The following is a 57,204-nucleotide window of genomic DNA, read 5'->3' on the forward strand; positions in this document are numbered from 1 at the left end:
CTGGGGTTCTTCCCAGAGTGCTTCAGCGCCCATGACTGGGGCGGCCCGCAGACCTCTGCGGGTGCGGACTCCTGGGCGCAAACGAGGCACCGCATCTTGTGCGCTATCCGAGGGGCATCGGGTTCGCGGTCGGGCTCTAGATGCCAGTTCTTGAACGCGATGACGGTGTGGGGGCCCTTCACAGACCCGCCCGCGTCACAGCGTTGCGCGCGGCATTGCGCACCCTCAACTCTTCGTGAGGGGGCAGCGTCCTCAGCTCGAAGGCGTCCCACTCAGTGCCGCCCCCAACCGGGCGAAGCTGTACGCGGTCTCCGCCGAGGTGCCCCATCACCACCCCGACCCTGTCGGTGACGGTGTCCCTCACTAGCGCGCCGACCCCGCAATCCTCGGGGGGCACCTCGGGGCGCACGGCCGACTGCTCTCGTTCCGTCGTAGCCATGCCCAAACGCTACAAGGGGCCGCTACCCTGCGTCGATGTCACTTTCACGCAGAGCGAGGAGTAAGTGCCACAGAGCGTCACAGGGGCAGGCCAACCACGTCTGCCAGTGACCTCATTTCGGGTGTGAGTGTTCGGCGCTTGTTGACGATCTCCCCCAAGATGTCTCGGGCATACCGTTGATTTGGGAGCCACTGTGGGGACGAGTGGGCGATCTCCTGGAGGACACCGACCGCATCGCCGTAGCACCGGGTTTGGGTGTAGGCGCTCGCTAGGTCAAGACGATGCCTGTTGAGGTTGCTTGAAGTCGTCTTAATCGAGGTGACCGGTGCTTCCGCCGCAAGCCGTAGCACCGGATTCGGGTCTCCCGTGATGATCGAGTTCTCGGCGCTCTTGAGCGCCACGGTGCCTGGGCCGAAGGTGCGCAGGAAGTCTTCTCGGAGACGAAACTCCCGCCCGACGCCCGCAGCCGCAGCCTTCGCAAGTCGCATGGATGCCGCTGCCTCACCGGGGCGGTTGTCGCGTGCACTGGCAGTCGAAACCCGGAGCAGCAGCCAGCCCCAGGCGCTCAGCTCGTCGCTCGTGGCCTTGGAGAAGCGTGGTTCCAACTCCTCCGCCCACTTCGTAGCCAGCTCCCGTGACTGCGTGAGCTGGCCACGGCGCAGGAGTAGCCAACACATCGTGTTGATTGTTGCGGCCCCTTGAAGGCGGTCAACCGCGCTGTCAAGCGCCCGCTCAAGCGCCAGCTCAGCGGCGTCGAACTGACGCGTCTGGGTCAGAAGCCACCCGGTCAGGTTCAGCAGCCTCGCCCGCACTGCTTGCCCCTCAGGGCCGTGCTCGGCAACCACTTCGGAGTCACGCAGGAGCGCAGGGAGGATGGCTCCCAGTTCAGCAAAGCGGTCCCCTGAGAAGAGGGGCATTGCGTTGCGCAAGGACTGGCTCACGCCTGCGTAGGTGGGCTCTTCGAGATCATTGCCTGCTCCTACAGGGGCGACGAGCGCGCGGCGTACGGGCTCCCACAGGTCAACGGTTGAGGCGTCGGCGCCCTCCTCCGGCGAGCTGGTCAGTAAGCCGGTCGTGGGCACTCGCAGCGCAGCCGCGAGCCGGTGAGCGGTCTCTAGCCGCGTATCGCTCCGTTTGCCTTGCTCCAACTTGCGGATCAGCGACAGGGAGACGCCCGACTGTTCGGCCAACTCCCTTTGACTCATCCCCCGGCGCTTGCGTACGTCCCGGAGCCGTTCCCCGATGGCGGTAGTCATGTGTCGAGAGTACGCCGGGGCCTCACTCTGGGCACAGGCAGCGCCACACCCAGCGAGGAGGGTCCGCCTGTTCGACAAGCAGCTCCGACCCTCGGAGGCCGGAGCCCCTTACTCTAAATATTCCATTTGGCTAAAGCCTTATATTGCTGAACAAGCGCTTTGAGGGAAAGGGCTTAACCCGGAACTCGGTATAGCCTACAAGCTCTGGCCTCAGCGTATGTGCATAGAGAGCCTGCCGGCATAACTAATGTACGCGTCCTCTCCTTGAAATCGGGACACTGGCCCGCAGAAGGGTGACACAAGCAACAATATTGTTGTTACCGCACCCCATGTGATGCATCATTACGGGCCTTGGAGGTCGACCATCAGGTCGCGAGCCCGGCCGAGGCCGTCGAAAAAGGGCCCGGGATGGGTTCGAGGCAACTAAAGCTTGCGACCTTGTGAAATCTTCAAACCCGTACACGATGGAAGGGAGGCGCCCCCCGCGGTCCCTCGTGAGCATTATCGTTATATTACCCCCCTATTCGTGCATCACGTGACGTGAGGTAGCAATAATCCTTGCGCGCTTGTGAATGTTGATGCTGCACCGCAAGTGGTGCAGTGATGCGGGCGGGTCGGGTCGGCCTCGAATTCGGGAGTCGGGGCGCGATTCAATGCCCGAATTAGGTGGCAATGGGCGTATGTAATGGTAACGGCGAGATAACAAAGTTGCCACCTGGATGGCGGGTGGAATGTGTCTAATTGTCCGTAATTTCGATCGCATCTAGAGCACCCTGACCTGCGGAAACAAGTGCCCTATGTGTGCGCGCACGGCCCCCTCTTGCTTGAAAGGCAAAGTTGCCACCTGGACGAATTTCCGTAGTGTTCTCCATGCAACACCAACCGCGCCGAACGGGAGCGGCCCGGAGTACCGCCCCGGAAGGGGAGGCGGAAACGGGTTAACGCGAAGACCGGGAGTCGGGCGCACGGGGTTGGTGGAGTGCAGGGCAGTAGCGGCAGTGCTCCGGACGTGAATGCGGCGGGTGATGCCGGAACCATGGACTTTGACAATTGGATAGCGAGTCTGAGTGGCAGTCGACTGACTGACCGTTCCTTGAGTGCGAGTAAGTGACGTGCCCTGAGTGGCGCTCTAAGCGCCTGTAGCCACACCGATGGACCGTGGGTTCATGTCGGCATCTACAGGTGGCTTAGGCGCAGCCTCACGGGTATTTGATGGGGTCTTGCCTGCCGTGGCAAGGGCTAGCGAAAGCGCGATGAAGGGGATGGTGCGGAAGGTGGGCGGTTCGATGACTCGCGTCCTCTTGCTCTTCGGGGCAGGCATCAATAGGGACAGGTAGCCAGCCTGCGCCTGATAACCGGGATTGGTCGTCCGGGATGAATAGACCTACGTGTCAAACGAACGTGACACGCCCCAAGCTGTGAACGCCGTTGTGCGGCTCCCACGGAGCCAATCAATACCAGTCGAAGCAGTGAGGGGCGCATTGCGAGAGGGAAGCAGGTACGCATAACCGAGATTGCCTACGGCGGACACACTCGACAGGGCGTGTCCAGTGCGCTTTGGTCGCGGTGACTAACAATCATCGGGTCATCCTGCGCAGCTCTAAGCGCCTGAGAGTGAGTCCGCCTAGGGGAGTTTCGGTTGATGCTCCATAACCGAGTGAGGGAAGGATCGAAATGGGAGTGAACATGCTTGGTGAGCGGCAGCGTCCTGTCGTAACGCTGGAACAGTTCGGATTCTGGCAGGAGTACCGGGATCACGACATGTTCCGTGTGAGCATTCACGGGCTAACGGATGGGGGGGGTGTCGTCCGGGACTTCCGTGCGTTCGGCAACATGATCGGATACGTGCGTGCTTTCGCGGAATGCATCGACACGCCGAGACAGTCCAGGGCTGTTCTGCGGGACATCTATCGCACCGGCTACGGCTCGGTCAACGGATGCAGCATCCGGGTTTCTCCGGTCCAGTAGGCGAGTGAGCGCACGGCGGACAGGGACACTCTTCCGTGCGCTCAGCACCCTTTTCATGAACTCGGCGAGTTAATCGAGGAGCGGTAATGAGTGTTGGCAGGACGGACTACCCAACGGGCAACCCCAATGGAATGTCTTTCATCTGTAACCGGTGGGTTTTCACCGGGTCCGAGGGGTACCGCGTCAAGCCAGACGAATACGACGAGGGTTTGTTCATGGTCGTCGCGTACAACGCAAGCGGTACGCGGCCTTTCTATGGCGGGCGCGGCCTGAGCGAGGCCGACGCACACGCCATGGCTGCCCGACTTTCCGGAAGTTCCGTAAAGGGGGTGGGTGCACATGGCTGAGCGCTATTTCTGGTACGAGCCTGCCGACCTTGTGGCTTGTGCTGGGCACATGGCAGATGCCCTCGGGGGGTGGTTTCCCGAGACGGGGGAGGAGTGCAAGGGTGCGCTATGGAACTACGAGGGGTGGGACCTTGAAGCACTGGTTCGGGCCCTCGAAGAAAGCGGGGAGCTGTTGCCCCGACAGTTCCGGCGGTTGGGGGTTCGCCAGGGGCCGGTAGGCCGATTCTGCATGTCGCTGCACTGAGGAGTGGGGGAAACGATGTACGTAGCGCACTTGGGCCCGGCATGGCACCAGCGCTTCGCAATCTACGCGGATGCTGTGGAGTATGCGGCTCGGTACAACATCGGCTCGGCATTCGTTGAGTTGAACCTGAGCAAGACGAAGTACAGGGGTCGTCTGGTAGTGGGCAGGGCGGGGCTCACTCGATTTCGGGTGATGGGAAGTAGCTCGTAGTCGGTAGTACGGGGGCACAGAGGGAAGGGGCAACCTTCTGTGCCTCCTTCTACCTACTGCGCCAGGAAGGCGAGTAGCTGAAGCGGGGAGAGGGTTAATGAAACCGCGAGAATACAGGATTGGGGCCCGTGTGACCGGTAGAGGCCCGTACGGCAGTCGGGTTGACGGCTTCATTGCGGGAGGGGTGCACGCCTCGCGGCCGGCAACCAGGGCGACGCTTGTCTATGTAGTGGTCAGAGTGCCTAAAAGCGTGGATTGGCTGGGGCCGGTGACGCTTGGGGAGGATGTCTACCACATCTGCAAGTTGAAGGATATTGCTGTCCGGAAGGGTAAGCGGCGGAAGGACAAGCGGTGAAGTCAAAGAGAACCCTACTCAAGGGCATCGCATGGCATCGGGACCCTTACGACGTTTTCGGGTTCTGCCAGGAATGGCGCTTCGCCATATGTGACGTCCTGGTGTGGGACATGGGAGAGGCCGTGCCTGGGTTTCGCAGCGTTGGGCCGGAAACGGATTCTTACGCATTCAACTGGTTGCGGGATCAGGGTGCGACGGTCGATGACCTGAGATACGCGCTCAGCGTCCTCGACAGGTACCGGGAGTGGGTTCGTATGGCGGGCCGGGACTACTGACCAGTCCGAGGAACTGTGACCGCCGGAACTTCCGGTTCGATATGCGGGGCACGGTAGATAGGGACACTCTTCCGTGCCCCATCACGGTTGAAGGGGCAGCAATGATTGATATCAACAGTGGCGAGATCATCATGACGAAAGTGATCCGTCGGAAGGTGTTCATCCTGGGGAAGTCGGAAGCGCTTCTTCGGGCGGACGCTGTGGAAATGTCTGACGGCACTTTGCGCGTCGTCAACTTCCGGCGTCCGGAATTCTGGGACTACAACCGGCGAACGGTTTTGGTGGTCTCATATCAGTACCGCAGGCGAGAGACCTTCGCTGAACTGGTCGAGACTCTGCGTCGCCTTGAGCTTCGGTGGATCACTGCCGAACTTCCCGAGAAGTCGTGTTGAAGTGCCCAGGCACTTTGCGGTAGTTCGGTGGACCGGGCAGGACGGCCGTCCGTACGCAGAAGTCAAGTCGAGTTGGGTTTCCCGCGAAAAGACGGAGGCCGCCGCAGAAAGGTTCACGCGGGAGTTGGCTCCCGGGACTACTCACTCGGTGGAGTACCTGGGGGGCAACGGGATGACCCGCTACTAGCTAGCGATTGACCGTAGGGGGCATGGGGAGGTCACCCGGTGTTGCGGGCGGGATCACCCATGCCCTACTCGGCCAGTCTCTAGAGAACAGCTCAGAGGCTTTATGGAAGGAATGAAGTTGGCGCCCAAGCCGCTGTTTACGCTCCGCACGATCCGCGCCGCGTACAACGGGATGTATCAGCTCGAATCTCTCTCAGTCACGTTCGTTGACGGAGAGGCCATGCTCACCGGTCGGGTTGTCGGTGTCGGTAGTCGGCTCAGCATCCGCACCGACCTGCGGTTGCATGAGGACGTCCACCCGAATCGTGTCCACTCCATGGATGTCATCTAAGGGGAAGCGTGAAGCGAATCGCTATCGACCTCGGGCAGGGCGTATACCTGCCGGGGTTGGTGAGGGCCGAGCACGGTGAATCTGTCGACTTCTACCAGGGGCAGGCGCTCCGGAATTGGGTCGGACGGGATCGCGCGCTCACGGTCGAGTTCCTGCCGGCGGACGTCACTCGTGTGCTCTTTCGGGAGTGGGAACGGCTCGAAACGTGGGCCATGTACGACCAGCGCGACGGCCGCAGTGCCATCGACTACTAGGGAGGTATCCCGCAAATGACGATGAACGAATGGAAGTTCAACCCCCACACGGACACGATCCAGTACCTAGGAGGCTGGCTGACCGATCCGACCTACCGGGGGTGCATTGTTCGGGAGAACTCGGGACGCAGAGCGGGTACGTGGGCTGTGCGCCCCCGCGATCCGTGGACCGAGGTTGACCACACGGCGATGTACGCGGAGACCATGGAGGCCGCACGTGCGGCCCTGGAGAACGTGACCCCGGGCGGGCACAGGTGTGAGGTGTTCGTCAGTCAGTACCTCGGCCACTGCCCGGAACGGGCCAGTGTCGTCACGTACTCGGGAATCGGTGACCAGTTCCGCGGGATTCTTCTCTGCCCGGTGCACAGCGTGAAGGTACTGGTGGGCGACCCGCGCATGTCCGTTGAGCGGTGGGAGGCCAAGTGCGGCGCCATCACGCACGAGTCCGGCCCCATCGTGGGAGACCGCGTCACTCCTCCCATGGCCCCAGTCAGGCGCAGTGACTTTCTGTCCCGTCCCGTCGTTTGGGGTGATGACTGGGAGGGCTACACGCTCGGAATGAAGTTGGCTCAGCGCATCGTGCGGGGGGACCTGGTCATGTTCCACGGCACAGGGGCCTTCGAGGTGAACTCCGTAGACGTTGTACCAATACCGCTTGATGAGCCGCTGTACCGCTTCAACTGCAACGGCGGGGCCACGTACGGGGGCACCTACAACTGTGCTGTGCCCGTTCTCAATCCGCCGCTCTAGGGGCTGAGTATGAGGCACGGCGGACAGGGACACTCGGCCGTGCCTCGTGCTCAACCGCTAGCGGAAGGGGAAGTTGTGAGCTATTCGCACATCGCTGTCGGCCTGAACCTGAGCGAAGCTGTGCGGGTCGACGTTTGGTGGACCCCAGGAAAGGAGGGAGTGGAACTGTGGGTGAGGGACCCTGATTCCCTCGCACCGTTGGCGACCTACCAGGCACCGAGACTTGCGATCATGCCGCTCACTCCAGACCCTCGGACACTGGCGTCGGTGGTGCGGTGCGTGCTCGGGTCCGTCGAGGAGCCGCCACCCGGTGTGGCACGTGCGCACAAGGTTGCCCATCAGCACGGACTTACCTGGGTCCCGGAGAAGCTGTCGTGACCCGACACATCCTTGCTCGCGGGGGCACCGCTTGAGCGCGGTCAAGGCGTGGCTCCTGGACGTGACCACGGCCAGGAGTAGGGCGAGCCTGGCGGCGCAGGCCGCCACACAGCGCGAACGGGTCCAGGCGCTACGAGACCTGTGCGCGGAGCTGGAGTCGGCCGCAGACCGATACGCCGATCCCGCGACCGCCGCTCGGGTTCTCGTAGACGAAGCTCTACAGGCTTTCGTAGTTGATCGAATGTGTTTCCAAATGGCCGATTGAGAGTGCGCGGCCTCTTCCGGGGAGGGATTCCCATAGAATGCCGGAATTCGAGAGAAGGAGATTAGGGGATGTATGAGTCGATGGCATACGGGCCTATCGGGGCGGCAGTGAAAGCGGCAATGCCTCACACGGAGGCAGACCCCTTGGGGGTGCATGCCGCCGTCTTGGCGCTGTTTTCGGCGGCGATCAATGGGCGAGTTACGCAACCGGATGGGCGTCCCATCGTGGTGTGGACGGCCCTCGCCGGACGCTCCATGGTCGGGCGCAAGGGATTCGCGCTGAGTACAGCGGAAGCTATTCTGGACGACTCGATTGGCCCTTGGTTGGCCCTGCGTCGGCAGGGCGGCATTTCATCGGGCCCGTCCCTTGTGCAGACCCTCTACGAGACGGAACAGGACTCCCTCACCTCTGAGGGCGGCATCGACGGGCGGACCCTGGTCGTTGACGAGGAATGGCCGACCACGCTTCAGCTCGCAAAGCGGTGCCCAAAGTACTCCGGGGTTCTTCGTACATCCTGGGATGGCAAGAGGGTTTCCAACGTGACCAAGCGGAACGGGGTGAGAGAAGAGATCACCGTTCACGAGCCGGCCTTGGGTTTCCACGCGCACATTCAGCCCGCGCTATGGGCTAAGTACATCTCCCCGACCGAAGCTCAAGGTGGCTCGTACAATCGGATTCTGCCCGTAATGGTTCGGATGAGTAAGCGCCTACGTCGACGAGATTACTCAGGTAACCCGTTGGACGAAATCAAGGTCAGCGGCTCACTTCGTCTGGCCTACGAGTGGGCAAGCAAGGAGCGTCGTCAAATGACGCTGAGCGCGGCGGCAGCCGATCGGTACGACGACATTCGGGCGGACTACGAGGATGAGCTAGAGGAACTGCCCGAGGAGGTCTCTTGTTACATCGAGCGTTCCGCGGAACAGGTCATTCGAGTGGCCTGCGTACTCACCGCCGCTGAGCGGAAAATGGTGATCACGGTCAAAGCTCTGGACGCTGCGAAGGCTTTCGTGGATTTTTCGGTGGCCTCTGTGAAGCAGTTGATCTCACAAAGCAACGTCGTCAAGTCTCGAACAATCCAGCCTCTTGACGTCAAAATTCGCCAAAAGCTGGAAATGTACGGGGGGGAAATGACGAGCACGCAGCTCTACCGGGCCTTGTCGTCGCGCTACACATCTGCTCAGATCCTCGACACGGCGGAGGACATGCCTGACGTTCAGATGGAGGAGCAGCGACAGCGCAGGCCCGGTGCGAACCCGATGATCTTTCGCTTGGTACCGGCCCTACCCGCAGACCCTCCGGAGGCCCTACCGAAGCAGCGGGCGAAGCCGCCGGCGAAGAAGGGGGCGACCTCCAAGGCTGCAACGACGAAAAAAATGCCTGCGGCCCGGAAGTCGAGGCCGGCCACGGCGCCCCGTAGTCAGGCCAGGAACACGAAGACGGCGCAGTGAAACACCGACTGCGGAAGCGGGAGGGGGATGGGCGAGTCCAGTGCACCGCGTGTCGAGCGACCTTCGTGGTCGATTCCCCTCGGCCGCCGGCATCTCGCTGTACCGGGGTACCGCTCGCCCATGGCCACCCCTACGAGCGCGAACATGTGCTGTATCCGTTCTCGTACGACAGGGGCGACGGGTACGGGCCGGATCGCCTGTGTGACGTGGTGGGGTGCCCGTCCTGTGTGGGCCATACCTGCGACTGCGACGTGTGTGGGGGAGCGCTCGACTTGCCTGACCTCAAGATCCTCAACGACAGCCGCGAGAACGGGAACCGAAACAGGTCCCCGAACTGGGAGAAGGAAGAGAAGATGGAAGAACTTGAGAAGCAGCTTGACGGCCTGTCACCGGGCGACATTGTGACTGCCTTCGGGAAGAGCACCACGGGCGCTGAGGTGAGCCGCACGGGTGCGCTACTGGCAGAGCCGCAGAACATGACAGCGACTCATGACGGTGTGAAGGGTCCCGCGATCCGGGTGCGCATCGGGGAACCGGGCACGGACCCTGCCGCGCGTAAGACATGGACCACGTTGATTCCCGGTCACGGGTCCATCCGCAAGGAGGTTCCGGAAGAGGGGGAAGGAAGGCCCGTCTATCACGCGGTTACGGGCGCACTCGTGGGGCACTTGACCCGGGACACCTTCACTCCCGTCGAGCCCTAGAGACCCGCCGGAATCGGAGCGATTTGAGACGAGGCCCCTTTTGTGGGAGCCTCCGACCTAGCAGGCTTTCGCGCAGGGACACCGCGAAAGCTTCCTATCTACTGCAAGCGATATCAGAAGAGAGATAAGCCATGGCTCAGAAGGTACAGATTCTCCTCGTTGACGACATCGACGGCGGAGAGGCCGACGAGACCCTGTCGTTCTCGCTGGACGGCAGGACGTATGAGATCGACCTGAGCACGGGGAACGCCGACAAGTTGCGGGAACTCTTGGACCCGTTCGTTTCTGCGGGCCGAAAGGTGGGAGGCCGGGGAGTCAGTACCCGTCGAGGCGCCGGAGTCAAGGCCCCCCGGTCGGTGGGGGAGCCCACCGCCGAGGAGCTGCGCAAGTGGGCGACCGACCACGGATACGAGGTCAGCGCGCGAGGCCGCGTCCCGGCCTCCATCAAGTCGGCGTACGCGGCAGCGAACAGCTAAGCGCTAGCATGAAGAGGCGGCCCACCCCTCTAGGGGGGTGGGCCGCCTCCTGTTTCCCAGGGGGGAAGGCCCCCCGGACGGTTCACAGAAAGGCCGTAATCGTGGGTTACAGGGAAATCGAGGTGCAGGACGCACACGGCAACATCCGTCGAATCGAGGTTCGCCCTTGCTCCTGCGAGGGCGACGGGTGCGAGTTGTGCTCTTCGCCCCACCACTACCTCAGTGAGGGGTACCACCCCTGGTTCGACTGCAACACAGATTGATCACCCGCCGGACACGAGCGAAGCGGATTCTACTGCGAGGCGTGCGCACGTGAATGAAAAATGGCCCCCTCCCGGGAACGGGAGGGGGCCATTTTCGTCACCGCTTAAAGTCGCCTCGAAGCTCGTCCGCGAAGGGACTTATCTCGTACAGGGCTCTCACGGTCTTGGTGTCCTCGTGCGAGGCCGTAGCCGCACCGGCGCCGAGAAGCACCGCCGATGCCGCGACGAGCGCTTCCCACGGTATAGCAGGCCAGACGAGAACAAGCGCCGGAATCAGCGCCGCAAGGAACGAATAGATACGGACTCCGTGCGCGGAAAGAAACTGAATAATAAACTCTTCCCTCTCTGGGTAAAGTGGCAGCGGATTGCAGGGCGAGCCGGTACACTACTTTCCGTGAACCGCAGACTGACGCTCAGGTGTCGACAATGCAAGGCAACCCAGCCCATAGAAATGTTTCCGCCTGGGCAGGGGGCTAGCCTGATTTGCGCCGATTGTAGAATGGGCAATTTGGAAGCGCTGCGCAAATATCATGAGCAGTGCGCCGTCTGTTATGAGCGGAACGGGTTGATCGTGGCCGACCATCGGCCGTCACGACTTGGGGAGTACGGCCGCTACTGCACGACTTGCAAAATGTATTCAAGATCGGTGAACTGGTCCCCAAGGACTAGGGGTGCCTACCATTACGTCTGCAAGGAACACACTTGGGGCGTCCCCTAGCTGAAAAGCACCCGCCAAGTCACCGGACCGGGATACCCGTCCGCATCCTTCCTGAGTTCCTTGTGGGCAAGCTGGAATGCCTTCACGGCGGCACGGTCAACGGCGGTCCACTGGGGGCCTGGACCCTGCTCGTAGAACTTGCCGTATCCCTTCTTCGTGAGCTGCTGGCCGAGTACGGTCACGTACTTGTTCTTCGCGCCGGATCGAAAGAACTGCCGCCCCGGAAAAGCTGGGGGTGCAGGCTTCGGGGTGGGAACCGCGGGCGGCCTCGGTGGATTCGGCTTCGTCGGCCCACCCTTTCCTAGGGTTTCCTTGACGTCCGACCGGACCTTGTCCATGTCCATCATCTTTCCCGGCCTGTAGCCGGGGTCCCACTTGCCCGGAGATCCCCACTCGCCATGACCGATGACGCTCCCCTCGGTCCAGCCATGAAAGGAGCATACTGCCGCAGAGAGAAGTCGAAGGGCCGTGTACTGAGCGGGCGACATCTCGTGAGACCCGCTGTACCAAACCTCAACACCGTAGAATCGGGCGTTTCCGTCGGTGTTGGCCTCGTCGTCGACGGGAATCGACTTTTCCGCTATGACAGCGTCAAGCACGTCGTCATCCCCGTTTCCCGCATGGTTCGCGCGACCCCACCCAATCAAGTGAATGACGCCGTCCTGCGCTAGGCCGAAGTGGCAGAGCGGCCCGGGAAGGGCCCTGTACCCCGAGCGCAGCAACTCCCGCTGATCTTCCGAATCGCTGCCCGTGTGATGGACCATGAGGCCGTGAACGGGGCCCCACTTACCCTTGTGGTTCCGGTTGTGGGTCTCCCAGTTCTTGTACTCCTTGAATCGAATCCCGAACTTCTTTAGCTGGGCGACGATCTGTACAGCGGTCATCGGGGTGGCCATCAGTTGTCCTCCAAGGGTTCGGTCAGCCGCACGTGAGCAAGGCGGGCAGGGTCGAGCGCGGTGAGAAGCTGAATGAGGCGGGCGTTCTCGGCCTCAATGCGCGCAAGGCGCGTCTTGATTTCGGTGAGGTCCGTGGAAAGGCGGTCGGCCCGCTCCTTCTGGGCTTCGGCCTCTTCCCGCCATACGCGGGCCGCGCTAGTGCGGTATCCCGCCACGACGACAACGACAGCCGCAGCGAGCGACGCCAACGGAGCTAGAATGGATATGAATTGAGAAAGGGGCAAAGGCGCTCCAGGGAAAAAGAAGCACCCCCGACGCCCGTCGGGGGTGCTTCTGTGTGTGAACAGGTCAGGCCATGAGTACCGGTTTTACAACGTCTGCCACGTAGGAGTAGCCGGCATCGGAGAGGTGGACGGAGTCGGAGCCGCTAGCGCCAGGATGGGCCGCTGTTCCCCAGTGCCCTCGGCTGTGCCAGTGCGACCAGGAGTTCCGGCCGATCGCCCACATATCGATAAGCGCGGCCCCGTAGACGTCCGCCAGGCCGCGGGCCCTCAACGCGTAGTCTTGGTAAAGGTAGTTCGTCGTGTCGTGGTTCCCCAGGTGAGGGAGGAGGATCATGAGGTCCGCGGACCCGTTGGCCTCGCGGATTGCGCGGAAGTACTTCGCCACCGAGGCGGCCCACTGATCCCCCGAGGTGCCGGACACTGCATCGTTGGGGCCGGCAGTGAAGATGCAGAGGTCCGCCGGGTAGGAGACACCGCCATTCCATACGGCGTTGAGTGCCGACGGCGCCGGATTTCCGTACGTGGCTGCCCGTGCGCCCGCCTTGGCGGCGTTGTCGACCACCACACCGGTTGCGTTCTCCCCGGAGACCCCGACGACCGAGAGGTACTGGCCGGTCCCGGAGGAGGTCCCCGCCCACGTGACCTTGACGGTGTGAGTACCCGGCCCCAGCCCCGTCACCGTTGTGGTCTGGATACTCGCATTGCTGCCTCCTGCATCCGCCACGGCTACCGGGGCGCCCCCGTCGACCTCGTAGCGGAACCCTGCTCGCGTTGCTCCCCCGGTTACGGTGAAGATGCGCGCCGTGGTGCCCGAGATGGTGAACTCGATGCTGGCGCCGGTCGTCTGGCTGTAGACGTACGTCGCGCCAGGGCCGTAGTTGCTTCCCCCGAGCGTCCACACTCCTGACTGGGCTGCAAGGGAACCATTGGCGAGCCACGCGGCCACTGCCGACGCGTCTACCGGGCTACTGATGAAGGTAGAGGTGCGGGACGCCGGAAAGAGCCCGCTCCCGCCATCGCCGTATTGCGCCTGGAGCGCGTTCCTCACCAGGCCGACCCAGCCCCCGGTGTGCAGGTGGGTCGCGTAGTAGCCCTGGGACGCCGATCCCCCGACGACCAAGGCGCGGGCCGGACGGGCGGACAGAGCAGCATCCCTCGCGGCTCTCCAGTGAGCCCCCCAGCTCTGCGGGGCATACACGCCGGCCTGGTGCTGGCCAAGCTGCTGTACGGGGACACGGCCTGACGCGTCCAGAGTCGCGAACCCGCCGGGAATCCCCTTCTGCGCACTGATCTCCTCGACCGCGCGGGCCTGGCTGCCGTGAGGGTCGCTGGCGTCCTGGTGGGCGGAGAGTCGGTCACCCACGTCGGTGGCGACCAGGGCCACGCGGCCTCCGCCGAAGTCCGCGTACACGCGTTCGGTTGGCCGCTCAGTTTCGGGGCCGTAGAACGGGCGCACTACTCCCTCGGAGTCGGCAACGAGCTGCGCGAGTGGAGCACCCGTGAGGTCTGTGAGATCGGTGATCGGGGATGCCCCCTCACCGGGGCCATCCCACACCGTTCCGACTGCCCCCGGCATGCGGGCGCCCGTGAGGTCTTCCGCGACGTCTGCGGCGGTGCCGCCGAACAGAGTTCGAGCCATAGGGCCTCCTACTCGTTGAATTGGTTTGCTTCGATCACGCCGGAGATGCTGAACGTGCTTCGGGCGGGAAATGCGGTCAAGCCGTCCAGGCCCTCACCGACAGATGCCGCACTAGGCCGGTGAAGGAACAGGGTGCCGCTGCCCGGGTGGGTGGTTGCGGTCACCGCCAGCAAGTTGGGTTGATTTCCGCTCCGTTGAGCGTTTGAGAGGAACCCGTGTACGACCTGCACGCCGTCACCGTTGGCGGCAACGGGCAGGGTGACCCCTGCCCGCCACTGGTCCTTTGACACGTTGGCCCCGGAGTCGTATCCGTTCCCGATGGTGATTTGGAACCAGAAGGTATTGGGCGCGATCCAGCGATACCGGCCCCGACGGATGTCGACGCGCGAGTTTCCGACGTTCACCAGACTGGGGGTGTATCGGAGGGACTTTCCCAGGTGCCGGGCGACGACGTAGCCGTCTCGGCCGGTGAACGCTTCGTGTTGGCCGTCGCTTCCATTGGAGTCCATGTCGTACACCACAGAACCGCGGGGCAGCAGTGCGGCGCTGGAAGCCGCATTCCAGGGGAAGGCCGCCCGAGAGGGGACATCGAAAGGTGCCCGAGAACTTACGCTCACCGGACCGTTGTTGGCGCCCACGTCTACCTCGTAGAGGGCCATCTCCCACAATCCGCCTGGCTGCCGACGGGGCTTCGGTGCGACGGGGGAAGCGGCTGGAGAACCCTGGATCAGTGCGCAGTTCACGGCGCTCTTGCTCATGTCCGCTTGGAGGACGATGAGATCCTTCCGGGGCCTGGTCGCGGGGTTGCTCGGAACGGTGAGGGCAAGGGTGGCTGTGTTGGTGTAGTAGAAGCCCCCGACCCATGCCTTCCCCGGCGCAAGTTGGACCTCTCGGCCGGCAACTGTGGCGGCGAACGGTAGCGTGGAGTAGGACGAGGCCGTGAGCTGGAAATCAATTCGATCTCCGCCCCAGAGGCGTGCCATTACTTGCCACTGAGTTTGGGAGACAACGGCAGATCCCCCGCCTGGGCTATCCGCGTCGAACGGGTAGCTAATCTCGGCCAAATGCATCACATCCGGGACTCTAGGCGACGTAGCTTTCGCTGCATGTCGTAAACGGTTTTGTAGAGGTTCAGTGGGTCACCTGACCCCTGCTGTCCGATCTTGGGAGAAACGTCCTGAACGTTTCCTCCGTCGTCTACGGAGATTACGACCTCCCGTACGATGTCGGAGTACTCGGTGCCGTCCACTGCAATAGTGACCTTGTCGCCCACGAAGTAGTGTTTTCCGAATGTGCAGTCGGCAGTGTCGATTGGGTATACCTGGAAGTTTCCGTTACCTCCGCCCTCGCTGAGTACTTCGCTAGCTGCCTCCTCCAGGGCCCATTCCGCTGCCGCGACATCATCGGTCGTCATCGAATCATCGGCCTTCACGGGACGGCCGGTCGTCCTGTCGGTCTTGAGTTGAATGTCCCGTCGATCCACGAACGTTTCGATCTGGCGGCCCCATTCGGCCTCGGCCTCCGAATTTACCTGCTGGTGGTAGTACCGGTCTGCGTTTTCGCCTGCGCAGCCTACGATCGCGCGAGTTGATTTCGGTGCCGTGAGCGTCCAGATGTATTCGCGCAGATTTCCTAGGTCGGGAGAGAACCTGACCTCCTTCGACCTGTCTCGGGGGGAGAAGGTCTCCAGATCGATTTTCTGCGAGTTCGGGTTGTAGATGAACCGGTGTGCCATGCCTCGCTTGGCGTACCACTCCTCAAGCTTTGAGCCGACAGAATCGAATCGGACAGTGTCCCCGAATGCCTTAGGGTTCGTCGGCGGCAGAGGCTCGGGCATGCTTACGGCGGATATCCTTCGGTCAGGTAGAGCGCTCTGGCCAAGCGCGTGACTCAGCTCATCCCAGATGGCCGCTGCTGGATATGGGGCTCGCACGATTCGGTGCGGGAGGCGGCTGAGATACTGCTCAGACACCGGCCTCGTTGGATCAGGGAAGGCCAATCGTCGATGAGCCAACGTGTTATGACATTTGCCCGCGATGAAAACCGAACCTGGTCCGGTGTGCTGAACCTTCGTCCAGTACTTTTGGAATGTCTCCACTTGGCCAGACAGGACAGGCTTAGGAACGCCGTCCTGCCATATGGCTATCCCCCCGCCCTTCTCTATGAGGCGAGACTGAGTAGTGCCGTCCTTGATGAGGATCTGCCAAGAGCCCTCTTGGCATAGCCGGACGGTGAAATCTAGCGAGATCCATTCGTCAATCTCACCGATACGCTGCAAGCTCTTGTTGAAGACCTCGACCCGGTACCCCAACGTCACCTCCTAGACGAAAGACGCGTACCGGGGGCGGAACTCCAGGAGTACCGACGCTTTGCCGATTCCGGTCACTACAGAAACAGATGATTGCGTGTCTCCTGGATCAATTGGCCAGAACCGCGGGCTAGTGTCCAGCCGGGCCCAATGGTTCGTGCCTCGATCGTCCTTAACGCTCTTCCTTCCAGGCCGAGTGTCGATTGTGAGGACGCGGCCGGCCGGGACGATGTCAGAGCCGTCAGGGGGAGCCGATGCCTTCACTGAATCCCCAGCCGCACTAGTCAGAGCGAAGGATTTGATTGGCCCGTAAAGCCGCCATACTGGCCAGGCATCGACATCCCCCGGATTCGAAATCAACAACCGCTCACCCGGGCCGCCCAACACGCCATCAGTGACCCGCATAGGGAAGAACTTCGCTGTGGGGCTGAGAAGCGGGAGGCCGCCCCCGAAGGCCCACCGAATCCGTTCGGGATGCTCCGGGTAAAACCAGGGGTCCATAGCGGAAAAGGTCAGCCCGTATCTGGCCCACGAGAAACCGGAGGTCTCGCCCTCGTCTCCTTCCATTCCCCCTTTATAGTAAGCGTTCAGCTGGCGCGCCTCTCCGTTGCCCTCGGTAAACCTCAGCACGCAATACCCGCGCTTGGGATTGAGTGCTCGAAAGAGCATTCTTTTGAGCGCGTTGACGGTTCTTCGGTCGACTCCGTGCAAGTACACCGGCAGCAGTATTTCTCGCGCTGCGGCCCGAGAAGATCGAAAGATGGCTCCGTCAAGGTTAGGGGAGTCATCGGAGAAGAGTGCGAACGGCGGCATGTCAAGGCCCGTTGCGCCGGGCTGCAAGAGGATTGCGGGCCACTCCCGGCCGTCAAAGGCAGTCAGGGAAATTTCCTCCCCGTGGCCATTGCTCCCGGCCACGGAAACGCCCGTCGACCCCCAGACTTCGGGGACCGGCGGGCGTGTTGTGACGACTACTGGCGGGGCCGGCCTGACCCTCACCGGAATAGGCATAGGCGCCTCCTACAAGGTTGCGTAAAGGGTTTCCGCGGTTCGGAGAGCCCGGAGTACCGCTTGAGGTGTCGGCTCGTTGCGGGCCTCGTGCACGTGGATTTCGTACGTCCTGCCGTTAAGAATCCCCTCTGTCTCCGTGTTGTCGAAAACCCGTTCTCCACCACCGAAGGCGACCAGTTCACGCCCCCTCTCGCCCACCAAGGCGAGCCCGGGAGAGGCGGACAGGGTTCCGGACGCGTAACCAGTTCGGCCGGCGAGCATCGATTGCCAACTTGATCCATAACGGCTTTGCGCGTAGTTCAGCCCCGCGTAGATGTTCGCGAGTGGGTTGACCGAAGTTCCGTAGAGGAACGGCCCGGTCTTCCCGAATGGACCGGCATGCGCCCTGTATGTCGGGCCGATTACCTGCATGAGGCCGACGCTTGGATGCCCCGCCTCCCAGTTGGAATCCCACTTGTTGACGATCGTGGGATTTCCTCCAGACTCCAGACCGATTCGGTACAGGACCGTTCCCAAGGCAGAGGCCGGGAGGTTCAGAAGCGAGAGGGCCTGAGTGGCTACCGGAGCCCACCGCTGGGCCCCGGAGCCGGAACCAGCGGAAACCATGTCGGCCCCGAAATCTGGCGTCTTAGCTGCTACCGTCGCTCCGTTACTGAAGTCAAATAGTCCCTTCGTGTTGGGCATGGCGGCTTGGGCGTTCGCCATGAAGTCGCCGTACACGCGACCTGCGTACGCAAGCGGAGCGTCCCTAACTTCCTTTACCGTCGACACCATGCCAACCAGATTGTTGTAGGACCCTGAGACGATTTTTCCGACGTCATCAAAGCCCGAGGTAAGAGCGTCGACCGGATTCGTTACGGTGTCCCAGAGTGCGCCCGCGGAATCGGTGGCACCACCCCAGAGATTCCCCCATACTTCGCTTAGGGTGTCCATCGAGAACACGTTCCCCAGGTATCTTTGGCCGCGCTCCACGATGTTCCCCGAACCCCGCCACACGTCATCCCAGAAGTGGTCGGCCAGGACCGGTGAGAGGGAACCGCCGAGAATTCCTGCGATCTGCCCAATACCAGAGGGCACCCGCTTGAGAAGCGTGTAGACATCCCCCGTCATCCAGTCGTACATGCCCTGGAACTTTTGAGCGGCCACAGCGCCGCCGAGGCCGGCGGAATGGTCACCGGTTCGGAGGATTCCACTCTGAACGCCTCCGCCCAACGGATCGGAAGCCCCGTCGAGCTTCATCGTCTTGAGCATGGCGGTGCCCACGGGCCAAATATTCTGGAGGTCCATCAACTGGTGGATCTCGGAAAGGCTACCCCCGCTGTCTCCTGACATTCCCCGAGCGTGCCGGCTGACACGTCCGCGAACCGCTAGCGAGTTCCATGTATCGATAGTCTCAGGGCCGATGGCTTGAGTGACCTCCGGGCGCAGAACCGATTCGCCTGGGGAAAGTAGTGCTGGGACCTTGTCCACCCACGGGGCGTAGCCGGGAATTACTCCGGCAGACGAAAGGTCGGACTCACGGATGACGCCACCGCGGGCCTTGCGCGTCCGCTTGGGATACCCTCCACCCGCGCTCCCGGGTGACTTACGGGAAATGTCCCCTAGCGCGTTATCGAGCCCATCTGCTTCCCCCTTGGCTGCCTTAAGTTCGGCCTCCAAGTCGCTGACATGACCCGTGACGCCTTTCAATGAACGCTGATTCAGAAGACCTATCCGACCGGCGAGCGAGCCGGAACCGGTTCCCTGCCCCACCTTTGCGTATGAGTCGTCCGCAGCATTGGTGAGCTTTCTGAACTCGCGGATGATGTCTGTCAGCCGGCGTCTGTTTAGATTGGCTGTACGTCCCGACGTGGACGACGACATTGCGCCGTCACCGATCTGGTCCGCAGCCCGCTTGGCAGCATCCCTTAGACCGCCTACCGACCCTGTGACCCCCGTGAGATTCCGCTTCTCCAGGGCGCCTACGCGGGAGCTGGCAGTGCCGATCTCCCGTCCGGCACTGTGAGCGGCCGACTTCAACTGGTCGACCTCGACGCGCACTGTGCTCAGCCGTCCAGCGTCGAGCCGATTGACTCTGTCCCGCGCAGCGCTCAGCTCCGATACGACTCCCTGACTCGACTTCCGGACCGCCTCTAGCTCCTGGTGGAGCTGGGTGAGGTTGGCCGTGTTGGCCCGCTGAGTCTGCTGCTGAACTGCGTTGACGGCCTGGCTCGCCTGTCTGGCCGCACCGGTGACCGAGGCGCTTCCGTTGCCGCCGAGCGCGTCACGAATCTGCCGCAGGTTCTCCCTGTCGACCTCGCGCAGCTCCCCGCGGAGACGAGTTGCCTCGTCGCGTGCCTCACGAATCTGGTCTTCCAGCTCCCTCAGCTGGCGTTGCCCGTCAGCTGTGCGGGAGTCCCTGCCGAGGACACCGTCGAGGAGCCGTCGGGGGTTGCTGCGATCGTCGCCGTTCCGGTTCACGGTCCGCTGCTGGCGGTACGCGTCCCGCCCGGCCTGACGCCCGGCCTGGCGCGAACCTCCGGCCGCCTGGACCTGGTCGCGCGCGTCCCGAGCTGCACGGCGCTGACTGCGGATGTCCCGCTGGCCGTCGACCGCGCGGGTACCGGCCCGCGTCACCGCAGCGAGGGGAGTGAAGGCACGGCCCACGAGCCCAACTGCCTTGCCGACCACCTTGGATAGGAGGCCCACAGCGAGGATCAGAGGGCCCCATTCGATCAGGAACTCAGCGACGGGCGCGGCCAGTTCGCCTAGTCCGGATTCCTCGATCCAGGTAGCGGCTGTGTCCACCATGCTGATGAACGTCTCGACCCCGTCCAAGAAGAGGCCAAGGAACTCGTCGGTGCGCGGCCCCCACTTCTCAGCGAGGCCCTGCACCTGATCGAGGATTCCGCCCTTGCCGGCAATCTGATTGCCTAGGGCCGTGTACTGGTATTGGCCGCCCTTTCCTTCCTCCACGAAGAGATTTCCGAGTTCGAAGGCGGCCCTTTCCTTCATCTGCTGAATGCGGCCGGTGATGGTCTCGCTCGTCATCGTCGCAGCGAAACCCTTGGACCCACCACTCTTCTGGTCGCCTTCGTACTTCTCGGGGTTCCAGTAGTTCAGCATGGCGTCCATGATTTGAACGCCGGTAACGCCACCCCCGTCCTTGGCCGGAGTTCCGATGATCTTCCACATCTGGGTGGAATTCTTGAACCCGAGAAGCTGCGCTAGTTCGGCAGCGGGCATGCCGGAAGCCGCAGCGAGTTGCTTGACGTTCTTTGTGGGGGCCCGGTCCATATCCATGATCATATCCATGGCGTACATTGCTCTTTTGAACTGCTCGGGATTCAGATTTCCCGCACGAGCCATGGAGTCACCGATGGCCATGATGATGTCAGTGGTTCTCTCGGCCGCCTTGTTAGCGGCCCCTGTGCGCTTCGTGGCATTGGTGCTGAACCATGCTTTGTCCGCGCCCGCCACGGAGCGAATCAGCTTCATTTGGTACTCGTGCATGACATCGATCGAGAACGGCGTATCGATGGCATAGTTCTGGATCGCATGCATCTGCGCAGCCGAAACACGCTTTGATACGCCGGCAGAGGAGAGGCCGAGTTGCCCGAGGAGTCGTTTGTCCGCGTTCTCGATTCCGACGGCCGAAAGCGCAGCCCCAGCACCCGCCAGCGGTGCCAGGAACCGTGTCGTGAGGATGTTCCCGGCCTCGTTGATGGACATGCCCACCTGATCGAACCACGTGCCAACCCTGCGGAGAGACTGGCCAGTGCGCGCGAAGTACGATTGCGTGGTCCGGTTCGTTGCGTTGATATCCCGGTTGGCGTCCCGGACTTGATCCCGCAGCACGGTCATGCGCCGCTGCTGATCACTGATCCCGTCCTGGAGGGCCGCCCGCTGGGCTGCGGCCTGTTCCCGGATCGAGGCCACGATCTCCCTCGTCGCGGCACGCTGAGCCTCGACCTGGGCGCGAAGCGCGGTCTGTTGTGCTCGGAGAGCTAGGCGGGCCTGGCGCTCGACCTCGCGGCGCTTCTCCTGCTCGATGCGATCGTGTTCGCGTCGGGCCTGGGCCAGGAGTCGGCTGCGGTCACGCTCCAACCGGGCAGCGGCGGCCTGGCGGTCCGTGGCGGCCCGCTCCTCCTGACGCACGGTTTCGCGCAGTGCCGTGCGTGTGTTCGCTGAGGTGGCTGCGAGGAGCCTTCTCTTGCGCTCTTCTACCTTCCGGTACTCATGGAAGCGGGCGGCTGCCTCTTCCCCGAACTCTCGGGTGATCTGCCGCTCGATCTTCCGTAGAGTCTTGGCGGAGTCGACGGCTTCCCTCTCGACTGCGGCCCTCGCCTTTTTGGCCTGCTTTTCTGTCTCCTTAGGGAGACCCGCAAGGCCCTCCTTTACCGCCCTGTTGACTTCCTTGGCGGCCGTAGCACCGATCTTCGCTAGCTCCGAAGAAACCTTCGTTCGAAGATCCTGAATGTCCTTGTGTAGGATCTTCGGGATGATCTCAACGTATCCGGAGCCGACCTTGATCGGTCCGCGCATTCCTTCGGCCATGAAGCCCCCTAGGCGGTTAGTTTCCCTATGAACTCCGTCAGTTCGCGTGCATCGCTGAACTCGCCGGGGGCTTCGGGCTGCGGCTCAGGTGCACCAGGCCGTGTGATCGGTGGAGGAATCTCAAGGTCTCCCGCGTCGGACTCGTCGACATTGGCCTTGAGGAAGAAGTAATTCGAAAGCTCAAGCGCGTCAGACACGCGTGCGAGCATGTAATCTCGCTCGGTCCACTTGGCTCGTTCGTCCATGGCCATGAGGAGAGTTGAGCGTCCCGGTTTGCTCATCAGAGATTGGATGAGTACCCCGATGCGTCGGAGGGAGAGCCGCCCGCGCCACAAGTCGAGGAGGTCCATATTGAAGAACTCCAAGAAGTCCGCTTCGAGTTCGTCAGGAAACTCCCGGACTACGCGGGCGACCGCCATCAATTTCCCGAGTTAGCGTCCCGTCCCTGGGCCTCACTCATCGAGCGGGTAAGCTCGCCAAAATCCTCAATGCTCGGACGTGTGGCCATGTACGCGGCCCACTGGTCATCGCCCAAGATGAGCTGAGTGGCGACCAGTTCGTCATCGGTCATCAGGACTTCAAGAGGAAACTTCCTCGGGTGTCGAATAGTGAAGTCAAGCCCGCGGTGTGTGAACGTAGCGAACTCGCCGGCGGCTTCGGCCGCAGCGGCGGCCAGCTTCTTTGCTCGGCGCTTCTTCTGGTTGGACTTCTTCTGAGACATACAGGCTCCTCGAAGGGAATTTGAGGGTGAGTGTGATTCGTCAGCTTTTGTCAGGGGGCCTTGATGTCGTCGTTGGTGAGGACGTAACCAAGCTTCCCTGAAGTGTCCAGAGCCTCGATGGTCAACTCGTACTTTTTGTTCTCGGTGCGTACGAGTTGGATAGCCCCTCGGTCCGAGATCATCGCCCGCGGCACAACGAGTCGATTCCGGATGGCGCCCTGATTCCAGTCCACGACGAGGCTCAATTCCTTGATATCCGGCGTGGACGAGAGATCGAGCCGAAAGACTCCAGTACCGACCGGAATTGGGTCAGTGGACATGATCTCGACCCATTCGGCGCCCCAGAATAGCTCCGTCGTGATCAGGTTCGTTTCCTGGAGCGTAGCCTTGACGGAGAAGGTCGCCGAGGTGACGTTGTACAGGACGGGAGTTGCCGACTGCCATGCGTTAACCGGCTGCGTTTCGATGGCAGGAGTCAGTGTGACCCCGCCTTCGTCGACATAGCCGAGCCCCTTGTGTCCCACAGGGGGAGTGTCCGGCGTTCCGAGGTCGCCCGGTGGTGTCACCGTCCCTGACCCGATCAACGCTATGTAGAGGGCTCCGCCCGGGGCAAAACGAATCTTCTTTGGGTCATTAGCCAATGAATCCTCCAGAAACCAAAGAAGGCCCCTAAGGGGGCCTCGCTGTTGTAGGGTCAGACGGTCTATGTTCTTTGGGGGTGGAATTGGAAAGCTTCTACGTGCGACATGATGGTGCAGCCTGGGTGAGGCTCATACACGATCCCGAGGGCGCCCGGCCCGCGATCATTTCCGAGATCGCTGTGTGGCCTGAACAACGAGGGAAAGGGTGGGGGAGTGACCTCCTTGCGGAGGTCTGCCACTTGGCTGACGAAGAGCGGATTTCCCTCATGCTGTACGTAGAAGCCGGTCCCGGAGGGCTGAGCGATGAACAGCTCGGTGAGTGGTATGGGCGCTACGGATTTCTTCGCTGTGAGAATGATGAGAGTGTAATGGTCCGGTTTCCTCAACCGGCCGTGTAGAAGAAAGCCACCTGTCCGCAGTAGACGTGCTCCCGCGAGGATTCGTCGGGGTCGTACCGTGGAGAGTCGATCTCCTCGACATCCAGCACGAGGGCGTCTCCCACGGATGCGCCAGGAAGCCCCTCTAGAAACCTCTCTCGGACGAGTAGCGCGAGATCGACCGCCGCTTTGCGGTCGATCGAGTACGCCGCGTATTCGACGTCGCAGCGGTCCATTCGATCCCGCACCATTCTGAAGCCTCCCATGTGTTCCAAGTACACAACCGTGTTGCCGGTGGCGTGATTCCTGAGATCGCCCAGGACAGCCCCGGGCGGAATCCCCGGCGTGGAAGTAAGGAAGGTGATTAGGATTTCGATTGGGTCGAGCTTCATTGGCTGACTCTCGCTTTCAGGAGAGCGCGCTTAAGCCAATGCCGGCCCCGCACCCTGCGGCCCCGTGGGCTCGTGAAACCGCGCTCTTGCAGCATCGCGTGACGGGCACGAGGGTTGCCCTCGACGACGATTCCGCCGTACCAGCCGTCGCGGTCCATGTAGACCACGGAATCGATCTGGCTCCGAATGGAGTTCCAGGAACGGCCGTTGAGGGACCGGCGCGGCGCATTGCCCTTGGCGTATCCGTCTATACGCGCTACGGCCTCGCGTAGGGCCTCCCGTGTACCGGGGAGGCTGTACACCTCGCGCGTCCATCCTCGGTGCAGCACCAGACGGATGCGACTGTTCCGAGGCTGGGTCACGTCACCCACCTCCAGGCGGAGACGCGCACATGCCGACGAGACGTACGCCCCCACTGCTCAGGCTCGCCGTCGACCTCGTAGAAGAGGTTGCGGGCCCGCACCCTGTCACCCGTTTCCACGGGTGCCCCGTGAGGGAGGAACGCCGTCACCCATTCCTGAGTTCGGTCCCGGTCAGGGGAAGGGGGATCAAGAGTGCGGTTCGGCTGGACGTCGCCCAGGCCCGCCCACACCTTCACGGCCTGGGCCCAGTCGGGGCGAGAGGTGTACGCGTTCGTGAGCGTCGGCGCCCTCCAGACCTCGACCGGTTCAGTCGCGGAGAACATGTGACCCCCTTAGATCGAGCGGGGGCCCCTGTCGGCGCAGGGAGAGGGAGCCCGCGGAGGCACGGCGCCAACGGCCCTGGCGGAGGCTGGTCCTGGTGGCTGCTGAAAGGGAGTGCGACAACTCCGCAGGGGCGAAAGTTACTTCCACCTCGCCAACCTTCTCGGCCGCGATGCCGGGCGAGAGGCCCAGCCAACGAATGACCTCGGAGCACGTGAGGGCCCGGAGCGAGGCAGGTGGCTCCTCGTACCCCCACGACGCCGTGAGCGTCACGGGGGAGGCGCCCCACCCGCCAACGCGGACGAGCTGCTTGCCGGTGAAGGCCCACCCGTCGGTGAGGGCCTGGCCGTCCTGCTCCACGGCGATCACGGTCAAGGCCGTGTGGTACCGGGCCGGGACGGCGAGGGCGCAGCCCCCGCCGGGGTAGAGGGTGATGCGCTGAGCGGTCCTCCGCTCCAGGTCTCGGCCGCAGAAGTCCTCGACAAGACCGGTCACGTCCGTGAGGAAAGCAGCCACACGGGTCAGCTCTTCGGGCGACAGTGTCCGGTCGACGCGCAACACGACGTCTTGGGGCGATGCAAGGGGCAAGCGAACACCTTCCAGAGCCGAACGAAATGGCATATGCCAAGGCGGCAGGGCTTGCCGATTAATATCCCCCCGAGCGGCCAGCTCGGAGGGTATATTTCTGACAATATGATGACGCCCCGGAGCTGGCTGCTCCGGGGCGTTCCTTTTAGGGAGCAGGCGGCGCAGTTGCGTTGTGCGAGGCGATCAGGGCCTCAACATTCTGCGCAATGACGAGCTGTTCCGGCCGAATCACCTTCGCGTCGTAAATGACCCGGCTCTTGATGGCGCTCGTGAACTTCGCCTCGGGCTTGTACGCCTCCATCTCTGCGAAAGGGATCACGAGAGAGACTGCGGCAGTCGACCCCATGAACAGATCGACGCTATTGAAGTCGGAGTGCCGATTCTTAACCATCTTCTCCGTAGAGCGGGTGTGGGTACCTAGGGTGTTCGCAACACGAACCGGAACACCGAGGATCTGCCCGATCACACCCGAAGGGAGAACCGCGGCGCCGCCGAAGCGACTTGCGTCGATGAACTTTGGATCGCGGAGAAGCGCGGAGCGCAGCTTAGGCGAGATGAAGAGGAAACGGTCCTGCGGGGCACCCTTGATATCCAGCTTCTCCAGCATGGTGACAATGAAGTCGTAAACCGAAACATCAACTGCGGGAAGATCGGCATCTACGATCGTATCGATCTTTCCGTGAAGCGCGGGAAGTCCAGTGACTACCGCGCTTCGGTCCTCCGACCCGTTCAAGTCCTTGCCTGAGGTCGCGGCAAGTAGCGTCTTGGCAACCAGCGAATCAATGGTTGTTGCGAGTGACCGCGCACGCTGATTCACCAGGCTGGTCATGAGGTCTACGCCAGCCTTGGTTTGGAGCTGGTGCAGCTTGTCCACCTCAATGTGGAAGCTGGAACCCTTCGCAACCGTCATCTTGATGTACTCAAGCGCTGCGTGATCCGCCGCACCGATCGCACCGTAGGACTTGACAAGCCCCTTGTCGATTACAGTGTCTACGAAATGCGGGATACGCACCACGTCGCCTTCGCGCCGGAACTCGCCCTCGAACTGGCGATTCGTGATATCCGGAGATCCAAGTACGAGACTGTCGTCCAGATCCTCAAGGAACTGGGCGGTCCAAATCTCGGGAATAAAATGCCCGCCCGCTGCCTGAAGGGCGCCTGCGCCGGGGTTGTTACCAATCTGGCTGGTAAAGGTCATGCACTACCTTCTTCGTTAGAGGTTTCCATTCATGAGAGAATCCAGCCGGCCGGCCTTGCGGGCTGCCGAAATCTCCTCACGGGACATTCGGGAAAGAGTGTCGCGGCTGATCTGGCCGGCGGCATATCCCCCCTCGCCTCGGGGGCCGAGGCCAATGTCCTGGGCATACAAGGGAGTCTTGGCAGGCTGAGGTAGGCCGGCTACGAAAGCCTGGATAGTCTCTACATTCGGTGATCCGTCAGCCCCTAGGAAACTCTTTACGTCGAGGTGCTGAGTCGGCGGAAGCTGCACGCCTGTGGTAGCGGCCTGCGCGCGCAATTCGGCCTCTACCAGACGAGGTGACACCTCCGCGAGGGCGGTGCTCCGTGCTTCTTCCCGGGCTGCCTCAACCGCCTTTTCGGCGTCTGTCGTTGACGCTTCCTTGATCCTGGAAAGCTCGGTACGGGCCTCGTTCCAACTCTTCTCATTCTGGCGAGAGAGCGACTTCCATCGCTCCACATCGGCCCGAAGGATCTCGACAGCCGAATCCTGGGATTCGGAGCCGGCCGAAGCCGACTGATTGCCTTCGTTGTGACTATTTTCGTTCATGCAGATCTCCATTTCGGTAGCGTAGGCAGTCCCCATTGCGGGGAACGCTCTTAGATAGACCCCACACGCGTGCAGGCAAGACGGGATTTGACAGTTTCCTGAAACCCTGCTTCGGTACCGCCATGACTCAATTCACTCCGCAATCCGCGGCTGACGTGACAGAGGAAATTGTTCAGCTCGCATACCAGATCGCAGAGAACCGGTACCCGAATTCTCGGATCGACTGGGATGATCTGCTGTACCACCTCGACGGAACCGTGTTGGAGGACGGCCGAGAACTCTATATGCCCGATGACATGTTCGCGATCTCCGTTTGCGCCCTTCGAGGCGCGGTGACGAACCTCAGAAGCTCGTAGGCAGCTTGCGCGCAGTGTTGCCGGCATTGCCTTGCGGAGGCTTAGAGGCTGCTTTCTTGGCCTCCACCGCCCGCGGATCATGACGGGGCTCCGGCGGATACCTGTTAGCCAGACTTGCAGCCGCTTCCGCGTCATGCTCCCGCATGATGTGGAAGCGCTCCACTTGCTGAGGCGTGTACCCTGCGTCAAGAAGCAATTGGTCCCGAGGAACGCCGATCAGTTGTGCCTTAAGTAGCGCATCATAATGCTGGGCGATACTCCTATTTTGTGGATCACGCCAGATCACCTCAGCGCCAAAGGCGAACGCCCGCCTATCGCCTAGAACCCGGAAGGCCAGGCGCATTACGCGCTCCCACGCCTCCCCGTAGTGGAGCATTCGTTCTCGGGTCTTGGCTATCAGCCCCGCCTCGGCCGACGCGATCGCCTCGCCTGAAGGTGCGGTGCCCCCGTTCAACAGGAAGTAGTGGAAAGGAATCCTGCTGATGCTCGCCATGTGCTGAACGAGCATGCTCGTGAGGTTTACATAGTTCTTGAGGTCGGCTGCCTCGAACTGCCCGAACCGCACATCGGGTGACTCGGCTTGGAGGAGCTTGTCAACAGCGACTCGGTAAGGCTCCACCGGGCGGCCCTGCTCGTCCTCCTGTATCTCCAGGCCGGTCACGTACCGTTGCGGCCACGCCGCGTACTCGCTCGCCACCAGGGCGTCAGCCACGGTCTTGTTGATCGCGTCAGCCAGAGGGATGACCACAGCGAGGTCGGAGACGGGCGGACTGGTCAGGCGGGACCGGGTGGGGATCGGTACGACCGGCGGAGCGCCAAGCGGGTTCACCCGAGCGCGGTAGTCGCCCCAACGGCCCGCAGTGCCAGTAGCCGTGAACACGAGCCCGCCCCACCAGAGAGTGACGAACTCTCGGCCCCAATCATCGGTGCCGAACTTGGCTGCCGCCTCGATGCTCCGCCGGTCGCCAGGCGTGTGCTGAACTACCACGTTCTCAGCGCTCTCGACGCTGATGGTAGGGAAACCGTCTGCGTCAGCCCACACGACCGCGTACGAGACCCCGTGGATCATCGATTCCAGATGCGCCGTGTTCGACTCGGCGTCGAGATGGTTGCGCTGCCAGATGTCCCGGGCGTCCCTGTCTCCGCCCGGTTCGTCGGTCATCTGAAATCCATCAATGGCCAAGCGTTCGTTGACGCTATCAATGATCAAGCCACAGAAATTGTCCGACCATTGCTCGAAGACTCGGCCAAACTCGTTGTGATACTTGGCCTGGGCGAACACCATCTGCTGGTGCTTGCCCTCGTAGTAGTTGGCGCAGAACCGCAGATACGTGCGCCGTCTCAGAAGCTTGGAATGCAGCCAGTCCACCCATGCCGAGGGGCTATCGGGCGGAGACTCAACGAAATCAGTCAACTACCACCCCACTACTCGTGACCTCCGAATCCGCATACGTCCATCGCTGATGGCGTCCGCCCTCGCTTCCAAAGCGAGAACGGCACATACGGCAAGATCAATCTTCCTTTTTGAACGCGGGGAATCTTTCTTGATGAGGATGCCCTGAGGCACTTCCCGAGCCACAGCATTGAGCACGTGGCGAGTTAGGCGATGGTCTCCGTCGTGTCGGAGATCGCGCATCATGGCAGCTGTGCGGAAACGCTCGATAGCCCGCGCCATCCGAGTCGGCTTGTTCGTCCAAAACTCGTAAACGGTGTCCTCGCCGTGAGCGAGTGCCCAGCGACCTATGTTTTCCTGCCAGTACGGAGGGTCCGCGTACATCCAGGCAACTCGATATCGAAGGAACGTTTCTGCGACTCTCGCTTCCACCTCAAGAACGTCGACCTCCCAATCTGGGGACGCGTTCTTGGGGCGCTCCCAAACGCCGATAACGAAGAGCTTGGCATCGCGCAACCGGATTCCCGCGAGTCCAGTCGAGTCCCCGCGGATCGACCCGTCAAAGCCCACAGCGATCTGATCGCCCGGCATGATCGGGTCCTCTTCTTCGAGGCAAGAATCCCATTCTGATTTGCTCATCCAACCGTCGCTCGACTCCGCGATCTGGTTGAAATAGAACCGACAGTATGTGGAATCTGGCGTAGTCCGGTCATGGAGGATTGTTCGGGTCAGGCCGTCGACGTCGGCCCACGAGGCATCGCCGTACGCCTCCACCAGAGCCGCGCGCACCTTCGCTTCATCCCGGATATCGTCAAGTGCGATCGAGCCCTCTATGCAGTCGTAGAGCCAAAAGCCCTGCGCCACCATGTCGGACTCATGGATGATCTGTGCGACGGAGTCTTCGAGAGGGTTATACGCGTTCGTTGTGGAGACCCATCGAGAGCCAGCCTTGGCGGTCTTCTCGATATTGCGCTTAAGGGTCTGGAAGAACTCTGGGCCACCCGTCGAGCCCACCCAGTGATGGCATTCGTCCATCAGGCAAAAGGAGGGCCGATTTCCCTCGTTGGTGCGACCCGCGGTAGCCTTTGGCTTGATGCTGCCGGGTTTTCCGCTCTTGAACTGGATCACCATTTTTCCGATGTCCAGCCCGTACACTGCCTCGGCCGGAGACTCTGAAAGCATGCCCCGGATCATGTCCATCGTCTGTTCTGTCTGGTCTAGCGCGGTAGCTCCGACCTGAACGACAGGAAGAGGGACAGGCTTTCCGACAGGAAGACCGAACGCGTCCCAGTGGGAGAATCGACACGGGCCTAGGAACTCGACAATGGCGAGCGCCGCCAGGAGTGGGGTTTTGCTAAGCCCCAGCCTTTCGCTCGTCGAAGCGTTGCGGCTGAGTAAGTCCACCCCCCGTTCGGCCTGATGCTGTAGAACCACAGCACAAACCTCAACTGCTCGGGCGTGAACTGCCAGGGCTCGCCGGCCCGGTCGCCGTCTGGTTGAACAATGTACTTCTGGGCCCAACGGATGATGTGGTATCCCAGCGTCTCAGTGGGTTTCGGAACCCCCGAGGGGAGATTGCCCGTCTGAATTGCGCATCGCCGCCTCTTTGTCAAACACTGCGTGAGGCAGCTCAACGATCAGGTAAACTCCCGGTATGAACTCAGACTCCTGCCCTCGATGCCGTGGGCCGCTGGTGAAATCTCCGAGCGAAGTCCCTGCCAGTTCGCGCATGGCGCCAGATGGAGAGCTTTGCATCTGCTCCCCTTGCGCACAGGATGAGGCCCTTCGGGCTGCCGGCGGTTACCCGCCTGTTCTTCCGAAGGACTGGCCGGTCACTCGTCGCCTGACCGCGGAATCGGGTTGAGTGTGCAGCTAATTACTTAGGAGGCGGTACAGCTCCTCGTCGACGTTGGAGACGGAATCCGCCGGCCCTGTCGCCGGCGGATTCGTTGTCTCGGACTCTAGGACCATTCGCAATCGGGCCCGGTCCTCTACCGTTGCACCCCACTTTGCGACCCGTTGACGAATTTCGCCGGCTAGTTTGAGATCGCCTTGATAGAGCCCGTCGACCAGCTTCGTCGTCAACTCCAGCTCGGCCCAGTCGGTCTCTGCCCAAGCTGCCGTCTGAGGGGCTGTACTCCATGTTCGCCAAAACCTTCTGGCTCCGGACGTCGTGATACCGAGCCCCCGCGGTAGCTCGCGGCCGGGTCGAGGCTCCGCCGGCAACGCGCTCGCTCCGGGGTGCACATTGCGCCGTTGGGCGTTCCCTGACGGTGCTGGCCCTCTGGTCACCCGAGCCGCACCCCCGGCAGGTCGACGCCGACCAGGTCGGCCAGGTCGTGAAGCTCGTGCAGGGCATCCCGACGCCAACTCCGCTTGCGTCGAGCCCTGTTGGGTGAGGGCGGAGGCTTGAGTCGAGGACCCTCGGGTCGGCCCTGGCCGTCCTCGTGCATTGGTGCACCACTTCCCTGAGGTAGCAACGAAAATTGCCCGATGGCGGGGTCTGGCGGTCTAGTCGCCAGACATGAAGGTTGTTGGCAGCGCACGCAAGTGCGCTGGGCAGTTGCCCAGTTGTGCGCAACGGGTCTGGGAGGCGACCAAGGCCGCCGGCCTGGCCGTCGCGGGATTCGAACCCGAGTTACCTCCCGGAAGGGGAGGAGCCCTGAGCCGCTAGACGAGACGCGTCCCTGCTCCCTCCCGTGAACAGAAGTAAGGAGTAGGCGAGGGGCGCTACCTCTGTCGGCCATCCAGGGTTGAACCCGGGCCTTCGCCTCAGAAGCGGTGCTCTTACCGAGCTGGGCTAAAGGCCGTGCAGCCAGCGAGGATTGGGCTACGGTTCGACCCTCGCTGGGCAATCCCGTGCTACGGCACGGGCACCTACTTCCCCCGCTCCCTGGCGCTCTTCTCCGCGTGACACCCGCGGCAGAGCGTCTGCGCGTTGTCGAGGTCCCACGTTCCGCCCTGTGCGATCGGGCGGACGTGGTCGACCTCCAGGTCCTCACGGGCTCCGCAGCGGACACACGTGAAGGAATCTCGCACGAGTGCCCTCGGCCTGACCCTGCGATCCCAGAGGCGACGCGCGGCCGAGCGTCGCAGCTCGTTCCGTGCGCTCGTGCGTGACCAAGGCCGCTCGCCTGGGGCGTGGTCCACGCATCGGCCGTTACGGACAGTCCGTGAGGTACAGCCCGACTCCATGCAGATAGAGGCAGCTCTAGGCAAAGCACTCCCTAAATAGATCATGTGTTCGAATGCGTGGGAGTCTCTTTGCTCAGGTTGCTCAGGTCTTCCTCAACGGGGATTGAGAAAGCGGCCCGGCGGCTTCTAGTCTGGCGCCGGGCCGCGTGTCTATGTCCTGATCGGCCGGCCCGAAGCTGGCGGTTGTTCACGGGAGAGAAATGTTTGCTCACTAGGGTGAGCTACTGTGACTGTGAAGTCACCTTAAGTTTCTTCCTGCTTCTCACTCAGTAAGTACACGTCCTCAGCGGGTGAGGAGGACGGAGCTCGTTAGGGCTCTGGTGTGACGTGGGTCATGCTGGAGGTAGGTGCGGGGAGAGGGGTGCTCATGCGGCCACGGAAGCTACCGAACGATCTGGAACTGCTGGAGCTGGAGGCCGCCGGCCTGAAGCACTGGGAGATCGGAGACCGGTACAACGTGAGCCGTCAGGCCGTCACCAAGGCGTTCAACAACATGGACGTCTACCGCCGAGGTGCGTTCCACGCGGCGACGGCGCGGCTTCCATGGGACGTCGCGGCGCACCCTGCGCGCGAGGCCATCAAGGACTCTGAGGCGTTCGCGGGGCTCCGCGCCCTCGTGCGTGAACGCATGGGTGTCGAACTCTCAGATCGGTCTCGGCGCTCGCTGAGGGCCTTCTTCTACAACGTCAACAGCGGACGGGTGCTGACCCTGGCCCCTGAGGGGCCTGTCTGGGCGCGGCGCCGTGACAGCGATGGAGACATGGTGATCCGATGGCCCGAGGGGGCCCCGGCGCCGACTCCAGGCGAAGTTCGTTTGTTCAGCCTCGCCCCCACCGGGGACGACATGCCCGAAATGCACCCCCCGCAGTAAGCTGCACACGCTCCTGAACTGCCCGCAAAGGCCCGTGTCTTTGCGGGCAGTTCTCTGGGTTGTGCCAGGTCAGGGGGGTAGTTCTGTGACGCTGACCACGGGAAAAATTGCCCCTTGCTTCGCACGAGCACAGGCGTACTCTCAGGAACCGCAGGAGCCCAAACCGGACAGATCCTCGAATCTGCGTGGGAGGGAGGGCAAGCGGGAGGAGCGGGGGGGTTCTCTATGAGGCTGCATGCCGTAGCAGGTCACGGGACGCGTTGCGACGCGTTGCGCCGTGCTGTAGTCGCCGCCAAGGTGCTGGCGAGGTCGGACGTGTACCGGTCGGACGCGCTGCGGATCACCGCAGTCGAGGCCCTGGCTGTCGGAACCTTCTACCTGGTCACCGACTCGGACACGATGTACGACGAAGACTTCACGGCGCTGCGGCACCTCGACGTGCTGCTCGGAGCGCCCTGGCGGTCACGGGCCCTCAAGTCGACCACCTCGGCCCACCCGCACCCGAACTTCCCCCTGTCCACGAAATTCGCTGTCCACGTCGTACATCCCGACTACCAAACGGAGGGTGAGTTCTATGAGGTCGGTAGTGCACGCGACCCGCTCTGTGAGCCAGGTCGAGCAGTACGAGAAATGCCCGAAGCAGTATGAGTTGCAACGCGTCCTAGGTGTTCGCCAGCGGCCGGCCGCCTGGTTCCACCAGGGCACCGCAGTCCACGCCGCTGTGGAGGAGTACGAAGTGAGCGGCCGGGCCCTCGATGCCTCGGAGGCCGTGGCGGTGTTCAGCGAGAACTACAGCCGAGGTGTCCGCGCGGACCTTGCGGCCGAGCCAAACTTGGACCGGTGGATGACCGCCGGGGGGGCGGCAGGCCGTTCGGACATCGAGTCGCGATACGCGCTCGGCATGGACCAGACCCGCGCCTACGTGGAGTGGGCAGAAGAACACCAGCCAAGCATCTGGAAGGGCGAGGGCGGTGAACTCGGCATTGAGAAGCACTTGACAGCGGAGATCGGCGGTGTCACTGTCCAGGGCTACGTAGACCAGCTCGTTAATCAGCCAGACAATTCCGTTCGGGTGCGGGACGTCAAGACTGGAACGACCCGGAGCGCATTTCAGCTTCAGACGTACACCGTGCTGGTGCGGAAAGCCCTGAGTTTGAAGGTCAATGACGCAGACTGGTACATGGCCAAGAACGGAAAGCTGTCCAGGCCCATCGACCTGAAGGAAGTCGCAGAGGCAGACATCGCCCACCGGTTCGTGGAGGCGGACCACGGCATTAACGCGGGCAGCTTTCCGGCTCGGCCCGGGTTTCACTGCCGCTTCTGTTCCGTGTCGCACGCCTGCAACGCCGAGAAGAAGCGGCCATTGCGAAAGTAGCGCGCATCTGCCTACTGTGAAGAACACACGCCCCTGAGGGGGCTCTTTTTAAACACAGTAAGTTGCCTCCTGGGCTGAGTGTTGTGAGAGGTGTTCCTTGTTTTCCCTATCCCAATCCGTGAGCATCCGCGGCTCGGCCGGCGAGCCGTTGCCGGTCGTCTTCAAGTCCTTGCAACGCCTTGAGGTTGAGTTCCGCCGTTCGGAACTTTCGCTTGTCGTCGCCGGCCCCGGAACAGGCAAGAGCCTGTTTGCACTGTTCTTGGCGATGGCGGCTGAGATTCCTGTCCTCTACTTTTCGGCGGACTCCAGCTCGGCAACGCAGGTTTCCAGGGCCACGGCCATGATCACCGGAAACGACGTCAAGGGGATCAAGAACGCCTTGACGGACGGAGACTTCTCGGTCTATCAATCAGCACTAGGGGCGCGTTGGTGGGTTCGCTTCTGCTTTTCAGCCCGGCCCACGAGGACGGAAATAGAAGTACACCTCCTCTGCTACCTGGAGGTGTACGGGTGCACTCCCCATCTCCTCGTGGTGGACAACATCACGAATGTGGATAACGGGGCAGTCGGGGACGCAGAGGCATACACCTTCGGCCTCGAAGAGCTTTGCGAATATCTGAGTGAGATGGCGCGCGAGACTGCGGCTCACGTGCTCGGACTCCATCATGTGACGGGCGAACACTCTGACGGACTCAAGCCGATTCCGCTTAGCGGTGTAAAGGGCAAGGTCCACCGGGTTCCCTCTCTAATCCTCACTATCCATAAAGAGGTTGATGGAATGGGCGGGCGAATACTGAATGTTAGCGACGTCAAGAACCGTGAAGGCTTCGAGGATTCCTCAGGGGCGACCTTCATAAGCCTCCGGCTGAATCGCTCCAATCTCCGCCTGGAGGAGGTCGACGAAGAAACCCCGGGAATGTTCGTGGGCCAGTAAGCCCCGACGGAAAGGTGTGAATCAAGGTGAGTGGCGCGGAAATGTGTGGCGGGTTCAAGGCTCAGCGCGAGTTCGGGTGCGCGCTCGAAAACCGATTTCCTGATCTGGACCTGTCCGAGCTGGACCTAGACGGGGCCGCGATGATAGTGGAGATCAGTGACCTGAGGCGCCTGAGCTTGCGCCAACTCTCCAAGGTGCTCGTAAGAGCTGCAAGAGGCGGCGTAAAGACAGCGGTAATCGACCTCCGTCCGAGAGGGCTCGTCGCCGCTGTCCCCCTTTTCAACCTCTTCGCCATGGTGGACGAGAGTGCCCGTCTGAAGGAATTGTCGGTACTGGAGAGGGCAATCCGGACGGGAGGCTAATGGCGAATCCCCGCAGAGGATACCGGGAGTGCGTGAAGTGTGGGAAGAACAGGTCTGAGAAGTTCTATACATCCTCTCGCGGGAAAACCTGCTCATCCTGCCGGAAAGCCACTCGGCGGCAAACATCCCGGAGCGCGAGACTCCGAGCCACCTACGGGCTGACCGCCGAAGACTACCGACGCCTTTACGAGGCGCAAGGCGGGAAATGCGCAATCTGCCTAGAAACCCGCAAAGCCAACTTGGCCGTAGATCACTGCCATAAAACAAATGCCGTGCGCGGCCTTCTCTGCGCCCGCTGCAATGGTGCGCTCCTAGCCCGAGGGGCAAGAGACAGGCCCGACGTACTACGGCGAGCCGCTGACTATCTAGAGGACTATCCGGCCTGGAAAGTCCTCGGACCCCGACACACAAAGGAACCGTAAAATGGCTGAAGCTAAGATCACGACCACGACCGTGAAGACCATCGCCCTAACCCTCACAGTCGAGGAAGCCGAGACGATCATGGCGGTCGGCGCAATGATCGGAGGAGACCTGAACAACACCCCCCGCCGACACTACGCGTCCGCGGTTTCAGCGCTCCGCAAGGCCGGCGTGCGCGATTTCGATTCGTCTGGGCCGCACCCGTACCGGCATGTGGTTCCCGGCTCGGTGCTCACCTTTACCGAGAAGCCGCGCACCAGCCCTCACCGCATCATCTTCTGATGGACGACCTGGGGGGAGCCCGTTCCTCGTACTCTCGTGTTTGGCGGGGAAATCACGAGACATGGATGGCCGCTGCGAGGAAGTATGACTTTCCGGTGACGCGCTACAAGGTGGGGCCAGATGGTGAGCGACAGCTCATCGAATCCGAATACGAAGCCGCGGATCGGTAGCGTCCTCGCCTACTACTACGGCGTAGTTGTGCGAGGTTCGAGGGGGCGAGTGAGGATCACTTGCCCCCTCCCGACGCACACGGACTCACATCCGTCTGCGTCCGTAGACCTCGACAGAGACCGGTGGAACTGCTTCACCTGCTGTCTGTCGGAGGACTCCTACGCCGTAATCATGAGAGAGGAGAATATTGCCTTCACTGACGCCAAAGAACACGCACGTACCAGAATCGGTAAAGGTAGCCAAGAGGTATCACCAGAGCTACCGGGGAAGCCCGGCGGAGGAGTACGTAGCGGCCCGGGGCCTCGGGAAAGTCGCAGACAGGTACGGCCTGGGGTACGTCGATTCGGCTCTACCTGGGCATGAACGCTACGCGGGAAACCTGGCGATACCCTACCTCCGCCCCGCCGGCGGGGAAGACGGCGTCGCGACCGTCCGGTTTCGCTGCATCGCGGACAAGTGCGTCAAGGCCGCTGACGGCTCATACCTTGTGCAGATCGGTGAGAAGGAACACCACCAAGGCCACGGCAAGTACATGAGCCTGCCAGGGGACCCGCCACGGCTCTTCAACACCTCGGCCCTGATCAATCCCAGTCCGATCCTCGTTGTTGTTGAAGGCGAGTTCGATACCCAGTCCTGGGACCTGGCCGGAGTCCCTGCCGTGGGTGCCCCGGGAACAGGAACATGGCGAGATTACTGGACCCCAGCACTTTTGGGGTATGAGGCCATCTATCTCATAGCGGAGGACGAACCTGGACTGGTCTTCATGGAGAATCTGGCTGCGAAGATCCCGTCAGGAAAAGTGATCCGGATTCCTCAGGACTCGAACGCAATTCTTCTCAGTGAGGGTCCGGGGGCTCTAAGGAAGAGAGTCGGGCTGTGAAGATCGGCAGTAAGGTCACCGTCCATGTGGGCGACCACCGGGGGAAACGGGGGAGAGTGATCAGCTACGAAACCGGCCGCACTTACCCAGCCCTCGTGAAGGTTTACGATGGCATTTCTATCAAGTGCCTTTGGTACCGAGACAGCGAACTCGAACCAGTCGCGGGAGAAGTCACAGTGAATGGCGTCGTTGACCCCCAGTACTACTCGACCCCTGCTGGGGGCCAGGTGATCGACCTTGCAGAGTACCTGACCTTCAATCGAGGTAATGCGGTCAAGTACCTAGCCCGCGCAGGCCGTAAGCCTGGTGCCGGCGAGCTGGACGATCTCAGAAAAGCCGAGTGGTACATCAAGCGGGAGATCCAGCGAATCAAGGAGGGCAATAGATGAGCTTCCGCTTGACTGAAGAACGGATTCTCTCTGAGATGGCGGCTGTTGCTAAAGAGCATCCTGACAAGATTTATCGGGCCCCTGCTGAAATGCTGCCGTGGGCTGGGGCGGCCACATGCTTCTATGTGCACGAGTCCCCGGACGGGCAAGAGGCCGGATGTTATATCGGCACAGTCCTGCACCGATTGGGTGTCCCTCTTGAGGTTCTGAAGGAGCAAGAGACCTACTCGGCCGGGGAAGTTCTCAATTCCCTCAGAATACCCGGGCTAACCTACGAAACTTACACGCTCATCCGTACAGTTCAAGCACTTCAGGACGAAGGTGAGAATTGGGGCGAGGCTTACAGAATAGCTGCGGGTAAGCTGGCCGGGTGATCTAGCGCCTACGTAGAGCCTGGGAGGGCTATTGAAGCGAATCGTAATTCTGTCGGACCTACAGGTCCCCTATCACGATCCGAAGGCCCTGGATACTGTGACCAGGTTCATCGGAGACTATCAGCCGGACGGGTTGTTTCAGATCGGGGATCTCAACGACTACGAAACACCCTCGCGATGGAACGAGGGGACGAGGTATGAGTACAGCCAGCAAGTACGCGCGGAGTCCGAACTAACCAAGCGTCGAGTCCTGGAGCCAATACGTACAGTCTACGACGGGCCCTTCGGGATTCTGGAGGGGAACCATGATCTCCGGCCCCGAACGTACCTGAGTGCCAAGGCGCCAGCGCTCGCAGAGTACGCCGGAGATTTCCACTTCTCCAAGCTCCTAGATTTCGACGGATTCGGTATCGACCTGACGCCCTCGTTTCACAAGGTTGGCCCGGACACGGCCCTGATCCACGGACATGAAATCAAGGGCCTTTCTAACATCGCGGGTAACACAGCCTATGGCCACTCAAGTAAGGCGACCACGAATCTAGTCATGGGCCACACCCACCGACTTGGGGTCCGGAGGCACGGCCCTTCACATCTTGGGGGGCTCCGCTGGGGTTTCGAGGTTGGTCACATGATGGACCCGCGGCAGGCTCAGTATCTCGGCCCAGGGAGCGTCGCTAACTGGCAAGCCGGATTCGGAATTCTGTACGTCGGAGACGACGTTTCCCCTCACCCCATTGACATCCGACGCGATGGCTCTTTCGTCGTTGAAGGGGAGCATTACGGGCAAGCCCTACCCACACGAGACATCCGCGGGCGGTTCGCGAAGAAAAGGGGGCACGTCGCGTGACTGAGATCGACTGGGCGCACGTAGCCAGCATCGCGGAAAAGACTGCACGGTCAGTATCTGCGGCCTGGAGCGTGGTTGAGAAGGACGACGTAAAGCAGACGATTCTTCTCCACGCTTACGAACGTCGACCACTTATCGAAGCGAACTACAACGACACCTTCCTGCGGGCATTCTGCAAGAAGGTCGGAGTTCAACACGCATCGAGGGAGCGTGACGCACGGGACCTCGAAGACGGCCGCTACTACTACACACCCGAGGAAGCCCGCAGGGCCCTCGAAACCTTCGTCTACACGGACGAAGAAATCGGCCAACGAATGGGACGGAAGGACGATCTCCTGTCCTGTCAGATCACAGACAGTCTAATTACAGCCCGCCTCGACGCCTCAATTGCTCTTTCCAAGATTAAGAAGACTCAGAGAGACGCAGTGCTGCGGCGTTACGTCTACGGGCTACCCCCGAAGAACGACACTGAGCGAAAGGCGAGTAATCGCGCTGTCGATGCCCTCGCGCGTCAGATGAACCGTAGCCTCCGTGCCTCAACCTGACAGCCATAGAAAGCAGATCATTGACCTTCCCTAACCCGTTTGACGGACCCTCTCCTTGGGGCGAGAGCAGTCCGCCCACCCAAACCATGGAGGCGCCCATGACGCAGCCCGTTGCCCCGACTGCGCCCACCCGGTACAAGATCGGCTTGACCTTCAAGGCCGCGCCCGGCTACGACGCTGAGTGGATCACGCCCACCGTCTACGGAGTGACGGCCGACGAGGTAGCCGTGAACGCGGTCGCCCTCATGAAGGCCCTAGCGGACAAGGGCGTCATCGACCTCGCGGCCTTGGCCGCCAAGAAGGTCCGAGACACCCATCGCCAGTCGCAGGCCGCCACCGATACCACGCCGAAGACCTTCCAGAACGGCAAGGTCCAGGAGGCGCCGGCCGCCGCCGTCGGGGACTGCCCGCACGGTCGGACACTCAGAGAGGGTCAGGGCGCCAAGGGATCGTGGGCCGCGCTGTTCTGTAACGCCCCCAAGGGCGCGCAGTGTGACCCGCTTTGGAGGCAGAAGGACGGCAACTTCGCATAGCGGTTGAGTAGTTGCTAAGGCACCCAAGGGGGCCGAGGATTCCTCGGCCCCTTTTTGCTGTGGAGGGAGGAGATTGAAACGACTCGTATACCGGCTGAAAGGACAGCCGATCTCGATCCACGTGGTCGAGTCTGAGAGGGATCTACCAGCGTTCGAGGAGTTCGTTTCCCGGCACCGCACCCTCGGGTTCGATACGGAGACGACTGGGCTGGACTGGTGGGCTAGTTCCTTCAGGTGTCGGCTGGCCCAGTTCGGTACGGGATCGGAAGCATGGGTGATCCCCGTGGAGCTGGGCCCGGCATACGCTGACGCCGCGAGACGGGCCCTCAGACGCCTTGAGTGGTTGGTGGCCCACAACGGCACCTTTGACCTTCACGTGGTCGAGCAGGCCATTGGCATCCCTATGGAGGAACTTTCCCCAAAGGTATGGGATACCCGGCTTCTAGCACACCTCGTTGACCCGCGGGCCGTAAAGGAAAGGGGTCCCGGGCTCAAGCTGGAAGAGCTGACCAGGTTCTACATCTGCGAGACAGCCGCAGATGAGGTCAAGGGCTCAATGACCCTCATAGCCAAGAAGTACAAGACCACGAAGGAGAAGATTTGGCAGCTCGTTGAGCTGTTCGACCCTGACTATCTGCTGTACGCAGGAATGGACCCGGCCCTTGCTTACCGCCTCTTCCAGATCCTCTATCGCCTCGTCCCTCAACGCTCGAAGGCGCGCGGCCTCGTGGGTTGGGAGCATCGTCTAGCCCACGTTACGGCGAAGTTGGAGCGCACTGGGTATCTGATAGACGTTGAGTACGCCGAAATGCGCTGCGGCGAGTTGCTTGAAGAACAGAATAGATGGGAGGCTGTAGCTAAGTCGTTTGGAGTGGAGAACCCAAACTCCAGCGCTCAGCTGATCGAGGTCTTTGGTGCGCTCGGAGTCAAGCTCATCAAGAGGACAAAGCCGAGTAAGAGTCATCCGCGCGGTCAGTTGGCGATGGATGACGCCGTTCTATCCGGGCTCAAACACCCGCTTGCTGACGCGGTAATTAAGTCGCGCAAGGCGGGAAAATGGCGTAAGACCTGGTTTGAGAAGGCACTCAATGGGCGAGGTCCCGATAATCGGGTGCACGCGAGTATCAATTCACTTCAGGCTAGAACGTCAAGGATGGCGACATCTGGGAGCATTCCGGCACTGACATTTCCTTCTGGAGATGGCTACGTGCGAAATGCCTTCCTGGCCGACGAGGGCCACGTCAGCTGCTCCATCGACTTCGGGAACATGGAATTGCGCTACCTTGCGGCGTTCTCCCGAGATCGGACCATGCTGAGAGCCTTCCTCAGCGGGCAGGATCTTCATCAGATCACGGCGGACGCGGCCGGCGTCCCCCGCAAGGTCGGCAAGATGGCCAACTTCCTGACCGTCTTCGGGGGCGGGTGGGCCGCCCTCATGGAACAAGCGGAGATTGATGAGGAAACTGCCCGGGCAGTTTTGGGCGCGTTCGCCTCCACCTACCCAGGTGTGGGGGCCTTCGGCCGGAAACTAGCAGACGAGGCCAAGAGAACGGGATTTGTATGGACGGCTACCGGGCGACGCCTTCCGGTTGACCCCGGGAAGTGGTTTCGGGCTTTGAACTACTTCATCCAGGGCGGTAGTCGAGACGTGACAGCTCGGGCCCTGTTGAATCTCGACGCTGCGGGATTCAGTCCGTACATGCGGCTGCCCATTCATGACGAGATCGTTTTCTCTTTCCCGGAGAGGGAAGCGGTCGAGTTGTCTAAAGAAGCAGTGCGGATCATGGAGTTCGAGGTTCGAGGGCTCCTCATCCCGGCAGAGGCCGAGATCGGCGGACGTTCCTGGGGGAGCGTCCTAGAACTCGAAGCGAGCAAGCATTGAGGGGGGGATTTGGTGGGAGTGCTAGTCGGATTTCTTTCGCAGAAGTGGCGAGCACAATCGGATGACTTGCTAGGGGGCTGGTGTATCACGCCGGCCGCAGACCCAAGAACGCCCGCAGAGGGTGCCGTCCGAGTAAACAGCTTCCTCGGTGAGGATCTGGCGCAACACATAGTTGAGCTGCATAACGAGTGGCTAGAGGAAGGGCAGGCGTGAGCGACGTCGAAGGTGAGTCGAACGACGAGTCATTTGAGGATCTGATATCCGGCATAGAGAGCGAGATGAACGCTCGTCGGCTGCATAAGCAAGGCGCTTTCGCGATCACGGCTGCACGCATCTCAGGCACGGTGCTCAGTGAGGCGGTGACGAGCGGGGTCCCGTACGACCTGGCCAAGGAGATGGCCGCCGACACCTGGAACACCGTCATGGGGTTCTCAGCGGGGGAGCCCGCGGAGTCCTCTGAAGGTGAGGCCCGTGAGGAGTGAAGGCGGGGAGGAGGCCGAAGACCTCGGGCGGCAACTCGCGGCCCGAGCCGCAGAGCCAAGGTCCGTGACCTGGATCGCGACGGAGGATGCCAGGTCGGTTGCGGCCCACCGCCGCATCCTCGAACTGCTGTTCTCCCCGTTTGTGAGGGGGTGGCGTATGATCCCCTGAACCACATGAGTGGACCCCGGGAGCGTTTTGCAGGCCCTCCCGGGGTCCGGCCAGTCACGGAGGGACTGACATGGGTAAGTCTGTCATATCTGCCATCGCTGTCGCAGCCAGGGGTGGGGATGCTCCCCGCCTGCGGGCGGTCGACTATCTTCGCGTTTCGACGGAAGAGCAGACAAAGGGCTACGGCATCGCCTACACGGGGAAGAGGACCGCCGCCCACATCGCGCGCAAGGGTTGGGATCACGTAGACACCTTCGTCGATGATGGTGAGTCGGGCACGCTGCCTTGGGAACTGCGCCCCGGCGCTACTCGGATCATGGAGTTGGCAGTCAAGGAGCCGAGGCCATTCGATCTGGTGTGTGTGTACGAGACGCGGGCCATTGGGCGAAAGAACCGGGTTTTCTGGGAATGGGTCTGGCGTCTTCAGGACCTCGGGATCTTCGTGGCGATTGTCGATGAAGACATTGACAATACGACTGAAGAGGGCGAGTCGCGTATGCGCGACAAGGCCAACGAGGCTTTCAAAGAGCTGACCAAGATCCGACAGCGCACACAGGGTGGAATCCAGGAGAAGGCGGAGGCCGGCGGATTTCCTGGCGGGCAGGCCCGGTACGGCTACCGCATCGCTAACAGGGGAGTCAAGGGTGAGCAGCGACTTGTGCTTGACATCTGCGATGGCGGGGAAATGTGTACCCGCACTGACCCTTGCGAAGCCATCCACGAAGCCGAAGTGCTTCGCTTCGCTCGTCGCGTCGCGATCCGAGTGCAAAAGAACTGGGAAGCGGTTGCCTTGTATCTGAACGCGGAGGGGTTCTTCACCCGCTCAGGTACACCGTGGACCGGACCTAACATCCGTGGGCGCCTCACGGACGAGAATCTTCTGAACGCTCGGTTCGTCTTCCGCGACGAGAAGAACGGCGCCCAGATCGGCCCGGATGGTACCCCTGTGTGGGGCGAGTCGATCACCATGGATTTGCCGCCCGTGTTCACGTCGGAGGAAGTGGCCGAGTTTCGGGCTACCAAGCCGGCTCGCTCCTACACGTACCCTGCGCACACTCGGGTCTACCCGATGTCTGGGGCGCTGATCAGTCCGTGTGGGAGGCACTACGTAGGTTCCACCCCAGTGAAGAGCGAGAGCTCACACTACGTGTGCAGCGGCAAGCAGGCGGAGTATGCAGGTGCTGCGGGGTGCTCCTGCTCGCAAGTCTGGGCGGAAGGCGTTGAGGAGTGGGTGTGGGGCAGCGTCTGTGCGTTGCTGGGCAACCGTGATCGCCTGTTGGCCCTGGCTGACGAATGGGTCGGTACAGTCGCCCCGCAACAGGTCGACTACTCCACTCGCCTCGCGTCTCTAGATCAGAAAATCGCTGAGCAGTACGACACCATCGACCTCATGACGGGAGTCACTGCGAGGCAGGTAACCCGTCAGGGCCTCACGGGGAAGGCCGCTGAGCGTGCTGTGGAGAGGAAGCTTGAGTCCTTCTACAGGGAGCTTGAGCAGCTACAGGGTGAGCGGGCCGACATCGAACTTTGGCAGTCGGAGGCTCAGGAAGCTGATCAGCGAGCGAAGGATCTTCACGCCCTCGCCCAGTCTGCGCGTGGGCGCTTGGGGAAGTTCACCAAGGATCAGCAAGCAGAGTGGCTTGGCTTGCTCGACATCAAGGTGAAGGTGTTGGAGAACCCACCCGCTATGCGGCGCGGGCTGGCCTGCCCGATAGCGGATTGGTTCCGAGAGCACGATCGGTGGGTTCCGACCCTGTCTGAGGAAACCTGGCAACGGATCGTTGAAGCGGAGGGCTTCCTCCACGGCGGGCTTGTGCCCCGCCAAGCGGGCGGGGTAGCCCCGAGAGCCGTTCTAGAGGCGTTCCTGAAGAAGGCGCTGACCGGGGCGTCCTGGCCCGCCCTGGAGGCTGAGATCGGTTCTAAGGGCCTGATAGGCCATTGGAGGCGCTGGGTCAAGCAAGGCCGCTGGGAGCGCGTCATGGAGGCTATGAAGCATAGTGACGGAGCGCCTGCGGCGCCCCGTCACCAGCTTCCCAAGATGGAGTTGACCGGCAAGGTGCGGCCGGGGGTCATCCTTGCCGCAACTAGCGACCGCGAGGCGGGCGACCAGGAATGCCACGCCCGGGCATCGGCCCCTTCGGCAGGGGCATGTTGCTCATCAGGTCACCCAGCGCACGCAGCCGGTCGTTGGTCGCGGTGACCTGCGGGCCGGTGAGCACCCGCGGGTACTTCAGCATCGTCGTGCGGACCTTCTTCAGCGGGACCTGCTCCTCGCCGGTGCCCACGATCAGGTCGTGCACGGGAACGTCCGCGACGATGCGGGCCATCTTCTTCTTCTCCGCGGCCAGCAGGGTCTTCACCCGGTTCGGGTTGCCCTCGGCCACCAGCACGATGCCCGCCTTGCCGACGGCGCGGTGCACGACGTCCTGGCTGCGGTTCATCGCGACGGCGGGCGTGGTGGTCCAACCGCGGCCGATGTTGTCGAGGACGGCCGCGGCGGCGCCGGGCTGGCCCTCCATCTGGCCGAACGCGGCCCGTTCGGCACGGCGCCCGAAGACGATCGCCGTCGCGAGGAACGCGAGCAGCAGTCCGAGGATGCCCAAGTAGATGGGATGCCCGATCCAGAAACCGAACGCGAGGAAGACACCGAGGGTGCCGATTCCGACCGCCGCGAGCACGAGACCGATCTTGGAGTCGGCCCTGCGGGTCATCTTGTACGTGAGGGCGATCTGCTTGAGACGCCCGGTGTTCGCAGCGTTCGCTGCGGGTTCCTTCCTCGCCATGCTGTGAGTCTACGTGCCCCGCGGGCCGGCCACGACGTCCGGGCGCCCCGTGATTGCGGTGGTGTGCGCGGGGGCGGCGCTCCCGCGCGGTTCAGGAGGTGCGGGCGGGGCCCGGGGACCGCTCCATCGCGCGCTGCGCCTCGGTCCGGTCCTCGGCCCGACGGCGGTCCTCCAGGACGGACGTCCACGCGTTGCGGCGGGCGGTGCGCTGGCCGCGGCCGATGAGGAGCGTTTCGACGGCGCGCAGGGCACCGGTGATCGACGGGAGCGTGGCGGGCGCGGTCTGCATGGTGGTACCCCTCGGAGCGCGGCGGGTGGTGTGGGCCCGGCAGTCGCGCGGCGGTGGGGCGCCTCACGGCTGTGCGGCGCCGGTCCGCCCGCCGGAGCCGTACGGGAGTACGGCTCGTACGACGTCGTACGCGGAGGGGACCGGTGTCACTTGAAACCAGAGTCTGTGATGGGTGTTACCAGTGCGTGACCTGCTGGTCAAACGCACATGAAGCCCCGGGGCGGTGGGCCGGGGTGCCGGTCGCACCCCGGGGCGTGCCGTCAGCTGCGGGGATCCGCCTCGGCGGCCCTACCGGCCGGTAGGAAGCTGTGCGGAGACTCACACGCCGTCAGTGGCGGTGAGCCCCGCGCGGGCCCGGGACCGGGCGGCCCCGGAGCGGGTCGAGCCGGGCGCCCGCCCCGGGGAGCGGGCGCCGGCGCGGAACCCGCGCGGGAGTGCGTCAGACCGCCTGGACCGCGATGTACGCGCCCCGCTTCTCCACCGCCATCTGGTACAGCCGGCCGGCCCGGTACGAGGAGCGGACCAGCGGACCGGACATCACGCCGGAGTAGCCGATCTGCTCGGCCTCCTCCTTCAGCTCCACGAACTCCTGCGGCTTCACCCAGCGCTCGACGGGGTGGTGCCGCACGGTCGGCCGCAGGTACTGCGTGATGGTGATCAGCTCGCAGCCGGCCTCGTGCAGCTCGCGCAGGGCCTCGCTGATCTCCTCACGGGTCTCGCCCATGCCGAGGATGAGGTTGGACTTGGTGACGAGCCCGGCGGCGCGCGCCTCCGTGATGACCTTCAGGGACCGCTCGTAGCGGAAGCCCGGGCGGATGCGCTTGAAGATCCGGGGCACCGTCTCGACGTTGTGGGCCAGGACCTCGGGCCGGGACGAGAAGACCTCGGCGAGCGCGTCCGGCTCGGCGTTGAAGTCGGGGATCAGCAGCTCGACCTTGGTGCGGCCGTCGGCGCGCTCCGCGGTCATGCCGTGGATCTGCCGGACGGTCTCGGCGTACAGCCAGGCCCCGCCGTCGTCGAGGTCGTCCCGGGCGACGCCGGTGATCGTGGCGTAGTTCAGGTCCATCGTGACGACGGACTCGGCGACGCGGCGCGGCTCGTCACGGTCGAGCGCCTGCGGCTTGCCGGTGTCGATGTTGCAGAAGTCGCAACGCCGGGTGCACTGGTCACCGCCGATGAGGAAGGTCGCCTCGCGGTCCTCCCAGCACTCGTAGATGTTGGGACAACCCGCTTCCTGGCACACCGTGTGCAGGCCCTCGCTTTTGACGAGGTTCTGCATCTTCGTGTACTCGGGACCCATCTTCGCCCGGGTCTTGATCCACTCGGGCTTGCGCTCGATGGGGGTCTGGCTGTTGCGGACCTCCAGGCGCAGCATCTTGCGTCCGTCGGGTGCGACTGCGGACACATCGGCTCCCTGTGCATTCGATTCTTGGGCGTCCACCAGAGTACGCCCGAAAGGTGTAAGGCCCCCGCGCTGGTGCCAACCTCGGACCGTAGGGGAGCATTCCCCGTTCGGGTGAGTGTGTGTAATTGGCACCCAGTGCCGCGCGGTCCTGGTGTAAGGGCCGGTGTCGGGGTCGGTGTCAGGCGGTGGTCGGGGTGGCGACGGTCCGGGCGGCACCGTCGGTCGCGGGGACCTCACGGGGCAGCGGGGTCGCGTTCTCCAGCACGTCCGCGAGGTGTCGCTCCACCAGCGGCAGGACGTCGGGGACGGTCAGCTCACGGCCCAGTTCCCCCGCGAGCGAGGCGACCCCCGCGTCCCGGATGCCGCACGGCACGATCCGGTCGAACCAGGTGTTGTCGGGGTTCACGTTGAGCGAGAAGCCGTGCATGGTGACGCCCTTGGCCACCCGGATGCCGATCGCGGCGATCTTGCGGTCCTCGCGACGCTGACCCGCGTTCGACGGGGCGTACTCGGGGCCGTTCAACCGCGCGTCGAACTCGTCGTCGGTGATCCGCGGGTCGAAGTCCAGGGAGAGCCCGCCGAGCGAAGGGCGCTGGTCGACCGGGTCGCCGAGCACCCACACGCCGCTGCGGCCCTCGATCCGCGTGGTCTCCAGACCGAGCTCGGAGCAGACCCGGATCAGGGCCTCCTCCAGCCTGCGGACGTGCGCCACCACGTCCACCGGGCGCGGCAGCTTCATGATCGGATAGCCGACCAGCTGGCCGGGGCCGTGCCAGGTGATCTTCCCGCCCCGGTCCACGTCGATCACCGGCGTCCCGTCGAGGGGCCGCTCCCGGTCCTCGGTACGCCGTCCGGCGGTGTAGACCGGCGGGTGTTCCAGGAGCAGGCAGGTGTCGGGGACCTCGTCGGCGAACCGGGCCGCGTGCACCCGCCGCTGCTCGTCCCAGGCCACCTGGTACTCCACCGCGTCCGCGCCGAATCCCAGCCGGACGAACCGCAGCTCACTCACGGCACGTGCCTCCCTAGAGCCTTCCGGAGCAGATGTCCACCTCTCCACCCCCGCCACTCTACGACCCGTCGCGCAGCGTCAGCCGTCGGGCCGATCCTCACACGATCGGATGAATGCGGGGCGAAGGCGGCGTTGCGGGTGACTTCTACCGCTACATTCGCGCCGTTCACAAGGCCATAAGGGCCGCTCAAGGTGTGGCCCGAAAGGCAGGAGACCGCACATCTGATGACGGAACGACCTCCGCAGCGCACCCCCAACCGCCAGCTAGCCGCCCTCATCGCGGAGGCAGGATTCTCCAATGCGGGGCTTGCCCGCAGGGTCGACCAGCTCGGTCTGGAGCACGGGCTCGACCTGCGGTACGACAAGACGTCCGTGACGCGCTGGTTGCGCGGACAGCAGCCGCGCGGCACCACCCCCGCCCTCATCGCCGAGGTGTTCACCCGGCGCCTCGGGCGCAGACTCACCGCCCAGGACCTGGGCCTCGACGCGTGCGCGCCGGTGTACGCCGGGCTGGAGTTCGCCGCCGGCCCGGAAGAGGCGGTGGACATCGTCAGCGGGCTGTGGCGCAAGGACTCCGGCAGCCACGCCGAACTGCGCAAGATCGCCTTCACCCCCGCCGGGCTCGTCGTCCCCAGCCGCGACTGGCTGATCGGCCGCGCCGACGACAAGGTCAGCCGCGGCGACGACCGCTCCCGGGTGGACGAGCGCGCGGCCGTCGCGGCGGGTCGGCCCGGGCCTCCCGGCGACCGCCCGGGCCGCAGCGAGCCCGCACCCGCGCCCGGCGCCGGCGTGCGCATCCCCGCACAGGGCCGCGGTGCGGTGCCCCAGCAGAGACAGCGCGGTACGGAACGCGGCCCCGGCCACCGGGTCACCGGCGGTGACATCGCGGCCCTGCGTTCCGTCGCCGAACTGTTCCGCACCCTCGACAACGCGTACGGGGGCGGGCACGCCCGGCAGGCCCTGGTGCGCTACCTGGAGCACGAGGCCGAGCCGATGCTGCGCGGCGTCTACGGCGAGCAGACCGGACGGCGACTGTTCGGCGCGGCGGCCGAGCTGACCCGGCTCGCCGGCTGGACCTCGTACGACATCGGGGCGCACGGGCTCGCCCAGCGGTACTTCGTGCAGGCGCTGCGGCTCTCCCAGGCGGCCGGCGACCGGGCGTACGGTTCGTACATCCTGGTCACCATGAGTCGCCAGGCCGTCTACCTCGGCCACGGTCGGGAGGCGGTGCAGTTGGCCCGGGTCGCCCAACAGGGCATCGGCTCCTCCGCCCCGCACGTCGTCCAGGCGCTGCTGCACGCCGCGGAGGCGCGGGGGCACGGGGTGCTCGGTGAGGTGCGGGCCTGTACGGCGTCCCTGGTCCGGGCCGAACGGGCGCTGGACGCGGCCCGGCCCGGGGACGAGCCCCCGCACTGGGCCCGGTTCTTCGACGAGGCCCAACTCGCCGACGAGTTCGGCCACTGTTACCGGGACCTCCAGCAGTACCGGGCCGCCGCGCAGCACGCGGAACGGTCCTTGCAGTTGCGGGCGCACGGGTACGCGCGCAGTCGGCTGTTCTGCCGGGTCGTGCTGGCCTGTGCGCGGCTCGGGCTCGGGGAGCTGGACCAGGCGTGCGCGTTGGGCGCGGAGGCTGCGCAGCAGGCTGCGGACATGCGGTCCGTGCGGGCGCTGGAGTACGTGCGGGACTTCGAGCGGCGGTTGGAGCCGTATCGGGAGACGGTCCAGGCCCGTGCGTATCGCGACAAGGTCGCGTTGATCTAACGGTCCGATGCTCCGAGCGGGTGCGCTGTCGTTTTGCGCAGTTCCCCGCGCCCCTTGATCGGGTGCGTCCACCTCCGGGTGCGCTGTCCCGTGCGGGTGCGTTGTTGTTTTGCGCAGTTCCCCGCGCCCCTGTCGGGCGCTGCCCGAACGCCCCGAAAGGGGCGCGGGGAACGGCGCGGGTGACTACGGCGCACCCGCACGGGACAGCGCAGGCCAGCCAGGCCGCACCCGAAGGGGGCGCGGGGAACGGCGCGGGTGACGACCGCGTACCCGCGCAGGACAGCGCACCCGGAGCTGGGCGTTCCGAAGGGGGCGCGGGGAACGGCGCGGGTGACCTCTACGCACCCGCACGGGACTACGCCGCGAACCGCTCCGAGGATCGCCCCAACTCGGGCGCGAGATCCGCGAGAACGGCCCGCGCGGCCCGCCAACCGGACTGAATGGCCCCGGCGAACGTACTCGTCTCGCGGTGGTCACCGCACACGTACAGCCCGGCCAGCACCCGAACCGGCCGCCGCAGATCGTGCGGCGCCGGCATCGCGGGCACCGCGTCCCGCACGTACCGCACGGAGAGCAGTTCCCAACGGGCCGTCCCCGTGCCGTACAACTGCGCCAGGTGCGCGCGAACCGTCCGGTCGGGGTCGGCCGGCGGCGGGCCGAGCACCGTCGACGCGACGAGGGACCGGCCGGCCGGCGCCCGGCTCGGATCGACCTGGCTGACGACCGCCGTGTGGGCCACCGGCCCGCGCCGTTCCGTGTCGAGCACGAGCGCGGGCTCCTCCAACGGCGGCTCGTCGACCGCGTGGTGCACGACGGTGACCCCGTGGAAGTCCGGCACCCGCAGCCCCGGCAGCAGCCCGGCGGCCGACCGGGCGTCCGTGGCGAGGAGCACCGCCCGGCAGCGGAGTTCGCCGTGGTCCTCGGTGACCACCCGGTTGGTCGACACGGACCGGACCCGCACCCCGGTACGGAGCGTCCCCGGCGGCAGCCCGGCCGCGAGGAGGTCCGGGAGGGCGGCGGTACCGCCCTCGGGCAGGCACAGCCGGCCCCGGGCGAAGGCGTGCAACGCCAGGTCCGCGCACCGGCTGGACGTCGTGAGCTGCGGGTCGCAGAGCAGCGCCGACAGCAGTGGGCGCAGGAAGCCCTCGACCGTGCGCGCGGGCACCCCCCGGGCCAGCAGCGCGTCGGCGGCGGGCAGTTCGGGGCGGGCCAACAGCCGCTCCCGGGGGGTGTCGGCGAGCCGGCCCAGCGCGGCGGCGAGACGCGCCTGGTCCAGTGGGCTCCCGACCGCGCCCGCCGTCCGGGGCACCCACCCCGTACGCGGCATCCGAGGGGCGCTTGCCAGGGCGCGTGCAGCGCGTAACGCGCCCCGTGCGCGCCGGATGCTGCGGGCCTCCCCGACCCGGTGGAAGCGCCCCTCGCCCCGTACCAACACCCCGGGCGAGAACGGGCGCAGGACCAGCCCCTCCAGCCCCGGAGCGCGCCGCAGTTCGGGGTGGGCGGTGGACAGGGGCTGCCCCATCCGGTCGAGGAGGAAGCCGTCGACCTCCTCGGTCGACATCCGGCCGCCCGGCCGGTCGGCGGCCTCCAGGACCACGGTGGGGATCCCCGCCCTGGTGAGTCGTCGGGCCGCCGAGAGTCCGGCGACTCCGGCGCCCACGATGACGATGTCCGTGTGACGTGCGGGCTCAGACACGTGCTCCTCCCCGAGGTTGCGCGGCCGCGGGGGTGACACCCTCGACGCGGCTCCGTGAGTACTCGAGTTCCGGTCGAGCGTAGGAGCGCGGGCCGCACTTGGCAGGGCGCGCGCCACCGTGGCACGGACGCACACCGGTCGCACGGCCGTGCCGAGGGGGGACGGCCCCCACCCGCCGTGCGCGGGCCCCGCCCCGTACGCCCCCGTCAGCGCAGGGCGGCCCGCAGGCTCTCGTCGATCCCGGGGTACGCGAAGGCGAACCCGGATTCCAGCAGCTTCCCCGGCACCGCCCGGGTACTCGTCAGCACGTCCGAGGCCATCTCCCCGAGCAGCAGTCGCACCGCGGGCGCCGGGGCCACGAACACCGCGGGGCGGTGCAGCACCCGTCCCATCGCGGCGGTGACCTCACGGTTCGTCAGCGGTCGGGGAGCCGTCAGGTTCACCGGCCCGGACAGCCCCTCGGTGTCCAGCAGATGGCGCAGCGCGGCCACCTCGTCGTGCAGCGAGATGAAGCTCCAGTAGTGCCGACCGTCTCCGAGTCGCCCCCCGAGCCCCGCCTTGAACAGGGGGAACAGCTTCTGCCAGGCGCCTCCGTGGCGGGCCACGACCAGTCCCGTCCGGGCGTACACCGTCCGCACCCCGGCCTCTTCGGCGGGCGCCGCGGCCTCCTCCCACTCCACCGCCAGCGACGACAGGAACCCGCTCCCGGGGGGTGCCCCCTCGTCCACCGTCCGGCCGCCGGTGTCCCCGTAGAAGCCGACCGCGCTGCCGTTCACGAACACCCGCGGCGGCACGTCGAGCGCGGCGACGGCCTCGGCCAGGGTCGCCGTGCCCAGCACCCGGCTGTCCCGGATCTCCTTCTTGTAGGCGGGGGTCCAGCGGTGGGCCGCCACCCCCGCCCCCGCGAGGTTCACCACGGCGTCGCAGTCCGCGAGGCCGGGCGCGTCGATCCGCTGGCGCACCGGGTCCCAACGGACCTCGTCCGGTCCCTGCGGCGGCCGGCGCACCAGCCGCACCACCCGGTGGCCGTCGGCGGTCAGCGAAGCTACGAGCGCGGAACCGACGAGCCCGGAGGCTCCGGCCACCGCGATGCGGGAAGGCTGCATGGTTCCATCCTGCCGAAGAACGGGGCGCACCCGCGGTCCGGGGCGCGCTGCGGGGCGCGGAAATTCCCTGCCCGCCCCCGCGGGTGCCCCCTAGGCTGGGCCACATGCCCGATCTGGAGATACGTCCCGCCCGCCAGGAGGACGACGCGGCCCTGGCCCGGCTCGACCGGGACACCTGGTCGCCCCTGCACGCGGTGACCCCGTCCGCGCCCTCCCCGGACGAGCCCTTCTTCAGCGACCGGACCGGTCCGGCGGACCACCTGGTGGCCGTGCGGGCGGGCGAGGTGGTGGGTTACGTCCGGCTCGGCTTCCCGACGCCGCTGCCCACCAACGCCCATGTGCGACAGATCCAGGGCCTCGCCGTCGCGGAGTCCGCCCGGGGCACGGGAGCGGGGCGCGCCCTGGTCCGCGCCGCGGTCGAGGAGGCCGGGCGGCGCGGCGCCCGTCGGCTCACCCTGCGGGTCCTCGCCCACAACGCGCCCGCCCGTGCGCTGTACGCGTCCGAGGGGTTCACCGTCGAGGGCGTGCAGCCGCAGGAGTTCTTCGTCGGGGGCGAGTACGTCGACGACGTCTTCATGGGCCGCTTCCTCTGAGCCGCCCCGGGCGCCGGCCGGACGTTCACACCTCGGACTGGCCGAAGCGGTCCCACAGCCGGGGGTAGTAGCGGGCGAGCACCGCATCGTCCTCGAAGTCCATGGGCGTGCCCTCGGGCTCCCGGGGCGGCGCCGGCAGCCCCAGGTCGGGCGGGGCGATGCCGGTCAGCCGCTCGTACGCCTCGTCCGCCGCGTACCCCAGCTCCTCCGCGTCCCCGTCCACCTCCGGGTCGAAGCCGTCGAGCAGCCCCGCCAGGTCGTCGGGGTCGTGCAGGGCGCCCTCGAACACCTCCCGGCCCTGGCCGATCAGCCAGCAGCGGAAGAAGTCGAAGGCGTCGTCGCTGACCCCGTCCAGCAGCACCCAGGCGGCCCCCCACAGGTCCCAGCGGTAGGCCCGGTTGAAACGGGCCTCGAAGTGCCGGGAGAAGTCGAGGACGGACTCCGGGTCGCGCTGGAGCAGCCGCTCGACCAGCACGTCCGCCTGCTCGTCGGGGTCGTCCCCGGCGTCCTCGCGCGAGCCGTCGATCAGCTCCCAGAACTCCGTCTCGTCCATCACGGGACCAGCATCTGCCCTGGGCCCGCCCGCCGCACGCCGAGTCGGGGTCCGTACCCCCGTTCCGGCCGCGCGCCCGGCGCGTCCGGAAAGACCGACAGGGGTTGTCCGGATTCCTCGTCAGCATCGGGGCATGACCGATGTGACGGCGCACGACGCCACCAGCACCCCCGCCCCCACCTCCTCCCCGGCCCGGACCCCGTCCGGCCCGGCGCCCCTGCACGGCCGGGTCGCCCTGGTCGCCGGAGCCACCCGGGGCGCCGGACGGGCCATCGCGGTGGAACTCGGCCGCGCGGGCGCCACCGTGTACGTGACCGGCCGCACCACCCGCGAACGGGTCAGCGAACTGGGACGCCCCGGGGAGACCATCGAGGGCACCGCGGAGCTCGTGGACGCGGCGGCCGGTGCCGCGGGCTCCGGCGGCACGGGCATCGCCGTGCCCACCGACCATCTGGAGGTCGACCGGGTACGGGCCCTGCTCGCCCGGGTGGAACGCGAGTACGGACGGCTCGACGTCCTGGTCAACGACCTGTGGGGCGGCAACCCGCTGCTCGACTTCGACACCCGGATGTGGGACGTCGACCTCGACCGGGGGCTGCGGATGCTGGACCTCGGGGTCCGCAGCCACATCATCACCAGCAGCGTCGCCCTGCCGCTGCTCGTCCGGAACCCGGGCGGACTGCTCGTCGAAGTCACCGACGGCACCGCCCGCACCAACGACGAGTTCCGGGAGAACTTCTACTACGACCTCGCCAAGAACGCCCCCCTGCGCATGGCGTACACCCTCGGCGTGGAACTGGAACACGTCGGCGGCACCGCCGTCGCCGTCACCCCCGGCTTCCTCCGCTCCGAGGAGATGCTCGACCACTTCGGCCTGACCGAGGCCACCTGGCGCGAGGGCGTCGACGGACAGCCCCACTGGGCGCTGTCCGAGTCCCCGACCTACCTGGGGCGCGGGGTCGCCGTCCTCGCCGCCGACCCCGGGCGCCACCGGTGGAACGGCCGCTCCCTCGACAGCGGACAGCTCGCCCGGGAGTACGACGTCACCGACGCGGACGGGTCCCGCCCGGACGTCTGGGGCTTCCTGCTCGCCGAACGCGCCGGACGGACCCCGGACCCCGCGGACTACCGGTAGTGGCGGGCGGCCCGTCGCGTCGCCTCGGCGAACCGCTCCCGTAGCCGGGGCGGCCCCAGGACCTCCGCCTCCGGGCCCAGCGCGAGGATCTGGGAGTACGCCACCTCGTCCGACTCCACGGGCACCGTGACCGTCACCCAGCCCTCCGCGTCCGGCTCGCCCGTCTCCGCCAGGGCCTCCTCGGCGGCGGCGGGCCCCACCGCGTGCCGCAACCGCCGCACGCCGTCCGTCGACAGCCGCACCACCACCGAGCCGTGCAGCAGCGCCCGGGTGAACTGCGCGGCCCGCTCCGCCCAGAACCCCGGGAGGTCGAACTCCGGGTCCCGGGCGAACCGCTCCTCCCGCGCGTCCACCGCGCTGAACCGGTCGATGCGGTACACCCGGTACGCACCGGTGTCCGCCCGGGCGCACAAGTACCAGACCCCGGCCTTGAGGACCAGGCCGTACGGCTCCAACAGCCGCTCCACCTCACCGGACCCGGTGCCGCTACCGGCGCCCCGCCGGTAGCGGGCGGTGATCCTGCGGTCGTCCCACACCGCGTCCGCGACCGGGGCCAGCAGGGCCGGGGTCGACGGTTCGTGGAACCAGTTCGGGGCGTCCAGGTGGAACCGCTGGGCCGCGGTCCGGGAGGCCCCGCGCAGCGAGGGCGTCAGCGCCGCCGACACCTTCAGCCGGGCCGCCGACGCGGTGTCCTCCAGGCCCATGTCGCGCAGGGCGCCCGGCACCCCGGACAGGAACAGCGCCTCGGCCTCGCCCCGGGCCAGCCCGGTCAGCCCCGTCCGGTAGCCGCCGACGAGCCGGTACCCGCCGGACCGCCCGCGGTCCGCGTACACCGGCACCCCCGCCTCGGACAACGCCTGGGCGTCCCGCGTCACGGTGCGCTCCGACACCCCCAACTCCCGTGCCAGCTCGGCCGCCGTCATCGACACCCGAGCCTGCAACAGCAACACCATCCTGATCAGCCGAGCAGCCCGCATCCCCCCATCATCCCCAACCCGCCCGCGCCCCGGAGCCAGGAACGACCCCGGAGCCAGGGACGGGCCCCGTCAGGGGCGCGGGGAACGGCGCGAGCAACCCACGACGCCCCGCACCCGAACGGAAAACGCCCCGGCCCCCACCCGAAGGCAGGGACCGGGGCGAACACCCGAGGGCGTGGGTGGGGCGGCGTCACCGCCACCCCACCCACGGGCTCACAGCCCGTACCGCTCGCGCGCCTCCTTGACGGAGGTCGCAGAAACCTCACCGCGCCGCGCCAACTGCGCCAACGCCGCCACGACGATCGACTCCGCGTCGACCCCGAAGTGGCGCCGCGCCGCGTCCCGCGTGTCGGAGAGCCCGAACCCGTCGGCCCCCAGCGAGGACCAGTCCTGCTCGACCCACTGGGCGATCTGGTCCGGCACCTGCCGCATGTAGTCGCTGACCGCGAGCACGGGCCCCTGCGCACCGGCGAGCGCCTTGCGCAGGTACGGCACCCGGTCCTCCCCGCGCAGCACCGCGGCGTCCGCCTCCAGCGCGTCCCGGCGCAGCTCCGTCCAGGAGGTGGCCGACCACACGTCGGCCCCGACGCCCCACTCCTCGGCGAGCACCCGCTGCGCCTTGAGCGCCCAGTGGATGGCCGTACCGGAGCCGAGCAGCTGGATGCGCGACGCGTTCGCCGGCAGGGTCAGCCCCGCCGACTCCGCGGTGTTGAAGCGGTACAGCCCCTTGACGATGCCCTCGTCCACGCCGGCGGGCTTCGCCGGCTGCGGCATCGGCTCGTTGTAGACCGTGAGGTAGTAGAAGACGTCCTGGTCCTCGCCCTCGGCGGCCTCGCCGTACATCCGGCGCAGACCCTCCTTGACGACCGCGGCGACCTCGTACGCGAACGCCGGGTCGTAGGAGAGGGCGGCCGGGTTGGTCGCGGCGATCACGGGGGAGTGACCGTCGGCGTGCTGGAGGCCCTCGCCGGTCAGCGTGGTCCGCCCGGCGGTCGCGCCCACCAGGAAGCCGCGGCCCAGCTGGTCGCCGAGCTGCCACATCTGGTCGGCGGTGCGCTGCCAACCGAACATCGAGTAGAAGATGTAGAACGGGATCATCGGCTCGCCGTGCGTCGCGTACGACGTGCTCGCGGCGATGAAGTCCGCCATCGACCCGGCCTCGGTGATCCCCTCGTTGAGGATCTGACCGTCCTTGGCCTCGCGGTAGTACATCAGCTGGTCGCGGTCGACCGGCTCGTACGTCTGCCCCTTGGGGGAGTAGATGCCGAGCGAGGGGAACAGCGACTCCATGCCGAAGGTGCGGGCCTCGTCGGGGACGA

At 64.5% G+C, this 57,204-nt stretch carries 55 protein-coding genes and 1 pseudogene (1 of these 56 only partly in view); 29 read left to right on the top strand and 27 right to left on the bottom strand.

Annotation, left to right across the window (positions count from 1 at the left end):
- Positions 1-516 precede the first annotated feature (516 nt).
- Positions 517-1,695, bottom strand: coding sequence for a helix-turn-helix domain-containing protein (locus ACFYOU_RS09705; RefSeq protein ID WP_391304511.1), 1,179 nt, complete (start codon positions 1,693-1,695; stop codon positions 517-519).
- Positions 1,696-3,375: 1,680 nt separating this feature from the next.
- Between ACFYOU_RS09705 and ACFYOU_RS09710 the strand changes: the two genes are divergently transcribed.
- From ACFYOU_RS09710 to ACFYOU_RS09745, 8 genes are all read left to right on the top strand, one after another.
- A complete protein-coding gene (locus ACFYOU_RS09710) occupies positions 3,376-3,663 on the top strand; it encodes a hypothetical protein (RefSeq protein ID WP_391304512.1) in 288 nt (95 codons plus the stop codon).
- Between the two features lie 1,532 nt (positions 3,664-5,195).
- Positions 5,196-5,486 carry a hypothetical protein gene (locus ACFYOU_RS09715; protein WP_391304514.1) on the top strand — a complete coding sequence of 97 codons (291 nt, stop codon included), beginning with the start codon at positions 5,196-5,198 and terminating at the stop codon, positions 5,484-5,486.
- Between the two features lie 304 nt (positions 5,487-5,790).
- Entirely contained in the window at positions 5,791-6,003 is a 213-nt protein-coding gene (locus ACFYOU_RS09720) for a hypothetical protein (protein WP_391304515.1), read from the top strand.
- 8 nt (positions 6,004-6,011) lie between these two features.
- Positions 6,012-6,257: a hypothetical protein gene (locus tag ACFYOU_RS09725; protein WP_391304516.1), complete on the top strand. Its 246-nt coding sequence runs from the start codon at positions 6,012-6,014 to the stop codon at positions 6,255-6,257.
- Between the two features lie 15 nt (positions 6,258-6,272).
- Positions 6,273-7,007 carry a hypothetical protein gene (locus ACFYOU_RS09730; protein ID WP_391304518.1) on the top strand — a complete coding sequence of 245 codons (735 nt, stop codon included), beginning with the start codon at positions 6,273-6,275 and terminating at the stop codon, positions 7,005-7,007.
- 711 nt (positions 7,008-7,718) lie between these two features.
- Positions 7,719-9,098: a DUF3987 domain-containing protein gene (locus ACFYOU_RS09735; RefSeq protein ID WP_391304520.1), complete on the top strand. Its 1,380-nt coding sequence runs from the start codon at positions 7,719-7,721 to the stop codon at positions 9,096-9,098.
- 272 nt (positions 9,099-9,370) lie between these two features.
- Entirely contained in the window at positions 9,371-9,802 is a 432-nt protein-coding gene (locus ACFYOU_RS09740; RefSeq protein ID WP_391304522.1) for a hypothetical protein, read from the top strand.
- A 131-nt stretch (positions 9,803-9,933) separates the two neighbouring features.
- Positions 9,934-10,278, top strand: a complete 345-nt coding sequence (locus ACFYOU_RS09745) for a histone-like nucleoid-structuring protein Lsr2 (RefSeq protein WP_391304523.1) — start codon at positions 9,934-9,936, stop codon at positions 10,276-10,278.
- Positions 10,279-11,255: 977 nt separating this feature from the next.
- Here the strand turns inward: ACFYOU_RS09745 and ACFYOU_RS09750 are convergent.
- From ACFYOU_RS09750 to ACFYOU_RS09795, 10 genes are all read right to left on the bottom strand, one after another.
- Positions 11,256-12,155, bottom strand: a complete 900-nt coding sequence (locus ACFYOU_RS09750; RefSeq protein ID WP_391304525.1) for a peptidoglycan-binding protein — start codon at positions 12,153-12,155, stop codon at positions 11,256-11,258.
- Positions 12,155-12,403 (bottom strand): hypothetical protein, encoded by a 249-nt coding sequence (locus ACFYOU_RS09755; RefSeq protein WP_391304527.1) that lies wholly within the window; start codon positions 12,401-12,403, stop codon positions 12,155-12,157. Before ACFYOU_RS09755 ends, ACFYOU_RS09750 begins: the two co-directional genes overlap by 1 nt.
- 100 nt (positions 12,404-12,503) lie before the next feature.
- On the bottom strand, positions 12,504-14,078 hold the full coding sequence (locus ACFYOU_RS09760; protein ID WP_391304529.1) for an SGNH/GDSL hydrolase family protein: 1,575 nt from the start codon (positions 14,076-14,078) through the stop codon (positions 12,504-12,506).
- 8 nt (positions 14,079-14,086) lie between these two features.
- Positions 14,087-14,737, bottom strand: coding sequence for a hypothetical protein (locus ACFYOU_RS09765; RefSeq protein WP_391304530.1), 651 nt, complete (start codon positions 14,735-14,737; stop codon positions 14,087-14,089).
- A 410-nt stretch (positions 14,738-15,147) separates the two neighbouring features.
- Positions 15,148-16,395, bottom strand: coding sequence for a siphovirus ReqiPepy6 Gp37-like family protein (locus ACFYOU_RS09770; protein WP_391304532.1), 1,248 nt, complete (start codon positions 16,393-16,395; stop codon positions 15,148-15,150).
- Positions 16,396-16,398: 3 nt separating this feature from the next.
- Positions 16,399-17,394 carry a phage tail domain-containing protein gene (locus tag ACFYOU_RS09775; RefSeq protein WP_391304534.1) on the bottom strand — a complete coding sequence of 332 codons (996 nt, stop codon included), beginning with the start codon at positions 17,392-17,394 and terminating at the stop codon, positions 16,399-16,401.
- 9 nt (positions 17,395-17,403) lie between these two features.
- A complete protein-coding gene (locus tag ACFYOU_RS09780; protein ID WP_391304536.1) occupies positions 17,404-21,930 on the bottom strand; it encodes a transglycosylase SLT domain-containing protein in 4,527 nt (1,508 codons plus the stop codon).
- 8 nt (positions 21,931-21,938) lie between these two features.
- Complete coding sequence (locus ACFYOU_RS09785; protein ID WP_391304537.1) at positions 21,939-22,349, bottom strand: hypothetical protein; 411 nt, start codon at positions 22,347-22,349, stop codon at positions 21,939-21,941.
- Positions 22,349-22,651, bottom strand: coding sequence for a hypothetical protein (locus tag ACFYOU_RS09790; RefSeq protein WP_391304539.1), 303 nt, complete (start codon positions 22,649-22,651; stop codon positions 22,349-22,351). Before ACFYOU_RS09790 ends, ACFYOU_RS09785 begins: the two co-directional genes overlap by 1 nt.
- Positions 22,652-22,701: 50 nt before the next feature.
- Positions 22,702-23,175, bottom strand: coding sequence for a hypothetical protein (locus ACFYOU_RS09795; protein WP_391304541.1), 474 nt, complete (start codon positions 23,173-23,175; stop codon positions 22,702-22,704).
- 215 nt (positions 23,176-23,390) lie between these two features.
- Here ACFYOU_RS09795 and ACFYOU_RS09800 point away from each other — a divergent pair, with 215 nt between their 5' ends.
- Positions 23,391-23,690, top strand: coding sequence for a GNAT family N-acetyltransferase (locus tag ACFYOU_RS09800; RefSeq protein ID WP_391304962.1), 300 nt, complete (start codon positions 23,391-23,393; stop codon positions 23,688-23,690).
- Here the strand turns inward: ACFYOU_RS09800 and ACFYOU_RS09805 are convergent.
- From ACFYOU_RS09805 to ACFYOU_RS09835, 7 genes are all read right to left on the bottom strand, one after another.
- Positions 23,675-24,061: a hypothetical protein gene (locus tag ACFYOU_RS09805; RefSeq protein ID WP_391304543.1), complete on the bottom strand. Its 387-nt coding sequence runs from the start codon at positions 24,059-24,061 to the stop codon at positions 23,675-23,677. The two genes, ACFYOU_RS09800 and ACFYOU_RS09805, sit on opposite strands and share 16 nt — an antisense overlap.
- Positions 24,062-24,729: 668 nt before the next feature.
- The gene (locus ACFYOU_RS09810; RefSeq protein ID WP_391304544.1) at positions 24,730-25,239 is read right to left on the bottom strand and encodes a phage gp6-like head-tail connector protein; all 510 of its coding nucleotides are present in this window, start codon (positions 25,237-25,239) and stop codon (positions 24,730-24,732) included.
- 238 nt (positions 25,240-25,477) lie between these two features.
- The gene (locus tag ACFYOU_RS09815; protein ID WP_391304546.1) at positions 25,478-26,530 is read right to left on the bottom strand and encodes a hypothetical protein; all 1,053 of its coding nucleotides are present in this window, start codon (positions 26,528-26,530) and stop codon (positions 25,478-25,480) included.
- 15 nt (positions 26,531-26,545) lie between these two features.
- Positions 26,546-27,130 (bottom strand): hypothetical protein, encoded by a 585-nt coding sequence (locus tag ACFYOU_RS09820; RefSeq protein ID WP_391304547.1) that lies wholly within the window; start codon positions 27,128-27,130, stop codon positions 26,546-26,548.
- A 330-nt stretch (positions 27,131-27,460) separates the two neighbouring features.
- Positions 27,461-28,843, bottom strand: coding sequence for a phage portal protein (locus ACFYOU_RS09825; protein ID WP_391304548.1), 1,383 nt, complete (start codon positions 28,841-28,843; stop codon positions 27,461-27,463).
- A 45-nt stretch (positions 28,844-28,888) separates the two neighbouring features.
- Positions 28,889-30,067: a hypothetical protein gene (locus ACFYOU_RS09830; protein WP_391304549.1), complete on the bottom strand. Its 1,179-nt coding sequence runs from the start codon at positions 30,065-30,067 to the stop codon at positions 28,889-28,891.
- Positions 30,068-31,744: 1,677 nt separating this feature from the next.
- Positions 31,745-32,107 carry an HNH endonuclease gene (locus ACFYOU_RS09835; RefSeq protein ID WP_391304551.1) on the bottom strand — a complete coding sequence of 121 codons (363 nt, stop codon included), beginning with the start codon at positions 32,105-32,107 and terminating at the stop codon, positions 31,745-31,747.
- Positions 32,108-32,429: 322 nt separating this feature from the next.
- Between ACFYOU_RS09835 and ACFYOU_RS09840 the strand changes: the two genes are divergently transcribed.
- From ACFYOU_RS09840 to ACFYOU_RS09920, 17 genes and pseudogenes are all read left to right on the top strand, one after another.
- Complete coding sequence (locus ACFYOU_RS09840; RefSeq protein ID WP_391304553.1) at positions 32,430-32,933, top strand: hypothetical protein; 504 nt, start codon at positions 32,430-32,432, stop codon at positions 32,931-32,933.
- A 270-nt stretch (positions 32,934-33,203) separates the two neighbouring features.
- Positions 33,204-33,581: a hypothetical protein gene (locus tag ACFYOU_RS09845; RefSeq protein ID WP_391304555.1), complete on the top strand. Its 378-nt coding sequence runs from the start codon at positions 33,204-33,206 to the stop codon at positions 33,579-33,581.
- Positions 33,538-34,308: a PD-(D/E)XK nuclease family protein gene (locus tag ACFYOU_RS09850; protein ID WP_391304557.1), complete on the top strand. Its 771-nt coding sequence runs from the start codon at positions 33,538-33,540 to the stop codon at positions 34,306-34,308. The genes ACFYOU_RS09845 and ACFYOU_RS09850 overlap by 44 nt, the downstream gene beginning before the upstream one ends.
- 118 nt (positions 34,309-34,426) lie before the next feature.
- Entirely contained in the window at positions 34,427-35,242 is an 816-nt protein-coding gene (locus tag ACFYOU_RS09855; RefSeq protein ID WP_391304558.1) for an AAA family ATPase, read from the top strand.
- Between the two features lie 26 nt (positions 35,243-35,268).
- Positions 35,269-35,604 carry a hypothetical protein gene (locus ACFYOU_RS09860; RefSeq protein ID WP_391304560.1) on the top strand — a complete coding sequence of 112 codons (336 nt, stop codon included), beginning with the start codon at positions 35,269-35,271 and terminating at the stop codon, positions 35,602-35,604.
- Complete coding sequence (locus ACFYOU_RS09865; protein WP_391304561.1) at positions 35,604-36,026, top strand: endonuclease domain-containing protein; 423 nt, start codon at positions 35,604-35,606, stop codon at positions 36,024-36,026. Before ACFYOU_RS09860 ends, ACFYOU_RS09865 begins: the two co-directional genes overlap by 1 nt.
- 1 nt (position 36,027) lies before the next feature.
- Complete coding sequence (locus ACFYOU_RS09870; protein WP_391304562.1) at positions 36,028-36,306, top strand: hypothetical protein; 279 nt, start codon at positions 36,028-36,030, stop codon at positions 36,304-36,306.
- Between the two features lie 120 nt (positions 36,307-36,426).
- Positions 36,427-36,648: pseudogene (locus tag ACFYOU_RS09875) on the top strand (hypothetical protein); the annotation flags it as partial.
- 16 nt (positions 36,649-36,664) lie between these two features.
- Entirely contained in the window at positions 36,665-37,357 is a 693-nt protein-coding gene (locus ACFYOU_RS09880; protein ID WP_391304564.1) for a topoisomerase, read from the top strand.
- Positions 37,354-37,746, top strand: coding sequence for a DUF3310 domain-containing protein (locus ACFYOU_RS09885; RefSeq protein WP_391304565.1), 393 nt, complete (start codon positions 37,354-37,356; stop codon positions 37,744-37,746). Before ACFYOU_RS09880 ends, ACFYOU_RS09885 begins: the two co-directional genes overlap by 4 nt.
- The gene (locus ACFYOU_RS09890) at positions 37,743-38,120 is read left to right on the top strand and encodes a hypothetical protein (RefSeq protein WP_391304566.1); all 378 of its coding nucleotides are present in this window, start codon (positions 37,743-37,745) and stop codon (positions 38,118-38,120) included. Before ACFYOU_RS09885 ends, ACFYOU_RS09890 begins: the two co-directional genes overlap by 4 nt.
- A gap of 31 nt (positions 38,121-38,151) precedes the next feature.
- Entirely contained in the window at positions 38,152-38,967 is an 816-nt protein-coding gene (locus ACFYOU_RS09895; RefSeq protein WP_391304568.1) for a metallophosphoesterase, read from the top strand.
- Positions 38,964-39,512 (top strand): hypothetical protein, encoded by a 549-nt coding sequence (locus ACFYOU_RS09900; protein ID WP_391304569.1) that lies wholly within the window; start codon positions 38,964-38,966, stop codon positions 39,510-39,512. The genes ACFYOU_RS09895 and ACFYOU_RS09900 overlap by 4 nt, the downstream gene beginning before the upstream one ends.
- A 98-nt stretch (positions 39,513-39,610) precedes the next feature.
- Positions 39,611-40,045 (top strand): hypothetical protein, encoded by a 435-nt coding sequence (locus ACFYOU_RS09905; RefSeq protein ID WP_391304570.1) that lies wholly within the window; start codon positions 39,611-39,613, stop codon positions 40,043-40,045.
- Positions 40,046-40,118: 73 nt separating this feature from the next.
- Positions 40,119-41,927, top strand: a complete 1,809-nt coding sequence (locus ACFYOU_RS09910) for a DNA polymerase (RefSeq protein WP_391304571.1) — start codon at positions 40,119-40,121, stop codon at positions 41,925-41,927.
- A gap of 209 nt (positions 41,928-42,136) precedes the next feature.
- Positions 42,137-42,409 carry a hypothetical protein gene (locus tag ACFYOU_RS09915; protein WP_391304573.1) on the top strand — a complete coding sequence of 91 codons (273 nt, stop codon included), beginning with the start codon at positions 42,137-42,139 and terminating at the stop codon, positions 42,407-42,409.
- A 239-nt stretch (positions 42,410-42,648) separates the two neighbouring features.
- The gene (locus tag ACFYOU_RS09920) at positions 42,649-44,778 is read left to right on the top strand and encodes a recombinase family protein (RefSeq protein ID WP_391304575.1); all 2,130 of its coding nucleotides are present in this window, start codon (positions 42,649-42,651) and stop codon (positions 44,776-44,778) included.
- Here ACFYOU_RS09920 and ACFYOU_RS09925 read toward each other — a convergent pair.
- The 4 genes from ACFYOU_RS09925 to lipB all read right to left on the bottom strand — a co-directional run bounded on the left by ACFYOU_RS09925 (position 44,663) and on the right by lipB (position 48,064).
- Positions 44,663-45,361 carry a DUF4191 family protein gene (locus tag ACFYOU_RS09925; protein ID WP_391304576.1) on the bottom strand — a complete coding sequence of 233 codons (699 nt, stop codon included), beginning with the start codon at positions 45,359-45,361 and terminating at the stop codon, positions 44,663-44,665. The two genes, ACFYOU_RS09920 and ACFYOU_RS09925, sit on opposite strands and share 116 nt — an antisense overlap.
- 91 nt (positions 45,362-45,452) lie before the next feature.
- Entirely contained in the window at positions 45,453-45,650 is a 198-nt protein-coding gene (locus tag ACFYOU_RS09930) for a hypothetical protein (RefSeq protein WP_389767090.1), read from the bottom strand.
- A 439-nt stretch (positions 45,651-46,089) separates the two neighbouring features.
- Positions 46,090-47,055: a lipoyl synthase gene (gene lipA, locus ACFYOU_RS09935; protein WP_387000274.1), complete on the bottom strand. Its 966-nt coding sequence runs from the start codon at positions 47,053-47,055 to the stop codon at positions 46,090-46,092.
- Positions 47,056-47,233: 178 nt separating this feature from the next.
- Positions 47,234-48,064 carry a lipoyl(octanoyl) transferase LipB gene (gene lipB, locus ACFYOU_RS09940; RefSeq protein WP_391304579.1) on the bottom strand — a complete coding sequence of 277 codons (831 nt, stop codon included), beginning with the start codon at positions 48,062-48,064 and terminating at the stop codon, positions 47,234-47,236.
- Positions 48,065-48,289: 225 nt separating this feature from the next.
- Between lipB and ACFYOU_RS09945 the strand changes: the two genes are divergently transcribed.
- A complete protein-coding gene (locus ACFYOU_RS09945) occupies positions 48,290-49,825 on the top strand; it encodes a regulator (protein ID WP_391304582.1) in 1,536 nt (511 codons plus the stop codon).
- Positions 49,826-50,180: 355 nt separating this feature from the next.
- Here the strand turns inward: ACFYOU_RS09945 and ACFYOU_RS09950 are convergent, their stop codons facing one another.
- Together ACFYOU_RS09950 and ACFYOU_RS09955 are read right to left on the bottom strand one after the other, a co-directional pair.
- Positions 50,181-51,521 (bottom strand): FAD-dependent oxidoreductase, encoded by a 1,341-nt coding sequence (locus ACFYOU_RS09950; protein ID WP_391304583.1) that lies wholly within the window; start codon positions 51,519-51,521, stop codon positions 50,181-50,183.
- 206 nt (positions 51,522-51,727) lie between these two features.
- A complete protein-coding gene (locus ACFYOU_RS09955; protein WP_391304584.1) occupies positions 51,728-52,627 on the bottom strand; it encodes a TIGR01777 family oxidoreductase in 900 nt (299 codons plus the stop codon).
- Between the two features lie 104 nt (positions 52,628-52,731).
- Here ACFYOU_RS09955 and ACFYOU_RS09960 point away from each other — a divergent pair, with 104 nt between their 5' ends.
- Positions 52,732-53,220, top strand: a complete 489-nt coding sequence (locus tag ACFYOU_RS09960) for a GNAT family N-acetyltransferase (RefSeq protein ID WP_391304586.1) — start codon at positions 52,732-52,734, stop codon at positions 53,218-53,220.
- Positions 53,221-53,245: 25 nt separating this feature from the next.
- Here the strand turns inward: ACFYOU_RS09960 and ACFYOU_RS09965 are convergent, their stop codons facing one another.
- On the bottom strand, positions 53,246-53,773 hold the full coding sequence (locus ACFYOU_RS09965; RefSeq protein WP_391304964.1) for a DUF4240 domain-containing protein: 528 nt from the start codon (positions 53,771-53,773) through the stop codon (positions 53,246-53,248).
- Positions 53,774-53,906: 133 nt separating this feature from the next.
- Here ACFYOU_RS09965 and ACFYOU_RS09970 point away from each other — a divergent pair, with 133 nt between their 5' ends.
- Positions 53,907-54,908: an SDR family oxidoreductase gene (locus ACFYOU_RS09970; protein ID WP_391304588.1), complete on the top strand. Its 1,002-nt coding sequence runs from the start codon at positions 53,907-53,909 to the stop codon at positions 54,906-54,908.
- On the opposite strand, the gene ACFYOU_RS09975 is transcribed toward ACFYOU_RS09970, so the two are convergent.
- Both ACFYOU_RS09975 and aceE read right to left on the bottom strand, forming a co-directional pair.
- A complete protein-coding gene (locus ACFYOU_RS09975) occupies positions 54,899-55,885 on the bottom strand; it encodes a WYL domain-containing protein (protein ID WP_391304590.1) in 987 nt (328 codons plus the stop codon). The genes ACFYOU_RS09970 and ACFYOU_RS09975 overlap by 10 nt on opposite strands.
- A 213-nt stretch (positions 55,886-56,098) precedes the next feature.
- On the bottom strand, positions 56,099-57,204 hold the 3' end of the coding sequence (gene aceE / locus ACFYOU_RS09980) for a pyruvate dehydrogenase (acetyl-transferring), homodimeric type (RefSeq protein WP_391304591.1). It continues 1,600 nt past the right edge of the window; only the last 1,106 of its 2,706 coding nucleotides appear in the window; the start codon falls outside the window, past its right edge — the gene reads right to left on this strand; its stop codon occupies positions 56,099-56,101.

It is taken from the genome of Streptomyces sp. NPDC005955, from assembly GCF_042871255.1.
Taxonomy (GTDB): domain Bacteria; phylum Actinomycetota; class Actinomycetes; order Streptomycetales; family Streptomycetaceae; genus Streptomyces.

What these genes read in the sequence shown, in the direction of transcription:
- ACFYOU_RS09870 (WP_391304562.1), top strand. Translation starts at nt 36,028, where the DNA reads ATGGCTGAAGCTAAGATCACGACCACGACCGTGAAGACCATCGCCCTA.
- ACFYOU_RS09735 (WP_391304520.1), top strand. Translation starts at nt 7,719, where the DNA reads ATGTATGAGTCGATGGCATACGGGCCTATCGGGGCGGCAGTGAAAGCG.
- ACFYOU_RS09840 (WP_391304553.1), top strand. Translation starts at nt 32,430, where the DNA reads ATGCGGCCACGGAAGCTACCGAACGATCTGGAACTGCTGGAGCTGGAG.
- ACFYOU_RS09785 (WP_391304537.1), bottom strand. Translation starts at nt 22,349, where the DNA reads ATGGCGGTCGCCCGCGTAGTCCGGGAGTTTCCTGACGAACTCGAAGCG.
- ACFYOU_RS09965 (WP_391304964.1), bottom strand. Translation starts at nt 53,773, where the DNA reads ATGGACGAGACGGAGTTCTGGGAGCTGATCGACGGCTCGCGCGAGGAC.
- ACFYOU_RS09715 (WP_391304514.1), top strand. Translation starts at nt 5,196, where the DNA reads ATGATTGATATCAACAGTGGCGAGATCATCATGACGAAAGTGATCCGT.
- ACFYOU_RS09790 (WP_391304539.1), bottom strand. Translation starts at nt 22,651, where the DNA reads ATGTCTCAGAAGAAGTCCAACCAGAAGAAGCGCCGAGCAAAGAAGCTG.
- ACFYOU_RS09815 (WP_391304546.1), bottom strand. Translation starts at nt 26,530, where the DNA reads ATGACCTTTACCAGCCAGATTGGTAACAACCCCGGCGCAGGCGCCCTT.
- ACFYOU_RS09975 (WP_391304590.1), bottom strand. Translation starts at nt 55,885, where the DNA reads ATGCGGGCTGCTCGGCTGATCAGGATGGTGTTGCTGTTGCAGGCTCGG.
- ACFYOU_RS09775 (WP_391304534.1), bottom strand. Translation starts at nt 17,394, where the DNA reads ATGCCTATTCCGGTGAGGGTCAGGCCGGCCCCGCCAGTAGTCGTCACA.
- ACFYOU_RS09890 (WP_391304566.1), top strand. Translation starts at nt 37,743, where the DNA reads ATGAGCTTCCGCTTGACTGAAGAACGGATTCTCTCTGAGATGGCGGCT.
- ACFYOU_RS09820 (WP_391304547.1), bottom strand. Translation starts at nt 27,130, where the DNA reads ATGGAGATCTGCATGAACGAAAATAGTCACAACGAAGGCAATCAGTCG.
- ACFYOU_RS09945 (WP_391304582.1), top strand. Translation starts at nt 48,290, where the DNA reads ATGACGGAACGACCTCCGCAGCGCACCCCCAACCGCCAGCTAGCCGCC.
- ACFYOU_RS09955 (WP_391304584.1), bottom strand. Translation starts at nt 52,627, where the DNA reads ATGCAGCCTTCCCGCATCGCGGTGGCCGGAGCCTCCGGGCTCGTCGGT.
- ACFYOU_RS09705 (WP_391304511.1), bottom strand. Translation starts at nt 1,695, where the DNA reads ATGACTACCGCCATCGGGGAACGGCTCCGGGACGTACGCAAGCGCCGG.
- ACFYOU_RS09905 (WP_391304570.1), top strand. Translation starts at nt 39,611, where the DNA reads ATGACGCAGCCCGTTGCCCCGACTGCGCCCACCCGGTACAAGATCGGC.
- ACFYOU_RS09750 (WP_391304525.1), bottom strand. Translation starts at nt 12,155, where the DNA reads ATGGCCACCCCGATGACCGCTGTACAGATCGTCGCCCAGCTAAAGAAG.
- ACFYOU_RS09780 (WP_391304536.1), bottom strand. Translation starts at nt 21,930, where the DNA reads ATGGCCGAAGGAATGCGCGGACCGATCAAGGTCGGCTCCGGATACGTT.
- ACFYOU_RS09730 (WP_391304518.1), top strand. Translation starts at nt 6,273, where the DNA reads ATGACGATGAACGAATGGAAGTTCAACCCCCACACGGACACGATCCAG.
- ACFYOU_RS09760 (WP_391304529.1), bottom strand. Translation starts at nt 14,078, where the DNA reads ATGGCTCGAACTCTGTTCGGCGGCACCGCCGCAGACGTCGCGGAAGAC.
- ACFYOU_RS09765 (WP_391304530.1), bottom strand. Translation starts at nt 14,737, where the DNA reads ATGGCCCTCTACGAGGTAGACGTGGGCGCCAACAACGGTCCGGTGAGC.
- ACFYOU_RS09920 (WP_391304575.1), top strand. Translation starts at nt 42,649, where the DNA reads ATGGGTAAGTCTGTCATATCTGCCATCGCTGTCGCAGCCAGGGGTGGG.
- ACFYOU_RS09805 (WP_391304543.1), bottom strand. Translation starts at nt 24,061, where the DNA reads ATGAAGCTCGACCCAATCGAAATCCTAATCACCTTCCTTACTTCCACG.
- ACFYOU_RS09865 (WP_391304561.1), top strand. Translation starts at nt 35,604, where the DNA reads ATGGCGAATCCCCGCAGAGGATACCGGGAGTGCGTGAAGTGTGGGAAG.
- ACFYOU_RS09930 (WP_389767090.1), bottom strand. Translation starts at nt 45,650, where the DNA reads ATGCAGACCGCGCCCGCCACGCTCCCGTCGATCACCGGTGCCCTGCGC.
- ACFYOU_RS09925 (WP_391304576.1), bottom strand. Translation starts at nt 45,361, where the DNA reads ATGGCGAGGAAGGAACCCGCAGCGAACGCTGCGAACACCGGGCGTCTC.
- ACFYOU_RS09830 (WP_391304549.1), bottom strand. Translation starts at nt 30,067, where the DNA reads ATGGACATGATCCGGGGCATGCTTTCAGAGTCTCCGGCCGAGGCAGTG.
- ACFYOU_RS09970 (WP_391304588.1), top strand. Translation starts at nt 53,907, where the DNA reads ATGACCGATGTGACGGCGCACGACGCCACCAGCACCCCCGCCCCCACC.
- ACFYOU_RS09960 (WP_391304586.1), top strand. Translation starts at nt 52,732, where the DNA reads ATGCCCGATCTGGAGATACGTCCCGCCCGCCAGGAGGACGACGCGGCC.
- ACFYOU_RS09835 (WP_391304551.1), bottom strand. Translation starts at nt 32,107, where the DNA reads ATGATCTATTTAGGGAGTGCTTTGCCTAGAGCTGCCTCTATCTGCATG.
- ACFYOU_RS09745 (WP_391304523.1), top strand. Translation starts at nt 9,934, where the DNA reads ATGGCTCAGAAGGTACAGATTCTCCTCGTTGACGACATCGACGGCGGA.